Origin of the sequence: Parvibaculum sp. (assembly GCF_049651025.1) — a bacterium.
In the GTDB taxonomy this organism is placed as follows: Bacteria; Pseudomonadota; Alphaproteobacteria; order Parvibaculales; family Parvibaculaceae; genus Parvibaculum.
Map to the genome: position 1 here is coordinate 1 of NZ_JBASBH010000081.1, position 46,974 is coordinate 46,974.

Consider the following 46,974-nt stretch of genomic DNA (forward strand, 5'->3'; position numbering starts at 1 on the left):
GCTTTGCCGACCGCTTCGTCGGCACGGCGATAGAAAAATTCGGCGGGCTCGACATCATCGTCAACAATGCCGGTTACACATGGGACAGCGTCGTCCAGAAGATGACGGACGAGCAGTTCCAGACGATGCTCGACGTTCATCTCGTCGCGCCCTTCCGCATTCTGCGCGCGGCCGCAGAGCCGATCCGCTTGCTTGCGAAAAAGGAAGCGCAGGAGGGCCGCGAAGTTTTCCGCAAGGTCGTCAACATCTCGTCGATGGCGGGCACCAACGGTAATGCCGGACAGGCGAATTATTCATCCGCCAAGGCGGCGCTGGTCGGCCTCACAAAGACCATGTCGAAGGAGTGGGGGCGCTACAAGGTCAACGTCAATTGCGTGGCTTACGGCTTCATCGAAACGCGCCTGACGCAGGCGATGGAGAAGGAAGACACGAAGGTCACGATCGACGGCCGCGAGCTTCAGGTGGGCGTGCGGGACCAGATGCGCAAGACGTTGCCGATGATGGTGCCGCTGGGCCGTGCCGGTACGCCGGAGGAAGCCGCAGGCGCCGTCTATCTCTTCTGCATTCCTGAAAGCAACTATGTGAGCGGCCAGGTGCTGATTGTCGGTGGCGGCTTCAATATGTAGATCGGCTTCACGCGGCGGCTTTCTCTGGGAGGAGAGTTCCATGTATCTGACGCAAGGCTTGCACCGCTCGGCACAAATCAACCCCGATGGCGTCGCGACGATTTTCGGCGCGCGACGGCGAAGCTGGGCTGAGGTGAAAGACAGGGTCGCGCGCTTTGCGTCAGCTCTCCTCGCGCTGGGGCTTCAGCGCGGCGATCGCGTTGCCGTGATCGCCATGAACAGCGACTATTATCTGGAAACCTATTACGCGGTCGCCTGGGCCGGAGGCGTCATCGTGCCGGGCAATGTGCGCTGGGCGGTGCCGGAACATATCCATGCCATGCAGGACAGCGGTGCGCGTTTCCTGCTGGTGGATAAAACATTCGCGGGGCTCGTCGCGCCGATTGCGGCGGCTTGCGATCTTCGCATGACGATATTTATCGATGACGGCGCCGCGCCTGAAGGAACGGTCGGCATACAGGCGCTGATCGAGAATGCGGAGCCTGTCGAGGATGGCTGCGGCGAGGGCGACGACCTTGCCGGGCTTTTTTATACCGGCGGGACGACGGGGCGCTCGAAAGGCGTGATGCTGTCGCATCGAAGTCTCATTTCGAATTTCCTCTGCGCCAATGCCATGGTGCCCTATCGCGACGATCCTATATTCCTGCATTCGCCGCCGATGTTCCATCTGGCCGATGCGGCGGCGATCATCGGTGTCACCATGGTTGGCGGCACGCATGTCATCGTGCCTTTCTTCAGTCCCGAAAGCGTTGTGAAGGCCATAGAAGAGACACATGCGACGGCGCTTGTGCTTGTGCCGACGATGTTCGGGATGTTGCGCGATCATCTGGCGACGCATCCGGCGGACCTCACCTCAGTCCTGCAGATCAAATATGGCGCCTCGCCCATATCGGAGACGCTGTTGCGCGATGCGATGGCGATGTTCCCGAATGCCGAATTCTTGCAGGCCTATGGACAGACGGAGCTGTCGCCCTGCGCCACGATTCTCGAACCGAGGTTTCATAAGGCGCGCGCCGATGGAAAGACCTGGCTGCGTTCGGCGGGCCGCGCCATTTTCGGCGTGGAAGTGAAGATCGTCGACGAGGCGATGAAGGAATGTGCATATGGGCAGGTCGGCGAGATCACGGTGCGCAGCCCCGGCGCGATGCTCGGCTACTGGAACCAGCCGGAGCTGACGCGCCAGACTATCGTCGATGGCTGGTTGCGCTCCGGCGATGCCGGATATATGGACGATGAAGGTTTCGTCTATCTCGTCGATCGCGTGAAGGACATGATCGTCTCCGGCGGCGAAAATGTTTTCTCGGCGGAGGTGGAGAACGCCCTTTCGGCCCATGCCGCCGTTGCCGAATGCGCGGTGATCGGCGTGCCTGACGAGAAATGGGGCGAGCGCGTTCACGCAATCGTCCGGCTGAAGGGTGGCGCGTCAGCGACGCCGGACGATCTGATCGCCCATTGCAAGACCCTTATCGCCGGCTATAAATGTCCGCGTTCGGCGGAAATTCGCAGCGAGCCCTTGCCGCTCTCCGGCGCGGGTAAAATTCTCAAAGGGGAACTCCGCAAGCCATATTGGGAAGGGCTTGAGCGCCGGATCGGCTGATCGATTGTTCGTCTGCATGGCGCTTATGGGCGGCCGCTACCATGTTCTGGAACTGGATGACGCCGTTCTCATGGACGGGTGACAGGCGGCCGCGATCATAGATGCCGGTCTGGAGATTGGCCTGGACGCCATTGCAGATCGCGATGTCTTCCTTTGCGACCATATAGGCCCACTCGATCAGCTCATCGCGCTCTTTCTCTTTTGACGGATCGAGCTCGTTGAAGAGATAGCGATAGGTGAGCCGCATTTTCGTCGGGCCCAGCGGTTCGACCTGACCGATATTCATGCCCCAATTGTACATGTTGAAAAACAGGCCGGGGAAACGCCAGACCCACAGACCGTCGGTCTTGCCGCCGTCGCGCGCATCGACCGAATGGCTTTGCAGCGTGTCGCCGATGGTGTCGATGCGATAGGTCTGCATGTCGACGGCGCTGTTGAGGCCCGGATGGATCGTCGGGATGTGCCAGGCTTCGGCATAATTGTCGCAATAGGTTTTCCAGTTGATGTCGGCTTCGACGGTGAACTGCCGCCCGAGAAACATTTTCTCGATAGGGTGGCGCAGCGCTGCGTCGGCGAGATCCTGAAGCCATGTCGAGACGGGCACGGCATTCTCGTCGAGATTGACGAAGACGAAGCCGCGCCAGACCTCGCAGCGCGCCGGGAAAAGCCCGTACTGGCTCTTGTCGATATCCATGGTCGGCGCGCCATGCAGCCGCCCCTCGAAATCATAGAGCCAGCGATGATAGGGGCAGGAGATGCGGTCGATATGGCCGGCGCATTCCTGCACCAGCGGCGCGGCACGATGGCGACAGATATTGTGGAAGGCGCGTATCTCGCCATCCTTGCCCTTGATCGCAAAGACCGGAAGACCGGCGATGGCCGCCGATACGTAATCACCTGTGGCGGCGAATTGCGATGCCATGCCGACAAGCACCCAGCTCTTCGCCCAGATTTCCTTGCGCTCGATTGCCCATGCCTCGGGCTGCCAGTACCAGCTCGCGGGCAGGGTTTCCGGCGCAGATGCGCCGCTCTCCGGCAGATCCTCGGCGATGCTCATTCTTGCCCCCCATGCGGCGCGAAACGCCTTTGCGTGCATGTGGAAGGCTAAGGGCAGGGACCATGACGCGGTATGGCCTAGATAGGACAGAGCCGCCTTCGCTGTCCTAACAAGGACATACCCCGCAGGCGCGGTTTCCCCATACTTGACGATGGAGGCGAGCTGGTCCTCCAGGGGAATGTCATGGTGCTTGCAAAGACGACAGGCGGACGGGTCGACGCGCTCGATCGTCGCCACAATATTCATCCTTTCACCGATCTGGCGGCCATGGAGAAGGCGGAACGAACCGTCATCGTCAAGGCACAGGGCAATTACGTCTTCGGCGAGGATGGGCGGAAATTTCTCGACGGTCTTGGCGGCATGTGGTGCGTCAATATCGGGCATGGCCGCGAGGAGATGGCGCAGGCCATCGCCGATCAGGTGCGCCAGCTCGACTACTACTCGCCCTTCGACGATCTGACGACGCCTGCCATGGCCTCGCTCGTCGAGGCGCTGGCGCAGCGCGCGCCGGGAAATCTGAACCGTGTGCTGCTGACGACAGGCGGCTCGACGGCGGCGGATTCCGCCGTGCGCCTCGTCCATCATTATTTCATCCGGCTCGGGCAACCCTCGCGCCGCCACGTCATCTCGCGGCACAATTCCTATCACGGCAGCACCTATCTGACGGCCTCGCTCAGCGATCCGGGCTATAGCGAGGGATGGCTTGCCGAGCGTGAGTTCGTTCACCACATCAGCGCGCCCAATCTCTATCGTCGCCCGGAAGGTTTGAGCGAGGCGGAATTTCTCGAAGTGCTGGTGGCGGAGTTTGAAGAAAAGATTCTCGAACTCGGCGCGGAAAACGTCGCCTGCTTCATAGCCGAACCCATTCAGGGATCGGGCGGCGTGATCGTGCCGCCGGAGGGCTATCACAAGCGCATGCTCGCTATGTGCCGGAAATATGGGCTGCTCTATATTTCCGATGAGGTCGTCACGGGTTTCGGGCGGCTCGGGCATTTCTTTGCGTCGGAAGCGCGCTTCGGCATCGTGCCGGACATCATCACGAGTGCGAAGGGCCTGTCGTCGGGCTATGTGCCGCTTGGCGCGGTCATACTGTCCGATGACGTCTATGCGGTGTTGAGCCAGAAGACGGGCGCCTATTTCAACACGGGCTTCACCTATTCAGGCCATGCGGTCGCCTGCGCTGCGGCGTTGAAGAACATTGAAATCATCGAGCGCGAAAAGCTTTGCGAGCGCGTCCGCGAAAACGGGCCGCGCTTTGAGGAGAAGCTGAAGGAGCTTGTGGGCTTGCCGCTTGTCGGCGATGTGCGAGGTAGCCGCTTCATGATGTGCATCGAATATGTAGCGAACAAGACCCGCAAGGAATTGTTCGCCGACGATGTACGCATCGGCAAGCGCATCTGGCGTCATTGCCAGAAGCGCGGGCTGCTCGTGCGGCCGCTCGCGCACCTCAACGTCCTGTCGCCACCGTTGACGCTGACGCTGGACGAGATCGAGTTTATCGGCGATGTGCTGCGCGATGCGATCTACGACACGGCCGATGAACTGACGCGCGACGGCATTCGTACGGAATAAGCCTGAGGCGCGTCAGCCCGATCGATCAGACCTTGCCGCGAAAATCGGGAAAGGCGTCGCCAGCAAAGAGCGGCGGCGCGACGCGCTCATAGGCGGTGGCGAGCGCGAAGGCCGTCGCATCGTCATAACGATTGGCGATGATCTGGATCGATGTCGGAATATTGCTTGCCGCACGACCGGTTTGCGCAACGACGATCGGATGCAGATAAAGCAGGTTGAAGGGATGCGTCAGCCACCAGCCGGTCATTCCATCGACTTCGACGCCATTGATGAGCGTTCTGTCTCTCAGCGGTTCGTTGACGGCGGAGACGGAAGGCAGGCCCGTTGTCGGGCAGATGATGGCGTCAAAGCCCGCGCTGTAGATCGCGTCTATGTCGCGGTTCATTTCGGCGAGAAGGGCCGCGCCCGTTTCCATCGCATCGGGCGGAAGCTGGCGCGCCTTGGCGAGCATGTTGCGGGAGTGATCGGAAATATCGTCGGGCGCTGTTGCCATGGCCTCGGCGGTTTCGAGGAAGGTGCGCCAATATCCCGTCAGCATGATGCCGTGAAATGCCGTCAGTACTTTTTCCGGCGTCCAGTTCAGCGCGACCTGCTCGACATGTGCACCAAGACTTTCGAAATGCTTCAGCGCGCGCTCCGTATTGGCGCGCACTTCCGGATCGACCTGCGCAAAGCCGAGATCTGGGCTATAGGCGATGCGCATTCCAGCGACGCTCGGCAGCGGTGCGGGCAAGGTGTGCTTCGGCAATGCCGTGTGATCGTAAGGCGCGGGGCCGTTCGACAGATCGTACATGGTTGCGAGATCGCCCATGCTGCGCGCCATGGGGCCATAGACCGATTGCGGAACGACACCCCAGGGCGCGACGGTGGGGAAGCGGCCGAACGGCGCCTTGAAACCATAGATGCCGTTGACGCTTGCGGGCAGGCGGATCGAGCCGCCGGAATCGCTGCCCGTTGCGAGTGTCGTCGTGCCAGCGGCCAGCGCCGCGCCCGAACCGCCCGACGAGCCGGAAGGCGTGAATTCGAGGTTCCACGGATTGCGCGTGACGCCGAACTGCGCGGACCTTGTGACGCCCATCAGGCAGAATTCGGGAACGGCCGTTTTCGCGTGGATGATTGCGCCGGCATCCACCAGACGTTGCACCATGGGGTGCGTGGAGGGCGCCACATAATCCATGAAGAGCTTTGAGCCTGACGCCGTTACCTTGCCTTCGACATCGGTGTCGTCCTTGACGGCGAGCGTGACGCCTTCAAGCGCGCGGGCTTCGCCGCGTCCGTAACGCGCTTCGGCCTGCTTTGCGGCTTTGCGCGCCTCGTCGTAGAAGCGCCAGGCAAAGGCGTTGATCTTCGGCTCGACCTCTTCGGCGCGAGCGAGTTGCGCCTCCAGCACCTCGACCGGCGACAAAGCGCGTGACTTGAAGAGGCGCACCTGCGCGGTGGCGGAGAGATAGGCGAGGTCGCGTTTGCCGGTCATGGCATTTTCCTTTTGAGCATTGTGCGCGTCATGGAAGCAGGACGGCTTTGATCTCGGTGAATTCCTCGATGCCGAAACGTCCGCCCTCGCGGCCATTGCCGGATTGACGATAGCCGCCGAAGGGCACCTCGGCACCGATCATTGCGCCATTGATGTGAACCATGCCCGCCCGCAAGCGGCGCGCGAGTTTGAGGGCGCGGTCCGTATCGCGCGAGGTGACATAGGCGGAGAGGCCATAGCGCGTGCCATTGGCAATAGCGACGGCGTCTTCCTCGTCGCGATAAGGCATGAGGGCGAGGACGGGGCCGAAGATTTCTTCCTGCGCAATCACCATGTCGCTGGTGACGTTGCCGAAAACGGTCGGGCTGATGAAATAGCCGTTTGTGCCTGTAACGCGCGCGCTGCCGCCTGCGGCGAGCACTGCGCCTTGCGCGCGCCCCGTCTCGATAAACCCGCGCACCTTTTCGTAATGCACCTTCGAGACGACGGGGCCCATATCGGTTGCCTCGTCCTGCGGATCGCCGACGCGGATCGCGCGGGCGGCCGACGCCGCAAGGCTGAGCACTTCGTCATGGCGCGAGGCGGGCACCAGCAGACGCGTCGGTGCGTTGCAGGACTGGCCGCTATTTTCCATGCAGGCGAGAAGGGCTTGCGGCACGGCGTTTTCAAAATCCGTATCGTCGAGCAGAATATTGGCCGACTTGCCGCCAAGCTCCTGCGCGACGCGCTTGATCCCCGGCGCGGCATTGATGGCGACGCTGACGCCTGCGGCGGTCGAGCCGGTGAAGGAGACCATATCGACATCGGGGTGGGATGAGAGCGCCGCGCCGACGCCGGGCCCGTCGCCATGCACCATGTTGAAGACGCCGGGCGGCACGCCCGCCTCATGCAGCACTTCGGCAAAAAGCTCGGCCGATTGCGGCGTCAGCTCGCTGGGCTTCAGGACCATCGTGCAGCCGGCGGCAAGCGCGGGCGCGACCTTGCAGACGATCTGGTTGATCGGCCAGTTCCAGGGCGTGATGAGCGCGCAGACGCCCATGGGCTCGCGATGAATTTCGGCATTGCCGATCCGCTGAACGACGTCGAAATCTTTCAGCGCGGCAATCGTCGCTTCCAGATGATCGATGCCTGCCGCCGCCTGCGCGTTGCGCGACAGGGTGACGGGCGCGCCCATTTCCTCCGTGATGGCAGCGACGAAGTCTTCGTAACGACGCCGGTAGACGGCAAGGATGCGCTGAAGCAGCGAAAGCCGCTCCGCAATGGTGGTTATCGAAAATGTGGGGAAGGCATTCCTCGCGGCGGCGACCGCGAGGTTCACATCATCCGCCGTTCCCATGGCGACTTCGCCATAGGGCATATCGGTCGCGGGATTGAAGAGCGGCCGGGCGGGGCGGGCGGATGCGTCGACCCATCCGCCGCCGATATAAAAGCGCCCTATATTTTTCATCTTGCCGCCAAGGGTGACTATGCGAAAGCGCCCGAGCGTGCCGGGCTTTGTGCTCGCAGGAAATAGCCCATGGAGGACGGGGGCCGCTAGAACGGTCAGCGCGGCAGAAAGGTTGAGCCTGTGCCGGTGGCGGCGATCGTGCGCTGGTTTTGTTCGCCGAGACCTTGAATGCCGAGGCGCATGGTCTGTCCGGTTTTCAGATAGACAGGCACGGGCTTGATGCCGAGGCCGACGCCGGGCGGCGTGCCCGTGGAAATGATGTCGCCGGGCTGCAGGCTCATGAATTGCGAAATATAGGCGACGATGAAAGGCACGTTGAAGATCATCGTGCGCGTATTGCCGTTCTGATAGCGATGCCCGTCGACTTCGAGCCAGAGGTCGAGCTGCTGGGGATCGGCAACCTCGTCGCGCGTGACGAGCCAGGGGCCGATGGGGCCGAATGTGTCGGCGCTCTTGCCCTTCACCCATTGGCCACCGCGCTCCATCTGAAAGGCGCGTTCCGACAGATCGTTGATGACGCAATAGCCTGCGATGTGGTCCATCGCATCGGCTTCGTTGACGTAGCGAGCTTCCTTGCCGATGACGACGCCGAGTTCGACTTCCCAGTCGGCCTTGGTCGAGCCATGCGGAATGATGACATCGTCGTCAGGCCCGCAAATCGCGCTGGTCGCCTTGAAGAAGAGAACGGGCTCCGATGGCACTTCCATGCCGGATTCCGCTGCATGGTCGGCATAGTTGAGGCCGACGCAGATGAATTTGCCGACGCCGCCGACGCAAGGGCCGATGCGCGGCGAGCCGGGCACGAGCGGCAGGGTCGCCGGATCGATCTTTTTCAGCTCTGCAAGTTTTTCGGGCGTGATCGTCGTGCCGTTGATGTCTGCAACATGCGCGGAGAGATCGCGGATCTTTCCGCTCGCATCGAGCAGCCCCGGCTTTTCCGCGCCGACAGGTCCATAACGCAAGAGTTTCATGTGTTGCTCCAACCGCCGTCGATGGTGACGATGCTGCCCGTCATGAAGCCTGCCGCGTCGCTGGCGAGATAGACGATGAGCTCGGCAACCTCTTCCGGCTTGCCGATGCGGCCGATGGGCTGGCGCGCGATGAAGGCGGCGCGTGCCGTTTCATAATCGCCTTGCGCGCGCATGCGCCCGTCAAGCGACGGCGTTTCGACGGTGCCGGGGCAGATCGCATTGCAGCGTATGCCTTTGGTCACGAAGTCGGCGGCGACGGAGCGCGTGAGGCCGATCACGGCGGCTTTCGTGACGCCATAGGCGAAGCGGTTCGGCGCGGCGATGACGGAAGATGCGACCGACGACATGTTGATGATGGAGCCGCCACCCGCGTCGATCATTGCAGGCAGGAACGACTGGATCATCCGGTACATGGACCGGACATTGAGGTTCATCGAGAAATCCCAATCCTTTTCCGTGCAGTCGAGGATCGTGCCGTGATGAACGAAGCCCGCGCAGTTGAAAAGAATGTCGATGGCGTCGAGTTCGCTTGCGAGCTTTTCAATCGCCTCGCGGTCGGTCACGTCGAGACGCCGCCTGTCCGCGCCTTCGAGTGTCGCAAGCGCCTTCTCGTCGATATCGGTCGCGATGACGCGCGCGCCTTCACGCATGAAGGCCTCCGCCGTTGCGCGGCCCATGCCTTGCGCCGCCGCTGTTACCAGCGCGGTCTTGCCCGCCAGCCTTCCCGTCATCGCTCGCTCCTTCAATCGGTATGAAATACGTTTTCCATGGCCGCCCATTGCTCGCCTGCGGCGCGCGTGGGCAAAGGCTCCTGGCAAGGGTCGGTCAATTGCCACCAGCGGCGTGTCGGCTCATGCTCTTTCATGCGGGCCATGTCGGCATCGAAATCGTTGCCGACATATTCCCAATAGCCGAACAGAAGATTTTCCGGCTCGCGCAGGAAGATCGTGTAATTGGTGATGTTGCAGGCGCGGATCATCTCGAGCACTTCCGGCCATGCGGCGGCATGAAGGCGTTTATATTCCGCGAGCTTTTCCGGCTTCACGCCGATCACCATGCCCATTCTCTGCATCAGGCATCTCCCTTTGCGATGGCGAGCGTCTCGACGCTGCGCGCATTGATCGCGTCCCAATCCCAATCGATGCCAAGCCCGGCTGCGGAGGGCGCGACGGCGAAACCGTTTTCGATTTGAAGGCGCGAGGTCGTGATCTCGTCGAGCTGGGGAATATATTCGACCCAGCGTCCGTTCGGCACGGCGCAGGTGAGCGAGACATGCAGCTCCATCAGGAAGTGCGGGCAAACCGGCATGTTGAAGGCTTCAGCCACATGCGCAACCTTGAGCCAGGGCGTGATGCCGCCGATGCGCGCGGCATCGACCTGAACGATGGAGCAGGCACCCTTCTGCATATATTCGCGAAAGTGCCGGAGCGAGTAGATGGATTCGCCAACCGCAATCGGCACGCTGGTCGAGCGGTTGAGGCGGATGTGCCCGTCGAGATCATCGGCGGGCAGCGGCTCCTCGATCCAGCCAAGGCCGAACGGCTCCAGCATATGCGCGCGGCGGATGGCTTCATCGACGGTGAAGGCCTGATTGCAATCGGTGAATATCTCAAAATCTTCGCCGACGGCATCGCGCAGCTTTTCGACACGCGACACGTCCTCGCGCACTTGGCATTTGCCGATCTTGATCTTCGCGCCGCCAAAGCCGAGGCGTTTGGCCTCAAGCGCATCGTCGACCAATTCCTGCGTGGAGAGATGCAGCCAGCCGCCTTCGGTCGTATAGAGCGGCGCGCGATCTTTCGCGCCGCCTGCGAGCTTCCAGAGCGGCAGGCCGACGCGGCGCGCACGCAAATCCCAGAGGGCGGTGTCGATGGCGGCAAGCGCGAGCGATGTGATCGCGCCGACCGTGGTGGCATGGGTCTGGAACTTGAGGTCCGTCCAGATGTGCTCGATCTCGTCTGCCTCGCGCCCGATGAGGCGGGGGGCAAGATGATCGGCGAGAAGGCGCATGACGGACGAGCCGCCTGTGCCGATCGTATAGGCATAGCCGGTGCCGATCGCGCCGTCCGCATCATGGATACGCGCAATGATCGTTTCTTGACAGACGAAACTCTGAATCGCATCGGTGCGCTTCGTCTTCGGGGCGAGCGGCACCATCATGATCTCGACGCGGTCGATCAATGCCATGGCTATGCCTGCTCCAGCCGATAAAAACGCGTCGCGGTGCCGCCGAGCATATCAGCACATTCGCTGGCCGGTTTCGATCCGAGCCATGCGCCGAACATGGCGTTCCAGTCGCCATAGGTGCTTTCAAGCAGCAGCACGGGCCAGTCGCTGCCCCACATGAGACGCGACGCGCCGAAGGCACTGTGCAGATGATCGAGGTAAGGCGACAGATCGGCAAGCGTTGCGCCGGGCCTTGCTTCGGTCAAAAGCCCGGACAATTTGCAATGAACATTCGGAAGCACAGCGAGGCGCGCGATCTGCTGCGCCCAGCGATCGAAGCTGCCGAGCCCGTCGCGTATTTGAGGCTTCGCGCCGTGGTCGATGACGATGGGCAATTGGGGGTAGCGTGTCGCGAGTATGTGGAGCGCGTCGAGATGCGGCGGCTTTACGAGCGCGTCGAAGCTGAGACCAAGCTCGATCAATGCGCGATAGGCCGCGTCGAGTTGCGGCCGCAGCATCCAGTCTGCGGGTTCGATGTCCTGGATCATCGGGCGGATGCCCTTGAAGATGGGATCGCGCGCAAAATCGCGAAGCGTTGCGATGCCGCTTTTCGTTTCCATGTCGATCCAGCCGACGACGCCTTTGATGAGGGCGTGTCTTTCCGCAAGGCTCAGAAGAAATTCCGTCTCGCGGGGATCGGCGGCGGCTTGAACGACGACCGTGCCGTTGATGCCTGCCGATGCGAGAAGCGGCTCAAGATGCGACGGCTCGAAATCGGAATAGATCGCGGCAAGCTCCGGCGTCAGCCAATCGTAGAAGCCGTTCGAGAGCCGCCAGAAATGTTGATGTGCATCGATCTTCATGCGGGCACCGGCGCGTCGCGGTGAAGCAGGCCTTCGCTCTTGAGGTCGGACCAGAGCGCGGGTGGAATGGATTGGGCCGCCCAGTTCAATGCGCTTGTTAGCTCCGCCTCTTTGGCGACGCCCGGAATGACGGTCGCGACGAGAGGATGGGCGAGCGGGAATTGCAATGCGGCGGCGGGAAGCGGCACGCCATGCACCTTGCAGACGGCATCGAGGCGGCGCACGCGCGCCATCACTTCGGGCGGCACGTCGCCATAGTTGAAATGCGCGCCTTCGACGGGGCCGGTCGCCAGAATGCCGGAGTTGAAAGCGCCGCCGATGATGATGCCGACGCCCGCTTTGGCGCAAAGAGGGAAAAATTTGTCGAGCGGTTCCTGCTCCAGAAGCGTGTAGCGTCCGGCAAGCAGGAACGCGTCCCATTGCCCGTGATCCATCGCCTCGGCGCAGACCTGCCATTCATTGGCGCCGATGCCGATGGCGCCGACGCGGCCTTCGCTGCGGAGCCTGTCCAGCGCCTTGTAGCCGCCTTCCATGGCGATCTTCATCAATTCGCCATGGGCCGCGCCATGCGTCGCCGCGCCGATGTCATGCATCAGCGCAATGTCGATAGAGTCGAGGCCGAGGCGCACGAGGCTTTCCTCGACCGACCGCATCACGCCGTCATGGGAATAGTCATAGACGGGCTCGAAGGGCGCGGCGTCGATGAAGGCGGCGCGTTGCTCGTGCCAGCCAGCATTGGGCTTCAGCAGGCGGCCGACCTTCGTCGAGATGACGAATTGATCGCGCGGCTTTGTCTGCAGGAAACGCCCGAGGCGTTGCTCGCTGAGGCCGAAGCCATAAAGCGGCGCGGTGTCGAAATAGCGCATGCCCGCTTCCCACGCGCGCTCCAGCAGTGCATCGACTTCCGCGTCGGGCAGGGCGCGATAGAGATTGCCGATGGGCGCCGCGCCGAAGCCGAGTTCGGTGAGGTTGAGCGCGGTGCGGCCGAGTTTTCTTTTCTGGAGCGTCATTTCGCCAGCCTATGCCCCGGTTCCGAGCACAGATGAGATGCGTGCATTCGTTTCGGCAAGATATATTGCAATCGCCCTTCGGCCCTTGCTTCGGTCACACTGATCCCCAACGCTCTTGACGAAGTTGTTTTATATATGTCTTTTTAGTTTGTCCATAAAACACAAGGCTTTCGATCGGAAAATGACAAATTCGGGTGCTATCAAGATTACCGGCTGGCGGACGCATGATATCCGCTTTCCGACATCGCAGGGTCTTCACGGCTCGGACGCGATGAATCCGGACCCGGACTATTCCGCAGCTTACGTCGTCGTGCAAACCTCTTCGCCTGAACATTCGGGCCACGGCCTTACATTTACGATCGGGCGCGGCAACGAGCTTTGCGTCGCCGCGATAGATGCGCTGATGCCGCGCCTTGTCGGCCTGAGCCTTGGCGATATTGCGGCGGATATGGGCGCTTTCTGGCGCCATGTGACGAGCGACTCGCAACTGCGCTGGCTCGGGCCGAACAAGGGCGTCATGCATCTGGCGACCGGCGCGGTCGTCAATGCGGTCTGGGACCTCTGGGCGAAGGTCGAGGGGAAACCCGTCTGGCAACTCGTCGCCGACATGTCGCCCGCCGAGCTGATTGCCTGTATCGATTTTCGTTATCTCACCAATGCGATCACGCCCGACGAGGCGCTGGCGCTTCTGACGCGCGCGCAGGAGGGCAAGGCCGAACGCCGCAAACTGCTCGAGGCGAAAGGCTATCCTGCCTATACGACGTCGGCGGGATGGCTCGGCTATGACGATGAGAAGATACGCGGGCTATGCCGCCAGGCGCGCGCCGATGGCTGGACGCATCTGAAGATCAAGGTCGGCCGCGATCTCGCCGACGACATAAGGCGCTGCCGCGTGGTGCGCGAAGAGATCGGCTATGACTGCAAGCTGATGATCGACGCCAATCAGGTCTGGGAGGTCGATGAGGCTATTGAATGGATGGGCGAGCTTGCGCAGTTCAAGCCCTGGTTCATCGAGGAACCGACATCGCCCGACGATATTCTCGGCCATCGCCAGATCCGCGCGGCGATCAAACCCATCGGCGTGGCGACGGGCGAGATGTGCCAGAACAGCGTGATGTTCAAGCAGTTCATGCAGGCCGATGCGATCGACATTGTGCAGATCGACGCCGCGCGCGTCGGCGGCCTCAATGAAAATCTCGCGATCATGCTGCTCGCGGCAAAATTCGGGAAACCCGTTTGTCCCCATGCGGGCGGCGTCGGGCTTTGCGAATATGTGCAGCATCTCTCGATGATCGATTACCTCGCAATCTCGGGCACGATGGATGGCCGCGTCGCGGAATTTGTCGATCATCTCCACGAGCATTTCGTCGACCCATGCGTGACGCGTAACGGGCGCTATATCGCGCCGACGGCGCCGGGCTTCAGCATCGAGATGAAAGCGGCATCGATCGCCGCGCATGAAGTCCGCACGTAATTTGTGACGCAGGCAATCGGCTAGGCGTGCTGGCGCGCGTGGCGGTGCGTGTGCAATTGCGCATGGAGACCGGGCCGATCGAGGCCGCCATCGGCAAGCCAGGCATCGGTGCTTTTGACGGCGCGATCGATCAGCTTGGCTGTCTGCGAGAAATCGTAAGGCGAGCCGGTGAGCGGGCAGAGCGGCGGCACGACGAAATAATCGATTGTGTGATCGAGCGCCTGCAACTCGGTCATCAATTGCCGCACGATCAGCAATGTCAGCGCATGCAGCGCATTGGCGACCGCGCCGGAGGGTGGCTTTTCGAGGGCGCAGGCATAGCCGGTGGGAAGAACGATCAGGCGCGTCGCGCCGTGCTCCACCGCAACCTTGACCGGCGTATTGCTCGATACCGCACCATCGACCAAATATTGATCATTGAAATGCACAGGCGCAAAAGCTGCCGGTATCGCCGTGCTTGCGATGACGGCTTGCGCTGCCGAGCCATGCGACAGAACCACTGTGCCGCCGGTCAGAATGTCGGTGGCGACAATATGCACGGGGATTTTTGCATCTTCGAGATTGCGATAGGGCAGATATTCGTCGATGAGCTCGCGCAAGCCTTCCGACGATATGAGGAAGTCGCGCTGGTACAAAAATCCGAGCATCGTTCTCCAGGTGAGCGGAAAGACGTCGCGCCGATGCAGCTTTCGCCAGATCGCCTCCAGTCGCTGAACGCCTGCAATCGTCGGATCGGATGCATAGTAAGCGCCGTTCAGCGCGCCGACGCTTGAGCCCACGACCATGTCCGCGGCGACCCCGTGCGCCGCAAGCGAATGGAGCATGCCGACCTGAATGGCGCCGAAGCTGCCGCCGCCTGCAAAGACGAAGGCTGTTTTTTTCGGAAGCGTATCGTTGTGCAAGGGTAGGCCTCCCAGGTTTCCCGGTGCCGCCGCTAGGCCAGAACTTCGCGCTCCATCCGCGCTTCGGCCCGCAGGTTTTCGAGGTCGCGATATATGGAGGCGACGGCGAGCACGCGGCCCTTGTGCTTGTATTTCAGCAGGCAGTCCTTCGCGTTGATGTCGCCCTCGGTGACGATCTCGTCCCATTGTTCAGCATGGCCGACATAGTTGATCGGCACGTCATAATGCTGGCTCCAGAAGAAGGGGACCGCATCGAATTTCTGCTGCTGGCCAAGCATGTTGAGCGCCGCAACCTGCCCCTGACGCTGGGCGACGACCCAATGCTCCACGCGGATATTCTGGCCGGAATAAGGATCGGGCCAGCGCGCAATGTCGCCTGCCGCATAGATGCCGGCGACACTGGTTTCGAGAAAGGCATTCACGAGCACGCCGCGATCAAGCGCGAGACCTGCCTGCTCGGCAAGGGTCGAACGCGGGCGCACGCCGATGCCGACGACGACGAAATCCACATCGAGAGTGCCGCCGCTTTTGAACGTCGCCTGCTTGCCGTCGATCGACGTCACCGTGTCTTCAAGGTGAAAGATGACGCCATGCTTTTCATGCAGCGCGCGAACGAAGTCGCCCATGTCGGCGCCGAGGACGCGCTCCATGGGCCGCTTTTCGGGCGCGACGACATGCACCTCTATGTCGCGTGCGCGCAACGCTGCCGCCGCTTCAAGCCCGATGAAGCTGGCGCCGATGACAAGCGCGCGCCGCCCGCCATTTGCGCCTTCGATGATGGCGCGGCAATCAGACAGGGAGCGCAGCGTGTGGACGTTGGGCTGCATCGCGCCCGGAATGGTGAGGCGCACAGGCTCCGCGCCGGTCGCAAGAAGCAGCCGGTCATAGGGGATGCGCTCGCCGCTCGCCGTGACGACATGGGCACTTTTGGTGTCGATAGAGGCGACATCGGTGTTGAGCTGCAGGTCGATGCCCGCCTCGTCATAATAGCTGTCCGGCCTCAACGGCACCCAGTCCTCCGGCGCGCTGCCTGCGAGATAGTCCTTGGACAGGTTCGGCCGGTCGACGGGCGCTGCGGCCTCGTTGCTCAGCATGGTGATGCTGCCGCGATAGTTCTGCCGACGAAGCTGTTCGGCGGCGGCAAAGCCTGCGGCGCCGCCACCGATGATGACGATTTTCTCCGGTGCGGAGCCGGATATCTTCACGCTGGATTTCGGCGTTTCGAGTTTCTCGCGAACGAAGATCAGTCCGTCTCGCTGCTCGACCTGCCAGCAAGAAATCGGGCTCAAGGCGGGCGCGCGCGTGGCCTCGCCGCTGCGCAGATCGAAACAGGCATGGTGCCAGGGGCAGCGTATGGTCGTGCCGACCACCAGCCCTTCTGAAAGCGGCCCGTGATAATGGGTGCAACTAGCATCGACGGCGAAAATTTCCGCGCCGGAGCGCACCAGCAAAACATCCTCGTCGCCCACATGGCCGACCAGCTTGCCCTCGCCAAGCTCTGCGAGTTTGATGCCGCGAGTGAGATCGGGACCGCTGGCCGGAGACTGCTCTTGCGTCATGATTTTCTCCTGGAATGACGGTGCGGCGTCAAAGCCTCCGCCGCGCGGTGCCGGGAAATAATGCCGGGCATCGATATGCTAGCCTCAGTTAGACGGCTGCGTGAACAGAATGGTTCCCGGATTTCGGCCGCGAACCTCATTGCGCGGGATGGCCGGGAACGTCGCATCAGCGCCTTGTGGCGGGCGTCGCAAAGCAATCTACCTGTGGGATTCTGCCGTCTGGATAAAGTGGCATTCTGGCAATCAGGTCGCGCGAGGCGATATTGTCACAGGCGGACGCGTTGACTTCGCTGGCCGATGAGCGGAAATAATTCGCGCCAATCGTTCCGGGATGAAAGCAATTCAAATATGACTGCCAAGGACAATCCGCTTGCCGGCAAACTGGCTCCGGCATCGATGCTTGTGAACGTGCCAAGGCTGGTGACGGCGTATTTTACCGGCGTTCCCGATCCGAAGATTGCGTCGCAACGCGTGTCTTTCGGAACCTCCGGCCATCGCGGCTCGGCTTTCGATTGCGCGTTCAACGAGGCGCATATTCTGGCGATTGCGCAGGCCGTTTGTCTCTACCGGCAGAAGGAAGGCATCGACGGTCCGCTCTTTCTCGGCATGGACACGCATGCGCTGTCGGAGCCGGCCTTTGTGAGCGCGCTTGAAGTTTTCGCCGCAAACGGCATCGAGACGATGATCGATTCGGGCGGCGGCTATACGCCGACGCCTGTGATCTCGCATGCGATCCTGACCTACAACAAGGGCCGCAAAATGGGGCTGGCGGATGGCATCGTCATTTCGCCGTCGCATAATCCGCCGGAAGATGGCGGCTTCAAATATAATCCGCCCAATGGCGGCCCGGCCGATACGGACATTACCGGCTGGATCGAGAAGACCGCCAACGGGTTTCTGGAAGCAAAGCTCGAAGGCGTGCGCCGCATTCCATATGAGCGCGCGCGCAAGGCGGCCGGCATTCACGCCTATGATTACATCACGCCCTATGTGAGCGATCTTGCCAATGTCATCGACATGGAAGCGATCCGCGCAAGCGGCGTCAGGATCGGCATCGATCCGCTGGGCGGCGCGGCCGTTCACTACTGGGCGCCGATCATCGAGCGGTACAAGATTGCAGCGACCGTCGTGAACGATGCTGTCGATCCGACATTCCGCTTCATGACGATCGACTGGGACGGAAAAATCCGTATGGATTGCTCGTCGCCCTATGCGATGGAGCGGCTGGTCGGCATGCGCGCGAAGTTCGACATCGCCTTTGCCAATGACACCGACGCGGATCGCCATGGCATCGTCTGTCCATCAAGCGGGTTGATGAATCCGAACCACTATCTCGCGGCCTCGATTTCCTATCTCTACGGCAATCGGCCCGACTGGCGCGCCGGGAGCGCGGTCGGCAAGACGGTCGTCAGCAGCGGCATGATCGATCGCGTGACGAAAAAGCTTGGTCGCAAGCTTGTCGAAGTGCCGGTCGGCTTCAAATGGTTCAGCGCCGGGTTGATCGATGGATCGATTGGATTTGGCGGCGAGGAAAGCGCGGGCGCGTCATTCCTGCGCCGCGACGGCACGGTGTGGACGACGGACAAGGACGGCATCACGCTCGGCCTTCTGGCCGCGGAAATGACCGCGCGCACGGGCAAGGACCCGAGCGGCATTTATAGCGACGTCACGAGCGATCTCGGAACTTCGTTTTACGAGCGGATCGACGCGCCCGCATCGCCGGTGCAGAAGGCCGCGCTGAAAAACGTCTCGCCCGAGCGCATTGCGGCGCGCGAACTTGGCGGAGAGGAAATCGAGGTGAAGCTCGACAAGGCGTCGGGCAACGGCCAGTCGATCGGCGGCATCAAGGTGGCGACGGAAAACGGCTGGTTCGCGGCGCGGCCCTCCGGTACCGAAGATGTCTACAAGATCTATGCGGAGAGCTTTCGCAGCCAGGAGCATCTGCGACAGATACAGCATGACGCGCAAGGCATCGTGGACGGCCTGATGAAATAGCCCCGAAGGGCGAGAGGCGCCTGGCGCTATCGCGCGTCGCCTGTCGCCCTCCAGCGCGAGATATAACCCCAGCCCAGGGCGGCTGCCAGCGGCAGGGCGCCGAGGAACATGAACACCAGATCGCCCGGCATGCGCAGCCATTCCAGCGTGCGGGCCAAAGGCGTGGCCGTGTAGGCGAGGCTGCGTGCGTGCCAATAGCCGTTGGCGATCACATCGAGCACCTGCATCACGCCTCCGGGGAAGAGGCTGAGGAAGACCATCATGGCAAGGCCGATGTTCAGCCCCCAGAATGATAGACGCACGAGCCGCTGAAGCTTCGGCCAGACTTCATCGGCCACGATTTCGCGCAGCACGAAGACCATCAGACCGGCACCCAGCATTCCGAAGACGCCCATCATCGCCGCATGGCCGTGATTGGGTGTCAGGATCGTGCCGACTTCGTAATAGCTGATGATAGGCGTGTTGATGAGGAAGCCGAAGACGCCTGCACCTAGGAAGTTCCAGAAGCCGACCGCCATCAGGAAATAGAAGGTCCAGCGATGACGCTCGACCATGCTGTCTGTGCCGCGCGTGGCTTTGACGAAATCCCAGGCATCCAGCGTGATGAGGGTGAGCGGCACGACTTCGAGCGCGGAGAAGACGGCCGAGAAGGCCATGTTCACTTCGGTCTGGCCGGTCCAGTACCAGTGATGGCCTGTGCCGATCAGCCCGCCGCCGAAATAGAGAATTGCATCGAGATAGATGGTGCGCAGCGCCGTGATCCGCCGCACGAGGCCCATCTCGTAGAAGATCACGGCGACGATCACCGTCACGAAGAATTCGAAGAAGCCTTCGACCCAGAGATGGATGATCCAGAAGCGCCATGCATCGACGATGGTGTAATTGGTCTGCGAGCCGAAGAAGAGCGCGGGCAGATAGAAGAGCGGAATGGCGAAGGCGGCGATCAGGAAGAAATTCGCAAAGCCGCGTTTTGCCGGATTGCGCCGCGCAGGCGCGATGGCGCGCCAGATCAGGAAGAACCAGAACAGCAGGCCGATTGCGAGCAGGATCTGCCAGAAGCGACCAAGCTCGAGAAACTCCCAGCCCTGATTGCCGAACCAGAACCAGGTCGTCGGCAACCATTGCAGAATGCCGATCCATTCGCCAAGCATGCTGCCTACGATGACGGCGGCGATGGCGCCGAAGAGCAGATGAATGCCAAGCGCCTGTTTCGGCGGGCTTTCGCGGCCGAGCAACTCGGCGACGAAAAGCGCGCCCGCGACATAGGAGGTTGCGATCCAGAAGATCGCCGATTGCAAATGCCATGTGCGCAGCAGATTGCTCGGGAAATAGGCGGCGAGATCGATGCCGTAAAAGCTGCCGGGATCGGCGCGATAATGCGCAACGCCAGCGCCGAAGAAAGTCTGCCCGAGCAGCAGCACGGAGGCGACGGCCATATATTTGAGCGTCGCCTTCTGCGCGTCGCTCAGAACCCATTTTTCGACGGGCGCAGGCGCGCCATGCCAGCCGAGATAATCGAACTTGCCGAAAGCGAGGAGAACGATGGCTATGCCGCCGAGAAGGGCGATGAAGCTGATCGCCGTCCATAGAAGCGCCGCCCCTGTCGGGTGGTTTCCGGCGAGCGGATCATAGGGAAAATTATTCGTGTAGGAATGCGTCGTGTCAGGGCGCTGGGCGACGGAGCCCCATGCGGCCCAGACGAAGAACGCCGTGAGATTGTGCAGCTCTTTCGGGTCGGTAATCAGCTTCGCCTTGAGGCCGCCATTCAGTTCGGGGTTTTCGAAATAGGCCTTCCAGCGCGCGATTTCATCGGAGAAGGTCTCCGCCCCCGCCGGCAGCAGGGTGAGCGTGCCGGTCGCGGCATCATATCTGTTGACCTTCATCAGGCTCGCGACTTCGCCATCGATCGCGGCGCGCTCTTCGACGGCGAGCGCTTCGTAGCTCTTTGCGAAACGGGCCTGCGCGCGGCGCTCGGCGAGATCGAGCGCCCAGTTGTGCAGAACCTCGGCGCCGAAGTCGGGGCCGAGATAAGCGCCGTGGCCCCAGACGGAGCCGTTATTCATCAACCCGTATTTGAGGAACACTTCCTGCCCGGCGCGCACATCGTCGCCGGTGAATACGACGTCGCCTGCGACGTCCACCGCGCGGTCGGGAACCGGCGGTGCATTCTGATAGGCTTTGAATGTCAGGAGGATCAGGACGCCGAAACCGAGAATGAAGGTTAGCGCTACAGCGCGCGCCCACCAGGGCGAAAGCTCTTCATGCGGATCAATGGGTGTTACATGAGTCATGAATCCCCCCGGAGCCAGCTATCTGCTGACAACATGATTGCAGCAATTATCAATGGAGGGATAGCGCTAAATTTGTCGGCCTCCTGCGCGCGCGCCGGGCGGCTTGACGCTTTCGCGCAGAAGGACACTTCCTCTTGTGTCATCCGCGCTGGCGACTGCCGCCTTATTTCCTCCGTACTTCTACTACCTTGATTTAAATCCCGAATTTGGCGTCAGATGGTTCGATACCGGCCGCAGGCGTTCAGCGCGGCCCAAGGATGCAGAAACTCCATGAAGTTACGGATCAGGCGAGTTGCTCTGGACACGTTGCGGGAAAATGTCGCGGTGCTTTCCGCGTCATGCGCCGCATTGCGGCCGGAAGCCTTTCAGGCGTTCAGGCGTCTGAAGATCGATCACGAGAGCCGAACGCTCATTGCCAGCCTCGATGTGACCCATGATCGGGCATTGGTCGGCCCCGACGAGATCGGATTGACCGACCCCGCTTTCCGCCGCCTGGGCCTGAGTGAAGGAACGGAAGTGTCTGTGTCCCCGGCGCAGCGCCCGCAGAGCCTCGATGCCGTTGGCGAGAAAATTTCAGGCGCCACGCTGACCGGCCTGCAGATCGAGACAATCGTGCAGGACATTGCCGCTTATCGATATTCGGATATGGAGATCGCGGCATTTCTCGTCGGCTGCGCAGGCTTTATGACAAGCGCGGAACTTCTCGACCTGACGCGCGCCATGGCGAATGCCGGTGCGACCTTGCACTGGCCGTCACCCATGGTCGTCGACAAGCATTGCATCGGCGGTATTCCGGGAAATCGTACCTCCATGATCGTCGTCCCGATTGTGGCGGCCCATGGGCTGGTCATTCCCAAGACATCGTCACGCGCGATCACATCGCCGGCGGGAACCGCCGACACGATGGAAGTACTCGCGAATGTGGATCTGAGCGTCGCCGATATGCGCAGGGTCGTGGAGGAATGTAACGGCTGTCTCGTCTGGGGCGGGCATGTCAATCTTTCGCCGGTCGACGATATTCTGATCGGCGTAGAGCGGCCGCTCAATCTCGATACGCGCGAGCAGATGGTCGCTTCGATCATGTCGAAGAAAATGGCGGCGGGCTCTACGCATTTGCTGATCGACGTTCCTGTCGGCCCGACGGCAAAGGTGCGCAACCTCAATGACGCATTGAGGCTTCGCAAGCTGTTTGAATATGTCAGCGATCAGATCGGGATCAATGTCGAGGTGATCGTCACCGATGGCCGCCAGCCGGTCGGGCGCGGCGTGGGCCCGGTGCTGGAAGCGCGCGACGTGATGGCCGTGTTGCGCAATGAGGCCGCAGCTCCGGCAGACCTTCGGGAGAAATCGCTTCAGCTTGCGGGCAAGCTGATCGAGCGGGACCCGATGGTTCGCGGCGGCGCGGGCTATCGCATTGCCACGGAGCTTCTGACGAGCGGTGTGGCACTTGCCACGATGGATCGCATCATCGATGCTCAGGGACGTAAAAGCACCGCGCCTGCACTCGGCGCGCTGCATCGCGACATTCTCGCGCCGGAGAGCGGCATCGTTCGGGCCGCAGATTGCCTCCGCATCGCGCAGCTCGCACGCCTGGTCGGCGCGCCGCTCGATCGCGGCGCGGGCCTCGATCTGTTCAAGAAGGTGGGAGACCGGGTCGAGCAGGGCGAACCGCTGTTCCGCATATACGCAGCCGAACAATCGCATTTCGAACTGACCATTGCAGCGGCGGACGAAGAAAGCGGATTTGTTCTCGGCGCCAATTCGCAACAAGACGGAAAGGCCGCTTCATGAAAGACGCGTTCCTGCATCCGCTCGCAGATACATTGAGACGAGAAACGGGAGTTACATTGTGACAGTTACACTGGCCGTTCACGGAGCGGCGCACACCGTTACCGGATCATGCTATCTGCTGCAGACGGGCAATACGAAGTTTCTCGTCGATTGCGGCATGTTTCAGGGCACGAAAACGCTGAAGGCGCTCAACTATGAAGCCTTCCCCTTCGATCCGCGCTCAATCGACTTCGTTCTGCTGACCCATGCGCATATCGATCATTCGGGTCTGTTGCCGAAACTCGTGAAGCAGGGCTTCAACGGTCCGATCCATGCGACGAGCGGCACGATCGATCTTCTGAGTTGCATGCTGCCGGATTCCGGCCACATACAGGAACTTGAAGTGCGCGATCTCAATCGCCGCAACGCGCATCGCGGCCGCTCCGCCGTGACGCCGATCTATACGGCGAAGGACGCGGAAACGAGCCTGAAGTCTTTCGAGTCGGTTCAATACGACACCTGGTTTACGCCCGCGCCGGGCATTCGCGCGCGCTACTGGAATGCCGGGCATATTCTTGGCTCGGCGTCGATTGAAATTGAAATCGACACGCCGAAGGCCGCGCAACCGCATCTCCGCCTGCTCTTTTCCGGTGATATCGGACGGGGCGCGCAAATGTTTCATGCCGATCCGGATTCGCCGGAAAATGTCGACTATCTGATCTGCGAGTCGACCTATGGCGGGCGCACCCGCGTCTCGCATACGACGCAAGAGCGCAGGGCAATGCTTGCCGCCGAGGTGCAGGCAGCGTTGAAAAATCGCGGCACGCTCATCATGCCCGCCTTTGCGGTGGAGAGAACGCAGGAGCTTCTGGCCGATCTTGTGATGCTCATCAGCGAAAAGAAAATTCCCGAAGTGCCGATCTTTCTCGACTCGCCTCTGGCGATCCGCGCGACGGAAGTCTTTCTGGATCACGCCGACGAGCTTGAGAATGGCGACGACTTCCGTCGCGCCATGCGCACGCCGCTGCTGACGATGACTGTGTCGCCCGAAGAAAGCATGGCCATCGAGCAGATCGACGGCAATCACATCATCGTTGCGGCCAGCGGCATGTGCGATGCGGGTCGCATCCGGCATCATTTGAAAAACCATCTGTGGCGGAATAACTCGACGATCCTGCTTACCGGCTATCAGGCACAAGGCACGCTTGGCCGTATTCTCGAAGAGGGCGCACAGTCGGTGCGCATTCAAGGCGAGGAGATCAAGGTGCGCGCGCGCATCCGGCAGATCGAAACCTATTCAGGGCATGCTGATGGCCCGGCATTGGTGAAATGGGTGAGCGAAAGAGGGCCGGTGAAGCGCGCCACCCTGCTCGTGCATGGCGAGGAAGAGGGCCTGACGGCCTTGCACAACGATATTGCTACGCTGCGCGGCACTGGCGAGCGCATTCTCGAACCCGTGCTTGATGACGTTTTCGACCTGACGATCGATGCGACCGGCCCGCGTCTGCTGCCCGCCACCCGGCGATTGCAGGCGGAAATCGTCGGCCGCTTCGACTGGCATAATGATTTGTCGAAGCTGTGGCTCGATATTGCGGAGGAACTCGACAAGGCGGCGGACGACAAGTCGCGCAGCGTCGTCATCCGTCGATTGCGCCGGGCGCTTGAAGCCGCCAACGGCAAATGAGGCCAACGTCGATTATGCCCATGTAAAGAGGGCTTTAGCCGTAACCCTTTATTTCCGGCCATGCACCGGACGACATTGCCCACGAGGTGTATTCGCGCGCTACGTATTTTCCCCTAAGGGAGTTTGCGGATTTCGGTAGCTGAGACACGCGGTCATGATTTCGCTGTGAAACAACCGATGAGGCGGTGCGCTATGTCCACTAATCTTGTTCGGCTTGGAACGTCATCTAATGCAAGGTTTGCACGGCACGTCTGGCCGGTCATACCGGGCGGCTCGACGAAACCGGCAGTCCCGCCATGCGAAGAATTTGTCGCGCTGCGCGATTTCGGCGCGCGCATGTCGTTCGGTCGCAATGCGACGATCTTCAGCGAAGGCGAAGCCGCAAAATATTGTTACATGATCGTCAGCGGCTCGGCGCGGCTCTGCAAACTGCTGGCCGACGGGCGCAGGCAGATCACTGAATTCTTGTTGCCCGGCGACTTTCTGGGCCTGTCGGATATCGAGACTTACGCCATCAGCGCCGAGACGATATCGAACGTCGTGGTCTTGCGCTATCTGCGCAGCCAGGTCGAATTTCTCAGCGAAGAAGATGCGCAATTGCGCCGGAGCCTCGGACTTCTTCTGCGCAGACGACTGGGCGCGTCGCAAGCCCATCTGGTGCTGCTTGGAAGACATACCGTCAGGGAGCGCATCGCGTCTTTTCTTATTCAGATGGATGAGCGTCTCGGTGCCGATCCCGACCATGTCGGAGAGATCGACCTGCCGATGGGACGTCTCGACATTGCCGACTATCTCGGCCTGACGATCGAAACCGTTTGCAGGACGATCAGCGAGTTGAAGCGGGCGGGCGTCATCGATCTGCCCAACACTCATCGGATTGCCATTCGCCAACTCGCGACGCTTCGCGATCTCGCCGATGGCGGCGAGTTGATGAGCGCGTGAGCGTCGCCTGAAACTAATGCGCCATGAATATGGGTAGCTGTGCGCCTGCAAGAACATGCCGCGTGAAGCCACCGAATATGAGCTCGCTCAGGCGCGTATGGCTATAGCCGCCCATCACCAGCATATCCGCGCCCGCTTCCCGGGCGATCATCAGGATCGTGTCATGTATCGATCCGGCGGAATGAGCGAGGTAGCGGATTTCGGTTGAGATATCGTGCCAGCGCAAGGTCTTGGCGAGGGCATCGGCGCTTTCGACAGTCACGCTTTCATGTTCGGCAATGGCGATGAGCACCACCTGCCTTGCTCTGGACAGGAAGGGCATCGCCGCGGTGACGGCACGTGCGGCCTCCGGCGTGCTTTTCCATGCGATTGCGATCGTCTCGCCGATATGCGCGGGCACCAGCTTGGGCGCGAGCAGAAGCGGGCGGCCGCTGCCGACGAGCAGCGCGCCTGTCAGGCTCGCCATCGGGCTGTCTGAAAGCGTCGGGTGTCCCATGATGGTGAGATCGTGAACGCGGGCCTGCTCCATCATGACGTCCGCCTCGCGTCCCATGATCTCGGTCCAGGAGGATGAGGGCGCGCGCTTGCAGGGCGGCGCGCTGATCTGCTCGAGCTTTTCCTGCGCGCAAAAAGTCTCGAACACATGCTTCACGCGTGCTGTTCGATTGCGATCTTCTTCCTGCAGCACGGCCGCAATGTCACCGATGATGAAGGTGGTGCCTGTGCCCATGCCTATATCGTAGCCGGCGGCCTGCATGAATATCTGCGATGGATCGGGGCGGACATGGACGCAATCGAGGTGGCTGCCGAAAGTGCGCGCCACAGCGAGCGCCGTCTCAAGTACGATAGGGCCGCCTGAAAAACCCGTCGCCGGAACAAGTATGGATTTGAACATGTTGCTCATCGCCTTCCAGTTGAAGCACTCGTTCCGGCCCTTGGTGAAATGGCGCATTCGCTCGAACAGCGGCCTCGACCCGGCTTCGATATGGAAAAGATTTTAGACTGTCGCAGTTGCCGTTCTTTGATTGAAATCAGAATCCGGTTAGGTGCTTTTCCTTATGCTTTGGGAGATTGGCGGCTACCACTTTCGAGGTAAGACCGGCTGCGCCAAACGAGTATGATCCTTAGCCGGATGAGTGCTCGGCTTCAGCGTTGAATTTTTCTACTGTAATTACATCCACGCAATTCGTCATTCCCCCGACGAGCGTGGTGCCCCAACAGGCCGGTGGAGAGCCCCCCTCCGCCGGCCTAGCTATTTCCAGCGGCCGAATGCAACGGCTACGTTGATAGCTATTTGACCTGCAGCTTTTTGCGGTCCTCTGCCTCTTCCGGCTTAATCAGCTTGCACCGATACTCGATGCCCGAACCGGGCGAGGCGCCGGGTTCGGGGTTGTCATGCGCCGTACAAATTTCGATCGTGCCCGTCCACCTGTTCAGGCGATAGGTGACGCTGTCGGTGACAATGATTTCCCAGTGGAATGTGATGAGAAGTGCAATGGCGACCGCTACCGCGCCGACCAATATGGAAACATGAATGTTCATGTCTCGGGTCTTTCATGAAATGCAACGGGTGAGCGCCATGGCCGAAAACCCCGCTGCAAGGGGCGGCTCCGTAGCTCTACTTGCTCTTGCCTATGGGGGGATCCGAATGTTCGCTGCGTTTCTTGCAGAGAATGTCCCGCAGTACCTCATTGTCTATGAGGGCGTCTATCAGGCGCGCTTTCAGACGCCGGTTCTCTTCTTCGAGCTGCATCAAATTCTGTTCGGAGCGCGAGGAGCGCGCCTGAATCTTGTTCTTCCATGAATAAATAGTTGCGCCTGAAACATTGTATTTCTGGCTAAGCTGGGCAATGCGCGCGCCTTTCCGATATTCGTCCAGAATGGACGCTATCTGCTCGTCGGTGAATTTCGACCGCCTCATGGGGCGCTCCTTCGAGATGCTATGGCCTCCATTTTAATTCTCGACCGACATTGCTCGGCAGGAAGAGAGTGACAGGCAGCGACACCACGTCGCCAAGCTCAGCCTGGCAATAGAATGGGCGGCAAATTTTCTTCGCGACGTCGCCTGCCGATCTGCATCAATTGGCAAGCGAACTCAGTGCATCGCTCAGATTGTTGGTCTGCGACGATGTGCTGGTGCTTGCGCTCTGATCGCCGTGGCTGGCCTGGCCGACATCGATCTGTCCTGTCGAATTGCTCAGGATGACGCAAGTGGAGTTCGACGTGGCTGCCGATCCGCCGGAACCGCCGCCGCAGACGAGCGTCGTTCCGCTGTTGCCGCCGACAGTGGCGCTGGTGCTCTGCTCTGCCTGACGCTGAATGACGGCCATTGTCATGCCGTCCATTGCTGGAAAGCCCCAGGCTTCTGAATTTTGCCCGGCTTGAGCGAAGGCAATCGCAGGCGTGAGTGTTGCCGCGGACAAGGCCGCCAGCCCTATGAGCCAGCGCGGCGTTGTCTTTAGCCCTGGATAACTACGTCCTGACATGATCCCGTGTCCTTTGCAAAACGAGGAAAGAACGAGGGGGAGGAGATACGCACCTCCCCCTCGCAGACATCAGGGGGTGACGGGCGGAACTGCCGCCTTGACCGTGATGCTCGCATTGTTCCCGACTGCGGTTGCAGTGGAGGTCACGATCGAGCCAAGTGTGCCGAGCCCTGTGTAGCTGTTCAGGTCGACATTCTTGACAATCGACTTGGCGGAGACATCGGCGAAAGCGACTTGAGTGATATCGCCAACGAGAACGCCATTGTCGGAGCCGGCATCATACGCAATGTCGACGCTCGTGTTGTTGCCCACGGCAGTTGCCACGCTGTCAACTGTCGCGTTGGTGATATCTTTGACGATCGACTTCGCTTCGATATCAGACGAGTTGATGAGGCCCTCGGAGCCCGCATAAACCAAAGCAAGGGCGGCCGAGAGATTCGAGTTGCCGGTATAGGGAACACCAGTGATGCCTTCACCGTCGAAGTTGCAATTGAAGCCGCCGAACAGGAACTGCCCGTCATGCAGCGTGACTGCAACATCGGTTGAGATGGTTTGGTTGTTGCCCACAGCCGTTGCCGTGCTGTTGATCGAAGGAAGCTCCGTCAAGGCATCAAATGAACCGAGAGGTTCAACCGTCACCGGAACGTCGGTGAAGGCGGCGGTGAAGTTCACGTTGTTCGTGCCTTCAGAGACGGTGCTGCCAGTGACATCGCCGTTTCCGCTGAGATCGCCGCCCAAAGTTGCGGGCACGGTAGCGTCCAGCAGCTCCGGATCGACGTCCGGACCGTAGGGGCCGTTCCAGCTCACAGTAAAGTCGACCGTGCCGTCGGTGCCTTCTGAGGGCTGGTTGTTGTGGATGTCCTTGACGACCGACACAGCCTTCACGTCGCCGATGAACACTTGCAGTTTTTCGACATCAACGAGACCAGTCGGATCAAAGGTGCCATTGACGTCCACATTGATATCGAGGGTCTGGGTTACCGTCTGGTCCCAGGTCCAGTTGACATCATCGAACGCCAGAGCGGAGCTGCCGACGCCGAATGCAAGAAGGGCGGTTGTAGCACCTCCCAGCATAAGCACGGCTCTTTTGTGCTTCATCATGTGCTTTATCCTCCTTTGGGCTTAATGGGGGCTAAGCCTGTTCAGTTGCTTCGCCATGTGATCCGTCTGCACGAGATCGCATTTCTGCTCCTTCGGCAGATGGAGGAAGTCCGTCATGATTTGATAAACAGCCATTTCCACGACGGATCTGACGCCAAGCTGCATCGGTTCGTTTTTGATCGCTCCGGCATCAAATTGAACAAGGGTCGTTCCGAAGAAACGGAACACGCCCGCTTCGACCTCGTACCCGTAAATTTGTTTCTGAAGGCTGGTGACGTAGTCGACGGCGAAGGTCCGCGAATTCACGACGCGCATGTCGAGCGCGACGTTGATGACGACCATTTTCGCGCCGCCGCCAATACCAGTGACGAAAACCTGCGTGCCGCCGCTCACGATGTTGTAGTTGAGTTCGGTAAGGGCGCCTGTGATCACGAAGTCGCTCGCAGGCAGCATCGAGTAGTCGTTGACGCCGTGCGAGAGGTGGCCTTGCTCAGCCAGTTTCACTTCGGCGAGAGGAATGCGCAGATCCATGCGCTCGACGAGGCGCGCCTTCTTGGTCTTGTAAAGCGCACTGACGACCATCTCGGAGACGCCTTGCGTCAACTGATGGCCGTTTTCGTTGTAGTTGATCTGGCCCGTCTTGTCGGCAACTTCACCGACGGCAAATGTCGGAAGATGATTCCCCGGTACGGCCCCAAGATCCGACAGGCACTGGCTATATGGCGTCTCGTTATTCGTGACGGGAAAGCTGTACATCGGGTCTATGCCCTTGTTGCCGAATACGCCCGGAGACGAGCAACCGGCAAGAGCAAGCGCGATGGCAGAACAGACGACGAGTGGCTGTTTCATTGTGGCGCCCCCCTCCGGGAGCCTCCTTGTGAAATGGAGGCGATGACAACGGGATGTCCTGGGAGAAGGATACGTTTTTCAAAAAATAAAAATATAAACTGGTCGTGGTAACGACGCGGGCAAATGGCTGTATGCGGACTAACCCTTCGGGTAAGAATTATATAAAAAGCGCTATAAAAATTTAGTGCGCCGTTACCACTTTTGAGCAAATGGCAATGAACGCCGGAGGTGGTCTAATTCATAAATTGCGAACTTACGGCTCCGGCACCGATCATGGTGGGGGCAGCGTTCGCGTTTGCCCCGCCGTTCCCTCTGTTGCGAGCGGCGTTTATCTTCGGAAGGAACCTGGTATGAAAACGATGATGAACGCACGTCAACATCGCCGCGCCATGCTCGCCGGATCTTGTGCCGCAGCGGTTCTGGCTATTGGATTTTCAACGGCAGTGCTGGGAGCGGCAGGGCTGAACAATCGGCCGTTTTCATTCGGCTCATTCGCAGGGCCATCCATCGGAGTTGCCGGCGCACAAGCGCAGTTGAACAGCCAATTGTTCGGCGTCAGGCCCACCGATATTTTGCGCGGGCCGAACGGAACGCTCTATTCCGTCATTCAGGGGCCTGGACACAGTGCGCTTGTCTTCGATGCGGCAGGACGGCTTGTCGTCGGCTTCCCCGGCGCGACGTCGTTTGGCGCATATCGCGTCACGCCGTGGAACTACCCCACTTTGTATGGCGAAGAGGGCGGTGGTGAAGCCGCGCTGATCACCGGCGCCACGTTGACGAGCTGGACGACCATGGTCGGCGGCGGCGTGGCTATTCCTGGAACTTATATTTATCCGACCACAGAGAGCGCGATAAATATGTGGATCGCGCAGGTTTATGGCCTGACGGGAAAATAGCGTCACCGACGCATGGCCGTTATCGGGAGCTCGCTCAGCTAGGGTGAAGTGTTGTTGTTGCCTTGCATGCCCTTGTTCAACGCCCAAATGGCTGCCTGGGTGCGATTGAGCATATGCGTTTTTCTCAACACGCTCTTCAGATGAACTTTGACGGTTGCTTCCGCGATGTGGAGTTTGTTCGCGATACGCTTGTTTGAATCGCCATCGACCAGGCAAGTCAGAATTTCCAATTCTCGTTCCGACAACTCGGCGAAGTTATTGGGCGGATCGGCCGCGTGAAGCGTGGCGTTGTGCAAGCCGTTGCTCGAGATCAACGACGCCATTGAAGAGGGAAAGACTTTCTGATCGAGCAGGATGAGCTTCAGGGATTCGACGAGCGTCTCGCATGAAATGTTTTCAAGAAGGAAGCCGTCGACATTGGCAGCAAAACAGGCGCAGAGCTGCCCCATGTTGAGAAACTCCGTCAGTATGACGATGCGGCTGCTGGGGAGAAGCTCGCGCAGTTTCTGAATGCGGGGGGTGGGGTCTGTTTCCGTGGCGATAAGTTCGAGGAGCACAATATCAAAGCGCTCGCCGTTTTTGATCATTTCTTCGAGTGAGCCGATGTCTGGCGCGTCGTGCGCGATCCGACCGATCACTTCATTCAGCAATTTTGCCATTCCGGCGCGGAACAGGTGGTTTGAATCCACGATTGCAATCTTGGCGTCTTCGAGAAGCATTGTTGCCTCCGTAGTCAACTCAATGGCGCAGCATCGTCACCGGGTGTTGTGGGTGCCGCGACCTGTTACTTGAAAACGTTCAATCACCCGCGAACTTCGTGGAGAGCGGCCTGAAATCCGGCCAGAGAAAAAGGCGCGATAAGGATTTTCCCCCCGACTTCATAGGCAAGGACGCCCTCCTTGGTTTTTAGAAAAGCGCCGATCGCCTTATCGACGCTGTTTTCTGCGACTGCGATCTCGCAGAATTTTTCTGAACACTTGCCGATCTTCAAGCCGGCCTGCCAGCCATCGGACAAACGCAGGGCAGCCGGTTGCCCCGATTTGGCTCCCGGCAAAACGCGCAAGCCCATTCGGACAGGCTGACCAGGCGCCGAACGGCCGACGAGAATTTGAACACCTGCTCCTTCGAGGTAGGCGATGCAGGCATTCTTCTGAGGACACTGGACTGCCCAGCTCTGAAATTTATGTGTGGGCGTTTCTGCATGCGCCGTGGTTACGGCACTTCCAGCAAGAAGGGCGAGTGCTGCAAGCGAGCATTTGACCCAATTCAGTCTCGTCAGAATTTCGTCGGTAATCTGTCCGGCCATCACAATTCTCCCGTTCGGATACGACAGAGGAATTTCTCGATCCATTCACACGACCACACTTTATACGAAAATAAAACTAATACAGAGGTGGTAGTTTTCTAGTTAACAAAGTAGTTAATATTATAAAATGGCAATTATTGGCAAAATTATGAGACAAAAATGAAGTGAGTATTTTATCTAGTGTGTGGCCGGACGTTGCCTGAAAACGCCGTATTTCCGCGCCAATTCAATGAAAACAAACGGAATCCCAGCCGAGCGAAGCGTGGCGCGTGCAATTTTTCGTGAGATTTTCAGCAATTGGGCCGGTGTTATGACTTGGCGAATACATAAGTTTCGTAATTTATACTTTGAAAGTTTTGTTTGAGACGCGCCAAGCATTTGTTCTCACACGGATCATCCTAATAATGAAACCGTTGTTGGCTGCAGTGCAAAAAACCTGACGCCGTCGTCATCGATGCAAAAAAAATCAGCCGACGCGTTACGGCGTCGGCTGATTATCTCAAATTTTTTTCTGCGGCGAGGCTCAGGCGCCCAGTGCGAAGCCTTCATAGTCGGCATTTGCGACTTCCGCGAGCTTTTCGCCATAGGCCCCGACGCCGCCCGCATAGGGCATGAAGATGCGTGGCTTGCCGGGAATATTGGCGCCCATGTACCAGGAGTTCGCTTGCGGATAGAGCGTCGCGGCAGCGGTCTCATTCACATGATCGACCCAGAGATTTTCGGCCTCTGCCTTGGCTTCGATGGAGCGAATGTTTCCGGTGGTGAGCCGCTTCACGCAATCGCTGATCCAGTCGACATGCTGTTCGATGGAAACGATCATGTTGCTGAGCACGGAGGGGCTGCCGGGGCCGGTGATGAAGAAAAGGTTCGGGAAACCCGCAGAGCCCAATCCAAGATAGGTGCGCGGACCTGCCGCCCATTTGTCGCGGAGCTTCTCGCCGCCCTTGCCTGCGATGTCGATGCTGAGCAATGCGCCCGTCATCGCGTCGAAGCCCGTCGCAAAGACGATGCAATCGACTTCATATTCCTTGTCGCCGCTGACAATTCCCTTGGCCGTGATCTTCTTGAGCGGCGCGCTGCGCACGTCGACAAGTTCCACATGGGGCAGGTTGAACGTCTCGAGATAATGCGTGTCGAGGCAGAGACGCTTCACGCCGACCGGGTGATCGTTGGGCAGAAGCAGATCGACGACGGCGGGGTTCTTGATGATCTCGCTCATTCTCGAGCGTGCGAAATTCGCCGCATGGTCGTTGGCTTCATGCGTGGCCATGAGATCGGCGAAGGAGCCGAGAAAGGCAAAGCCGCCCATGTTCCAGCGCGCTGAAAGCTCGCGCTCGCGCTCCTCAAACGTCATCTCTTCGGCAGGGCGTTCGTTATATTCAAAGCAGATGATGCCGCCTGCGGTCGTGCGCGCCTTGGCGCGATCCTCGAGCAGGCTTGCCTTGGATTTCTGAACGTCCTGCTCGGTGAGCGGGCGATTGCCTGCGGGCAGCGTGAAATTCGCCGTACGCTGAAAAACATAAAGCTGATCGGCCTGCTCCGCGATGAGCGGAATGCTCTGCACGCCCGACGAGCCCGTTCCGATAACGCCGACGCGCTTGCCGGTGAAATCGACGCCCTCATGCGGCCAGTCGCCGGTGTGATACCAGTCCCCCTCGAACTGATCGAGGCCCTCGAAGTTCGGCACGCGCGCCGCCGAAAGGCAGCCCGTCGCCATGATGCAGAAACGCGCCCGCACCTTGTCGCCGCGATCGGTTTCGATCGACCACAGCGCATCGCGCTCGTCATAGGCGGCGGCGGTCACGCGCGTCTCGAACTGGATGTCGCGGCGCAGATCGAGCTTGTCGGCGACATAGTTCTGATAGCGCAGGATTTCCGGCTGGGCGGCATAGCGCTCGGTCCAGGTCCAGCCGCGCTGGATCTCGTCGGAAAAGCCATATTGATATTCGAGGCTTTCAACGTCGCAACGCGCGCCCGGATAGCGGTTCCAGTACCAGGTGCCACCGACGCCTTCGCCCGCTTCGAATACGCGAACGGACAGGCCTTGCGAACGCAGGCGATGCAGCATGTACATGCCCGCAAAACCCGCACCGACGATCACCGCATCGAATTCTTTTGCAGCCGTAGCTCTGGCTTCCTGTGCCATGTGTGTCTCCTCCCTCGAAGGCCCCGCATGGGAGCCTGACATTGGCGCGCGTTCGCGCTCTTGCTCCTATTTGATAGACAAACAGGCGCGAACGCCAAGGCCTATGAGGAAAGATTTCTAGGGTGCGCGCGCCATGGCGGCGAAGCGAGACGGTGCCCCTACGTCAGCCCGAGCCGCCGCGTTGTCAGCGGCTGGAATGCAGCCGCCGCTGGTAAAGATCGAAAACGAGGTTCCAGACATCCTCGGCAGCCGTTTCCACGTAAGCCGCGCGTTCGGGGAAGCAGAAACCATGCTCCGTGCCCGGCCAGACATCGAGACGATAGGGGACCTTGTGCGTATCGAGCGCCGCCTTCAGGTCGGGGATCACATTGTCGGGGACCCATTGATCCTTCGCGGCAAAGCCCAGATAAAGCTCGCCCTTCATGCGCGGTGCGAGGAGGTGCGGCGAGTCCGGCTTGTCGGTGACGATGCCGACGCCGTAAAGCGAGGCCGCGGCCGCGAAAGCGTCGGGAAAGGTGCCTGCCGCCGAGACGACATATTGCCCGCTCATGCAATAGCCGATGCAGCCGCGCGGGCCGGGCGCTGCGGCAGGAGAGGCATCGAGAAATTCGAGCATGCCTTTCGTATCGTCCATGACGAGCTGATTGGTGAGCGAGGTCATGGCGGTGAACATGTGCGTCCGCTCGGCGTCGCCCCCCGTTGCGAAATCGAAGCGCAAACGCCCGCTGCGGTAATACATGTCGGGCAGGAGAACGAAATAACCCTGACCCGCAATTCGCCGCGCGAATTCGTAAAGCTCCTCGCGAATGCCCGGCGCATCCATATAGAGGATGACGGGCGGATAGCTTCCGGCGGCGGGGCGGGCGGTGAAGGTTTCCATCTTGCCCGCGATGGTTTCGATCTCGACGATATTTTCGATCATCAGCCGTGGTCCCTGATCATTGCCGCGCGAGAAACCAGTCCATGATGCGTGGGTTTTCATCGCGCGGATAAGTATGCGAGAGGTCAGCAATTTCGCGATAGACGACCTTTGCGCCCGCGCCCGAAAGCGCGCGGTTTGCGACCCGCGCCATATCGGCGGGAAACATCCAGTCCAGCGCGCCATGCGTGATGTAGACGGGCAGGTCCTTGATGCGGGCAGGGTCGGCCATTTCGAGCAGGAAGGGATGAAAGCTCGCCGCGATGGGCGCGAGATGCGTGAAGGGCGAGCCGCTGTTCAGCCCGAGCACATAGGCGAACGTGCCGCCATCGCTCATGCCGGTGAGCAGCATATGCGACCTGTCGATGTTCCACGTGTCGAAGACATGGGAGAGAATGCGGTGGAGGTTCTGATTGTCGAGATCGGGCTCCATCAGCGACCAGGTATCACCGAGCGATGTCGGGGCAACCAGAATGGCGCCGCGCGAGCGCGCATTGGCGATCCAGCTCCAGAGCGTGTCGCGCCCGTGGCCGCTGCCGCCGTGAAGGGCGACGATGAGCGGCGTTGCGACATTGGGGTCGTAATATTCAGGCACGTAGATCGAGCAGCCGCCACGCATGCCCTTTTCGTTGCTGGCATGCAGGACGCCGATATGTTCGCGATTGAGATCGGCGGCGCCTATGCGGGCGGAGAGCGCTGCATCGCCGCGTGACGCGGGCTCCAGAAAATACTGGCTGACCGGCGGCAGCATCCGCGTTACCGGATAAAGCGCCTCTGCGGCGCGCGAATAAAAACGCAGCGCCCGATAGGCGGCGATGATGCCGTTGGGATCGGTTCGCGCCGCGCGCAATCCTTCAAAGGCCTGACAGACCGCTTCTGCGGCTGTCTCGACAAGCATGCGGAACCGCGCGAGATCGTCGGGCCATGCGATGGCGCCGAAAGCCTGAAGCCCGGCGCGCACACCGGCATCGGCATTGCCGACACTGTCGATCAGCTCGCTGAAATGCGGTGGATGAAGACGCCGACCGATGAAGCCCAAAGCCTCCATCGCGTCGAGGAGCGGCGGCACCAGCGCCATGATGGCGTCGAGAAGGACATCGCCTTCGTCATTCTCGACGCCGCTCATGCTGGTGCCTGCCGCATTCTCGTCGGCTGCGCTTTCCTTATCCAGGGATGCGCACCGGCAGGGTTTCGTAGCCCTTCACGAAGCTCGACATCACCCGCTTGGGTTCGCCGACGACTTCGATCTTCTGGTAGCGCTTCAGGATTTCTTCCCAGACGATGCGGAGCTGCATTTCAGCAAGACGGTTGCCGACGCAACGGTGGATGCCGAAGCCGAAGGACAGATGCTGACGCGGACGCGCGCGGTCGATGATGAAGCTGTTCGGATTCTCGATCGCTTCCTCGTCGCGGTTGCCCGAGACGTACCACATGACGACCTTGTCGCCCTTCTTGATCTCCTTGCCGCCGAGAACCGTGTCGGACAGCGCCGTGCGGCGCATATGCGCAAGCGGCGTCTGCCAGCGGATGATTTCCGGCACCATGCTGGTGATGAGATCGGGATTGTCGCGCAGCTTCTGATACTGATCCGGGTTCTCGTTGAGCGCGAGCAGGCCGCCCGTGATCGAGTTGCGGGTCGTGTCGTTGCCGCCGACGATCAGCAGGATGATGTTGCCGAGATATTCCATCGGCTCCATGTTCCGCGTCGCATCGCCATGCGCGAGCATGGAAATGAGGTCGCCCTTGGGCTCGGAATTGACGCGCTGGTTCCACAGATCGGTGAAATAGGCGCCGCATTCCAGAAGCTCCGCCTGGCGCTGCTCTTCAGTGTCGATGATGCCCGAGCCCGGACGCGCCGTGGCAACGTCCGACCAGCGCGTCAGCTTGCGCCGATCTTCCCAGGGGAAGTCGAAAAGCGTGGCGAGCATCTGCGTCGTCAATTCGATCGAGATGTGATCGACCCAGTCGAAGGTTTCGCCGCGCGGCATGGCGTCGAGAAGACCGGCTGCGCGTTCGCGGATCGTGCCTTCAAGCTTGGCGAGGTTCTGCGGCGCGACGATGGGGCTCACCACCTTGCGCTGCGCGTCGTGCTTGGGCGGGTCCATGGCGATGAACATCGGCAGGCGGAAATCTTCCGACGGATTGCTGATAGTGATGCCGCCAAGACCGGCTTCAGACGAATACACCTGATGATTGGTGTCGACCGCCATGATGTCGTTGTATTTCGTCACCGACCAATAGGGACCGAACTCGCTGTCGGCGCAGTAATGCACCGGATCTTCGCGGCGGAGCCGTTCGAAGTATGGCCAGAACGTATTGGTGCGGAAAAGCTCGGGATCGCCGACATTGATCTTGTCGAGGGGGATCGCGTAAGCGTCAACCTCCGGCTGTATGTCATAGCGGATTGCCGCTTCACTCATGGACTTCCTCCAGTTTTGTGCCCCTTGGCGAGGCTTCGTTCATTGTTGATCCCCAGTCTAGACCGTGATGACCGGTTCTGTCAGTTCGTATAAAACCGGAACCGCAAAAGTGGAAGGCATGAAAAAAGCCGGTGCTTTGGGCACCGGCTTTTCGGGAAATCCAGATTTTGCGACTGACTAGGCCGCTTTGGACTGCGCGCGGGCGGTCGCGAAATTTTCCTCGGCAAACGACCAGTTGCAGAGGTCGTCGAGGAACGACTTCAGGTAGTCCGGCCGCCTGTTTTGATAATCTATGTAATAGGCATGTTCCCAGACGTCGGAGCAGAGCAGCGCCGTCTCGCCATGAGCAAGCGGGTTGTCCGCATTGCTCGTCGCCTCGATCTTCAGCTTGCCGTCCTTGAACACGAGCCAGACCCAGCCCGACCCGAACTGGCCGACGCCTGCGGTATGGAACTGTTCATGGAATTTCTCGAAGCTGCCGAAATCGACATTGATCTGATCGGCGAGTTTGCCCTTGGGCTTGCCGCCGCCCTTTGGCGCCATCGAATGCCAGTAGAAAGTGTGGTTCCAGATCTGGGCCGCATTGTTGAAGAGCTTCTTGTGCTCCTTGCCGCTCGCGGTGCGCTTGATGATCTCTTCGAGCTTCAGCTTTTCAAACTCGGTGCCGGCGATGAGCTTGTTGGTCGTGTCCACATAGGCCTTGTGGTGCTTGCCGTGATGCACGCTCAGCGTTTCGGCTGAAATATGGGGCGCCAGAGCGTCCTTGGCATAGGGAAGGGGGGGAAGTTCGATCATCGCAAATCCTTTCGATGAGCTGCGGGAAGCGCTTACGCGCTCCCCAATAAGGCCTGCATGGCCGGATGGATGGATTGACGCCGTGATGACTAGACGTATCGCGGCGCTATCTGGTTCCCGCTGAAACCTATAAATAGGCACTCTTCGGCGGAAAACGCGGCATTGGGCGCTTTTGACGCTATAACCTTGATGCCATTGCGGTTTTTGACCGTGACGAGGCCGCCGACAGGCGGCTTGCAAGGTGTGCCGATACTCCCCACATTGATTGCATGCGGTGCCTGCTTGAGGGCCGCATGTTCCAGAAAGCAAAGTCCGAGGGCTTGGTTTTTCGGGGCAGTCGATGAAACCAGGTCGCTTGCGAAAGGGCTTTGGGGATGACGCGCATGGTCCAGTTCAATAGCCCGTTCCTGCTCGGCTTCGATGACATGGAGCGGCTGCTTGAACGGGTCGCCAAGGGCTCCGATGGATATCCTCCCTATAATGTGGAGGATGCGGTCGTGGCGAATGGCGGCACGCAGAGGCGGGTGCTTCGCATCACGCTCGCGGTCGCCGGATTTGCCAGCGACGAGTTGTCGGTCACGCTTGAGGAAAACCAGCTCGTTATTCGCGGCCGACAGCGCGAAGAGGAAGGCCGCGTCTATCTCCATCGCGGGATTGCCGGACGTCAGTTTCAGCGCGCTTTCGTTCTCGCCGACGGGATCGAGGTTTTGGGTGCGCGGCTCGACAACGGGCTTCTCGCCATTGACCTCGCAAGACCCGAGCCGTCGAAGCTCGTACGCAGAATTGCCATCACCGATGGCGCCGCATGATCGCCGCAGAGGCGATTGCTTGAGACCTGGGCTGATGTGTAACGGCCAGACGCCGCCGCCTCAAAGAGGGGCCGCGTGAAAGGAGCGTAAAATGCAGAAGGAATTTGACAGCGACAACGCTGAAGCCATCGAGGCGAATGCCGGATGGGGTACGCAGGACTTGCGCCATCTGACGCCTGAGCTTTTCGCCAATATCGGTGTGCCCAATATCGTTTACGTCCGCGAGGTCCTGGCAAGCGATCTTGAGAGCGAACTGGGCTCGGAGATCAATGTGCCCGCGGATACGAAGCTTTACGCGGTGCACGCCGCAAACGGCCAGCGCATGGCGGTTCTCGATGACCGCAACACCGCCTTTGCGGGCGCTCGCCAGTACGATCTTGAACCGCTCAGCGTTCACTGATCGCTGAAGCGACGAACAAAAAACCCCGCGAGCGATCGCGGGGTTTTTATTTTGTGGAATGATCCGAAGCCTCAGGCTGCGTGCGTGACCGGCTCGGTCAGAATGGCAAAGAGCGCCGCCGGATTGTCGCTGGCGCGCAGCTTCTCGACGACCGACTGATTGCGCAACAGCCGCGAAATGCGGGCAAGCGCCTTCAGATGGTCGGCGCCCGCACCTTCAGGCGCGAGCAGCAGGAAGACGAGGTCGACCGGCTGGTCGTCCACGGATTCAAAGTCGACCGGCGTGTCGAGCCGGGCGAAAAGGCCATGCAGGCGCGTGAGCTGGGCAAGCTTGCCATGTGGAATGGCAATGCCCTGACCGACGCCCGTGGAACCCAGACGCTCACGTTCAAGCAGCGTCTCGTAAATTGTCCGCTCCGACAGGCCCGTGAGTTCCGCAGCACGTGCGGAAAGGTCCTGCAGCGCTTGCTTTTTGCTGGTGACCTTGAGGTGGGCGATAACCCCCTCGGGTGACACCAGATCTTCAAGCTCCATATTCTTCACGCTCCAAGAGTTCGGCCAGAATTTGCGCGCCGATAGATTTTATGCCGCTCACTGTTGCTGCTGATCGCGGCTGGTGTCGATCCATCCGATGTTTCCGTCCCCGCGCCTGTAAACGAGGCTGAGGCCGCCCGTCGCTCCATTGCGAAAGACGACGAAGGCAGATTCGCTCAGATCCATCTTCATCACGGCGTCGCCGACGCTGAGACGGGGAACCGTGGTCGTGCCCTCGGCAATGATGATGGGCTGATCGTCTTCACCAGCTTCCGTCTCTTCGTTTCCGGCTTCGAGAACGAAGGAGGGAAAGGTTTCGGCCGCGTCCATCTTGTTGTTCGCGTGGCTCTTCAGGCGGCGCTTGTAGCGGCGCAATCGCTTGTCGAGACGCTCCATGGCTGCGTCGAAGGCGACATAAGGGTCTGCCGCGCGCCCCTGGGTGCTGATCTGCATGCCCGAATGCAGATGGACGGTACAATCGGCGCGTACCTCGTAACCCTCTTTCGTGAGGGTCACATGGGCGTCGATCGTCTTGTCGAAATACTTTCCGACGCTGTTATCGAGACTTTCCGACACGTGAGTGCGGAGTGCTTCTCCGACATCGAGATGATGTCCGCTGACCAGTACTTGCATGAAAACCTTTCCGGGTCACATCGCGCCTAATGCCGCTAGCGAAAGAATTGAAATCAATCCTGCCAGCAATGCCGCCCCTGAAACTGCGGCCCCTCCCCGGGCGCGCCCACACCCCGGATGGACAGGGGGGCGTTGTGCGCGTGGCAAACTAGTTGGACGGTTCCGGGGTGTCAACCTTGCGACCTCCGATGACCAAAAACACGTTTGATTTCAAACATATAAGGGCAGGAATGCAAGCTTTAAAGAGGGCTTGACGGCCTCTCACGCATAGGCGCGTTTTTCCCGCCGGCGCTGCACGGAAGAAGGAATGTTCAAGGCTTCCCGATACTTGGCAACGGTGCGTCGCGCAATATCGATTCCCGAGCCCTTCAGAATGTCGACGATATTGTCGTCGGAAAGGACCGCGTCGCCGTTTTCCGCGTCGATCAGATCCTTGATGCGATGCCGCACGGCTTCCGCCGAATGGGCTTCGCCGCCCTCGGTCGCATTGATCGAGGAGGTGAAAAAATACTTCATCTCGAAGATGCCGCGCGGTGTCGCAATATATTTGCTGGCCGTGACGCGGCTCACCGTCGATTCATGCATCGAGATCGCATCGGCGACGGTCCGCAGATTGAGCGGGCGCAGATGCTGGATGCCATACATCAGGAACGCATCCTGCTGGCGCACGATTTCAGAGGCGACTTTCAGGATCGTGCGGGCGCGCTGGTCGAGGCTTTTGACGAGCCAGTTGGCATTGTTGAGGCATTCCGACAGATAGGCCTTGGCTTTCGGATCGGCGGAAACCTTGCTGACTTCGGCATAATATTGCTGGTTCACCAGCACGCGCGGCAGTGTTTCGGAATTCAGCTCGATCGCCCATGTGCCATCGGCGCGCTGACGGATGAACACGTCCGGTATGACGGGCACGATGGGCTCGCCGCCAAAGGCGAGGCCGGGCTTTGGATTGCAGCCGCGAATGTCCTCGATCATGCTCGCAATGTCTTCGCGGTCGGCGCCGCAAAGTTTCATCAGCAGATCGAAATCGCGCCGCGCGAAAAGTTCGAGATGTTCGAGGAACACCTTCATCGTCGGATCGAGGCGGTCGCGTTCGGCAAGCTGGATCGCGAGGCATTCCTTCAGATCGCGCGCGCAGATGCCCGGCGGATCGAATGTCTGCAGAACTTTCAGCACGCTTTCGGTTTCGGAAAGCTCCGCGCCGAGGCGCTCTGCAATCTCCATGAGATCGGTGGTGATGTAACCGGCCTCGTTCACCTGATCGATGAGATAGGCGCCGATCATGCGCTGGCGCGGGTCCTTGAACGCCATCTGCATCTGTTCGGTGAGATGCTCGCCAAGCGTCGCCTCGCGCGTCAGCGTTGCTTCGAGGCTGAACTCGCCGTCGCCGCCTGAGCCCGCGCCGCCGGTCTTGAGGTTCTGCCAGTCCGAGCCGGTCGGGCCGGGCGCTTCGGCAGCCGCATCATTGGCGACGTCGCTGCGGCTTTCGTCATAGACGTTTTCATAATCGATATCGAGATCGCCATCGCGCGCCGGTGGCGGCCCGTCTTCGCTCAGTGTCAGCGCGGTCTCGGTGGCGTGGCTCGGTTCGAAATCGGCCTCGCCGTCATGTTCGGCGGCACGCTCGGAGACGGGCTCGCTGACGCTGACTTCGAGCAGCGGGTTTTTTTCGAGTTCCTGCTCGACATATTCGCCGAGTTCGAGATTCGAGAGTTGCAGCAGCTTGATCGCCTGCTGCAGCTGCGGGGTCATGACCAGGGACTGGCCCTGGCGCATCTCGAGCCGTGGTGCTAGCGCCATTTGTGGTGCAGCCCCCTATCCATCTTACAGCGAGAACCTGTCGCCGAGATAAAGCCGGCGCACATCTTCGTTGCCTACAATCTCGGAAGGCTCACCTTCCATGAGTACATGGCCGTCATGAATGATGACGGCGCGATCGATCAGTTCGAGCGTTTCACGCACGTTGTGATCTGTAATGAGAACGCCGATGCCGCGATCTTTCAAATGCGCCACGAGGTCGCGGATGTCGCCGATGGCAATCGGGTCGATGCCTGCGAAAGGCTCGTCGAGCAGCATGAAGGAAGGTTGCGTGGCAAGCGCGCGGGCGATTTCGACACGCCGCCGCTCGCCGCCCGAAAGCGCGATGGAGGGTGTGCGGCGCAAATGCGTGATCGAAAATTCAGCGAGCAGATCGTCCAGCGTCGCTTCGCGCCGGTCGCGGTCGCTTTCGACCACTTCAAGCACGGCGCGAATGTTCTGCTCGACCGTCAGCCCGCGAAAGATCGAGGCTTCCTGCGGCAGATAGCCGATGCCCAGACGGGCGCGGCGATACATGGGCAGGCTGGTGACATCCTGCCCATCAAGCGCGATGGAGCCGTAATCCGGCGCGATGAGGCCGGTGATCATGTAAAAAACGGTGGTTTTGCCCGCGCCGTTCGGACCGAGCAGGCCGACGGCCTCGCCCCGGTTGACGCTGAAGCTGACGCCGCGAACGACGGGGCGGCGGCGGAAGCTCTTGCCGATCTTGGAGACCGAAAGACCCTGATTGTTCGCGACCAGACGCGGTCCCTGCTGGGACTGTTTTCTCGTCGCGGCCTTCACGGACGCGGATTTTGCGCGGCTCGGCATCGGGTGCCCCTCAATCAATTGCCATCATCAAACGGCAGTTGGCATTAAAATTGTATGAAGTGCACTCGTTAACCAAGCCCTCTTTCACTTTTTCGGTTCGTTGGAAGGCTGAAAAAGTGCTTTGACGCGGCCAGTTGCGCCCGGTTTCGTCGTTCCCGCTTCAGCGCTGCCCGCAACCCGGCTGCGGCCTGTATTAAGGTCGATGAAGAGCTTTTTGCCCCGGATGACGTTCTTGCCCTGCCGCAGCACCACATTGTCGCCCATGACGATCGTGCGGTCGGCGACGACATAGCGCGCCCAGTCCCCGTCTGCCGACTGGTCGTCCTTGGAAAGCACATGGACCTTGCCGGTCGCATAGATTTCCCGGACCTGGGTGCGTTCGCCATTGGCGTTGGGCGCATAATTGGCCTGAAGCCGGTCGGAACGGAGCTTGGTCTCGCCTTGCACGGCCAGAACATTGCCGATGAATGTCGCCATCTGGCGCTTGTCCTCGACCTCGAGGGAATCGGCCTCGATTTCGATGGGCTCATTCGGATCGGTGGCAAAGCCGCCCAGCGGATTGTTCGCGGCAGGCTTGGCGGCGGGTTTTGCCACAGGCTTTGCAGCCGATTCGGCAGCCTCGGCTGACGGAACGAAACCCGTCCCGACCATGCCGCCCGCCAGACAGACGGCGAGCGCGGTTGCGGCAAGCAACCCCTGTCTGCCCCGATGCGCCACGACCTTGCGATCTTTCGGCATTGCGTCTCCCCCAAACCGGTTGAATCTATTGCCGCCCATAGAAGCGCACTTTCACATTTCCGTTGAAGCGCATGACCCTTTGGTCATTGTCGGCTGACATGCGGTCGGCGCGCAATGTGCCGAGCGGGCCGTGGCCCTGCACCGGCGCATCGCTTGCGACCGTACCGGCGCGCAGATTGATGACCGCCGTGGTGCCGTGAAATTCGTAGCCGGTGGAAGCGTATATGTCGATCTTCTGGTGAAGTTCGAGCATTTCGGTTTCCGTATCGAGCATGCCCGACGTCGCTGCCAGCGAAACCCAGTCCGTACCTTCCGAAAGCTTGAGATCGGCCTGCACGTTGTCGAGCCCGATATGGCTCGGCTGGCCCTTGGCCTGTGTTGCCGTGTCGGCGGTGAGCAAATAGGGGTGCCCGGCATTGTCGAGGCCGGTGACGCGCGGGCTGACCATGCGCAGATCGTTGTTCAGCGTGGCGATCTGGCGAAAGGTGATGTCGAGGCGGTCGCGGCTGTCGAATATGCCGGAGTAAAACAGCACGGTTGCCAGCAGCGCAAAGGCGCCGAGCGGCAGGGCGACCTTCATGATCGATACAAAGCGGCTGTGGCGGCTGCGTCTCTGAGCCGGCTCGAAAAGCGCGTCTTCGTCGTCGGGCGGCATATCCGGTTCGTTGTCCAGCGGTCCGCTCATTCGATTTCGCTCTGTCCACGGAACAAGGAATTCCGGCCCTTGCCATGACTGGAGCGCCGCTTGCCGCGATTATGCGCGCTAAGCCTTGCAAGCGTCAACGAAACGCAATTTCTGATTAGTGAGCGAATATGTCTTCTTCCGGCCAGCCCGACAGATCGAGGGCGGCGCGCACCGGCAAAAAGGCAAAGCAGGCCTTGGCAAGCTCCGTCCGGCCTTCGCGCGCCAGCATCCGGTCGAGTATGGCCTTGATCTCGTGGAGATGCAGAACGTCGGACGCCGCATAGGCGAGCTGCGCATCCGTCAGCTTCTCCGCGCCCCAGTCCGAGCTTTGCTGCTGCTTGGACATATCGACGTTGACGAGCTCCTTGGAGAGATCCTTCAGCCCGTGCTTGTCGGTATAGGTGCGCACCAGCTTCGAGGCGATCTTGGTGCAATAGACCGGAGCGGTCACGACGCCGAGATAGCGCTGCATCATCGCGACGTCGAAACGCGCGAAGTGAAAAATCTTCAGCACGTCCGCATTGCCCATCAGCGCGCGCAGATTGGGCGCGTTGTAGGTCGCGCGATCAAGCTGCACGATATGCGCATTGCCGTCGCCCGACGACAATTGCACGACACAAAGCGGATCGCGATTCGGGTTGAGACCGAGTGTTTCGGTGTCGACCGCCACGCTTGAACCGAAGCTCAGTCCCGCCGGCAAGTCGCCCTTGTGCAGCGTGATCGCCATTTCGCCTCGATGCCGTGTCGTCAGGGTGCCCGCCAGGCCTGGTAGTTCAAGGCGAGCTTCGCCGCCCTCGCCGGAGATCCGGTCAGAGAGCGCGAAATAAAGATGGTGCCCAGGAGAAGACTCGAACTTCCACGCCCTTGCGAGCGCTAGCACCTGAAGCTAGTGCGTCTACCAATTCCGCCACCTGGGCAAACCGAGGTCTGACTTAAATTGGGGCTCTCGGCTTGTCAATGGACAGAGCGCAGCAAAGCACACGCGAAGCCTTTGCCGCAGCCTCGCCATTGAGCTATCTAGGAACGGCAGGCGAGCCCGGTTGGGGCCGCCGGGCGGCGTGCGACAGGAGAAAAGACTTATGGCGGGCAAGGTGCGGGCAAGGGCGGAACTGCAGCCGGGAGGGCTCGTTACGGTTTTCGGCGGCTCTGGCTTCCTGGGCCAACATGTTGTGCAGGCTCTCGGACGCCGCGGCTATCGCATCCGCGTCGCCGTGCGCCGTCCCAATGAGGCGCTTTTTCTCAAAACCTCGGGCGGCGTCGGCCAGATCGAGCCCGTTCAGGCCAATATTCGCGACGAAGGCTCGGTGCGCGCGGCGATCGAAGGCGCCAGCGCCGTCATCAACCTCGTCGGAATCCTGAGCGAATCCGGCCCGCAGCGTTTCGAGACGGTGCAGGCCATGGGTGCCGAGCGGCTGGCGCGGGCGGCCAAGGCTGCCGGCGTGCCGATTTTCATTCATGTCTCGGCCCTGGGCGCGGACGAGCAAAGCGCTTCCGCCTATGCGCGCACAAAGGCGCGCGGCGAAGCGGCTGTGCTGCAGCACATGCCCGGCGCGGCGATCCTGCGCCCCTCGGTCGTCTTCGGCCCGGAAGACCAGTTTTTCAATCGTTTTGCCGCCATGGCGCGGATGACGCCCGTTCTGCCGCTCATCGGCGGCGGCGATACGCGCTTTCAGCCCGTTTATGTGAAGGACGTGGCCGAAGCGGTCGCCCGTGTGCTTGAAACCGACGCCGCCGACGGCAAGATGTTCGAGCTGGGCGGGCCGGAAACGCTGACCATGCGTCAGGTCATGGAACTTGTGCTGCGTGAAACCTGCCGCAAGCGCCTGCTGCTGCCCGTGCCTTTCGCGCTGGCCCGGCCGCTTGCCGCCTTGCTGCAATTTGCGCCCGGCGCGCCCCTGACGCCCGACCAGTTGCGGCTTCTGCAAAGCGACAATGTGGTGAGCGACGCCGCGCGCGACGAAAACCGCACGCTGTCCGGTCTGGGCATTTCGCCGACCGCCGCCGAGGCGATCGTGCCATCCTATCTTGTGCGATTCCGCAGGCGCGGCCAGTTCGAACCCGCCCCGGAGCTTGTGAGTGACGGGCTTGAACAGCGGGAACTCAAACAGTCTTGAAGGTTCGATCATGAACATTGGCGAAGTCGCGGAGCGCACCGGCGTCCCGCCCAAGACAATCCGCTATTATGAGGATATCGAGCTTATCAAGAGCCCGGCCCGCGGAGCCAATGGATATC

At 60.4% G+C, this 46,974-nt stretch carries 45 protein-coding genes and 1 tRNA gene; 13 read left to right on the forward strand and 33 right to left on the reverse strand.

Features of this window, described 5'->3' with window-relative positions:
- On the forward strand, window positions 1-626 hold a 626-nt coding region (locus WA943_RS10860; RefSeq protein ID WP_424469895.1), incomplete at its 5' end, for an SDR family NAD(P)-dependent oxidoreductase.
- Window positions 627-666: 40 nt separating this feature from the next.
- On the forward strand, window positions 667-2,223 hold the full coding sequence (locus WA943_RS10865) for a long-chain-fatty-acid--CoA ligase (RefSeq protein WP_424469896.1): 1,557 nt from the start codon (window positions 667-669) through the stop codon (window positions 2,221-2,223).
- Here WA943_RS10865 and WA943_RS10870 read toward each other — a convergent pair.
- On the reverse strand, window positions 2,168-3,280 hold the full coding sequence (locus WA943_RS10870; RefSeq protein WP_424469897.1) for an aromatic ring-hydroxylating oxygenase subunit alpha: 1,113 nt from the start codon (window positions 3,278-3,280) through the stop codon (window positions 2,168-2,170). The genes WA943_RS10865 and WA943_RS10870 overlap by 56 nt on opposite strands.
- A gap of 183 nt (window positions 3,281-3,463) precedes the next feature.
- On the opposite strand from WA943_RS10870, the gene WA943_RS10875 reads away from it, so the two are divergent.
- The gene (locus WA943_RS10875; RefSeq protein WP_424469898.1) at window positions 3,464-4,852 is read left to right on the forward strand and encodes an aminotransferase; all 1,389 of its coding nucleotides are present in this window, start codon (window positions 3,464-3,466) and stop codon (window positions 4,850-4,852) included.
- 25 nt (window positions 4,853-4,877) lie between these two features.
- On the opposite strand, the gene WA943_RS10880 is transcribed toward WA943_RS10875, so the two are convergent.
- From WA943_RS10880 to WA943_RS10915, 8 genes are all read right to left on the reverse strand, one after another.
- A complete protein-coding gene (locus tag WA943_RS10880; protein WP_424469899.1) occupies window positions 4,878-6,326 on the reverse strand; it encodes an amidase in 1,449 nt (482 codons plus the stop codon).
- 28 nt (window positions 6,327-6,354) lie between these two features.
- Window positions 6,355-7,773, reverse strand: coding sequence for an aldehyde dehydrogenase family protein (locus tag WA943_RS10885; RefSeq protein WP_424469900.1), 1,419 nt, complete (start codon window positions 7,771-7,773; stop codon window positions 6,355-6,357).
- Between the two features lie 95 nt (window positions 7,774-7,868).
- On the reverse strand, window positions 7,869-8,744 hold the full coding sequence (locus tag WA943_RS10890; protein WP_424469901.1) for an ureidoglycolate lyase: 876 nt from the start codon (window positions 8,742-8,744) through the stop codon (window positions 7,869-7,871).
- Entirely contained in the window at window positions 8,741-9,475 is a 735-nt protein-coding gene (locus tag WA943_RS10895; RefSeq protein ID WP_424469902.1) for an SDR family oxidoreductase, read from the reverse strand. Before WA943_RS10895 ends, WA943_RS10890 begins: the two co-directional genes overlap by 4 nt.
- A gap of 11 nt (window positions 9,476-9,486) precedes the next feature.
- Window positions 9,487-9,816: an L-rhamnose mutarotase gene (locus WA943_RS10900; protein WP_424469903.1), complete on the reverse strand. Its 330-nt coding sequence runs from the start codon at window positions 9,814-9,816 to the stop codon at window positions 9,487-9,489.
- Window positions 9,816-10,931 carry a mandelate racemase/muconate lactonizing enzyme family protein gene (locus WA943_RS10905; protein WP_424469904.1) on the reverse strand — a complete coding sequence of 372 codons (1,116 nt, stop codon included), beginning with the start codon at window positions 10,929-10,931 and terminating at the stop codon, window positions 9,816-9,818. The genes WA943_RS10900 and WA943_RS10905 overlap by 1 nt, the downstream gene beginning before the upstream one ends.
- Window positions 10,932-10,933: 2 nt before the next feature.
- Window positions 10,934-11,773, reverse strand: a complete 840-nt coding sequence (locus WA943_RS10910; RefSeq protein ID WP_424469905.1) for an amidohydrolase family protein — start codon at window positions 11,771-11,773, stop codon at window positions 10,934-10,936.
- Complete coding sequence (locus WA943_RS10915; RefSeq protein WP_424469906.1) at window positions 11,770-12,783, reverse strand: aldo/keto reductase; 1,014 nt, start codon at window positions 12,781-12,783, stop codon at window positions 11,770-11,772. Before WA943_RS10915 ends, WA943_RS10910 begins: the two co-directional genes overlap by 4 nt.
- Window positions 12,784-12,964: 181 nt before the next feature.
- Here WA943_RS10915 and WA943_RS10920 point away from each other — a divergent pair, with 181 nt between their 5' ends.
- A complete protein-coding gene (locus WA943_RS10920) occupies window positions 12,965-14,257 on the forward strand; it encodes an L-fuconate dehydratase (RefSeq protein ID WP_424469907.1) in 1,293 nt (430 codons plus the stop codon).
- 20 nt (window positions 14,258-14,277) lie between these two features.
- Here the strand turns inward: WA943_RS10920 and WA943_RS10925 are convergent, their stop codons facing one another.
- Both WA943_RS10925 and WA943_RS10930 read right to left on the reverse strand, forming a co-directional pair.
- Window positions 14,278-15,159 (reverse strand): patatin-like phospholipase family protein, encoded by an 882-nt coding sequence (locus WA943_RS10925; RefSeq protein WP_424469908.1) that lies wholly within the window; start codon window positions 15,157-15,159, stop codon window positions 14,278-14,280.
- A 32-nt stretch (window positions 15,160-15,191) separates the two neighbouring features.
- On the reverse strand, window positions 15,192-16,718 hold the full coding sequence (locus WA943_RS10930) for an FAD-dependent oxidoreductase (protein ID WP_424469909.1): 1,527 nt from the start codon (window positions 16,716-16,718) through the stop codon (window positions 15,192-15,194).
- Window positions 16,719-17,066: 348 nt separating this feature from the next.
- On the opposite strand from WA943_RS10930, the gene pgm reads away from it, so the two are divergent.
- Complete coding sequence (gene pgm, locus WA943_RS10935) at window positions 17,067-18,713, forward strand: phosphoglucomutase (alpha-D-glucose-1,6-bisphosphate-dependent) (protein WP_424469910.1); 1,647 nt, start codon at window positions 17,067-17,069, stop codon at window positions 18,711-18,713.
- A gap of 26 nt (window positions 18,714-18,739) precedes the next feature.
- Here pgm and WA943_RS10940 read toward each other — a convergent pair whose 3' ends face one another.
- Window positions 18,740-21,004 carry a nitric-oxide reductase large subunit gene (locus tag WA943_RS10940; RefSeq protein WP_424469911.1) on the reverse strand — a complete coding sequence of 755 codons (2,265 nt, stop codon included), beginning with the start codon at window positions 21,002-21,004 and terminating at the stop codon, window positions 18,740-18,742.
- Between the two features lie 270 nt (window positions 21,005-21,274).
- On the opposite strand from WA943_RS10940, the gene WA943_RS10945 reads away from it, so the two are divergent.
- The 3 genes from WA943_RS10945 (at window position 21,275) to WA943_RS10955 (ending at window position 25,400) form a co-directional block, all read left to right on the forward strand.
- Window positions 21,275-22,795 (forward strand): thymidine phosphorylase family protein, encoded by a 1,521-nt coding sequence (locus tag WA943_RS10945; RefSeq protein WP_424469912.1) that lies wholly within the window; start codon window positions 21,275-21,277, stop codon window positions 22,793-22,795.
- 58 nt (window positions 22,796-22,853) lie between these two features.
- Window positions 22,854-24,458: an MBL fold metallo-hydrolase gene (locus WA943_RS10950; RefSeq protein WP_424469913.1), complete on the forward strand. Its 1,605-nt coding sequence runs from the start codon at window positions 22,854-22,856 to the stop codon at window positions 24,456-24,458.
- Between the two features lie 192 nt (window positions 24,459-24,650).
- Complete coding sequence (locus WA943_RS10955; RefSeq protein WP_424469914.1) at window positions 24,651-25,400, forward strand: helix-turn-helix domain-containing protein; 750 nt, start codon at window positions 24,651-24,653, stop codon at window positions 25,398-25,400.
- Window positions 25,401-25,413: 13 nt separating this feature from the next.
- Here the strand turns inward: WA943_RS10955 and WA943_RS10960 are convergent, their stop codons facing one another.
- The 6 genes from WA943_RS10960 to WA943_RS10985 form a co-directional block, all read right to left on the reverse strand.
- On the reverse strand, window positions 25,414-26,295 hold the full coding sequence (locus tag WA943_RS10960; RefSeq protein ID WP_424469915.1) for a universal stress protein: 882 nt from the start codon (window positions 26,293-26,295) through the stop codon (window positions 25,414-25,416).
- Between the two features lie 395 nt (window positions 26,296-26,690).
- Complete coding sequence (locus WA943_RS10965; RefSeq protein ID WP_424469916.1) at window positions 26,691-26,942, reverse strand: hypothetical protein; 252 nt, start codon at window positions 26,940-26,942, stop codon at window positions 26,691-26,693.
- Between the two features lie 76 nt (window positions 26,943-27,018).
- Window positions 27,019-27,321: a transposase gene (locus WA943_RS10970; RefSeq protein ID WP_424469917.1), complete on the reverse strand. Its 303-nt coding sequence runs from the start codon at window positions 27,319-27,321 to the stop codon at window positions 27,019-27,021.
- A 157-nt stretch (window positions 27,322-27,478) separates the two neighbouring features.
- On the reverse strand, window positions 27,479-27,886 hold the full coding sequence (locus WA943_RS10975; RefSeq protein WP_424469918.1) for a hypothetical protein: 408 nt from the start codon (window positions 27,884-27,886) through the stop codon (window positions 27,479-27,481).
- Window positions 27,887-27,955: 69 nt separating this feature from the next.
- Window positions 27,956-28,987 carry a hypothetical protein gene (locus WA943_RS10980; protein WP_424469919.1) on the reverse strand — a complete coding sequence of 344 codons (1,032 nt, stop codon included), beginning with the start codon at window positions 28,985-28,987 and terminating at the stop codon, window positions 27,956-27,958.
- A 21-nt stretch (window positions 28,988-29,008) separates the two neighbouring features.
- On the reverse strand, window positions 29,009-29,836 hold the full coding sequence (locus WA943_RS10985; protein WP_424469920.1) for a CsgG/HfaB family protein: 828 nt from the start codon (window positions 29,834-29,836) through the stop codon (window positions 29,009-29,011).
- 350 nt (window positions 29,837-30,186) lie between these two features.
- Between WA943_RS10985 and WA943_RS10990 the strand changes: the two genes are divergently transcribed.
- Window positions 30,187-30,732, forward strand: a complete 546-nt coding sequence (locus WA943_RS10990; RefSeq protein ID WP_424469921.1) for a hypothetical protein — start codon at window positions 30,187-30,189, stop codon at window positions 30,730-30,732.
- Window positions 30,733-30,770: 38 nt separating this feature from the next.
- On the opposite strand, the gene WA943_RS10995 is transcribed toward WA943_RS10990, so the two are convergent.
- The 7 genes from WA943_RS10995 to WA943_RS11025 form a co-directional block, all read right to left on the reverse strand.
- Window positions 30,771-31,451: a LuxR C-terminal-related transcriptional regulator gene (locus tag WA943_RS10995; RefSeq protein ID WP_424469922.1), complete on the reverse strand. Its 681-nt coding sequence runs from the start codon at window positions 31,449-31,451 to the stop codon at window positions 30,771-30,773.
- Between the two features lie 83 nt (window positions 31,452-31,534).
- A complete protein-coding gene (locus WA943_RS11000; protein ID WP_424469923.1) occupies window positions 31,535-32,038 on the reverse strand; it encodes a hypothetical protein in 504 nt (167 codons plus the stop codon).
- A gap of 523 nt (window positions 32,039-32,561) precedes the next feature.
- On the reverse strand, window positions 32,562-34,184 hold the full coding sequence (locus WA943_RS11005) for a flavin-containing monooxygenase (protein WP_424469924.1): 1,623 nt from the start codon (window positions 34,182-34,184) through the stop codon (window positions 32,562-32,564).
- Between the two features lie 184 nt (window positions 34,185-34,368).
- The gene (locus tag WA943_RS11010; protein ID WP_424469925.1) at window positions 34,369-35,106 is read right to left on the reverse strand and encodes a dienelactone hydrolase family protein; all 738 of its coding nucleotides are present in this window, start codon (window positions 35,104-35,106) and stop codon (window positions 34,369-34,371) included.
- A 16-nt stretch (window positions 35,107-35,122) separates the two neighbouring features.
- Window positions 35,123-36,229: a phospholipase gene (locus tag WA943_RS11015; protein ID WP_424469926.1), complete on the reverse strand. Its 1,107-nt coding sequence runs from the start codon at window positions 36,227-36,229 to the stop codon at window positions 35,123-35,125.
- A 37-nt stretch (window positions 36,230-36,266) separates the two neighbouring features.
- On the reverse strand, window positions 36,267-37,523 hold the full coding sequence (locus WA943_RS11020) for a cytochrome P450 (protein WP_424469927.1): 1,257 nt from the start codon (window positions 37,521-37,523) through the stop codon (window positions 36,267-36,269).
- A 177-nt stretch (window positions 37,524-37,700) separates the two neighbouring features.
- A complete protein-coding gene (locus tag WA943_RS11025) occupies window positions 37,701-38,318 on the reverse strand; it encodes a superoxide dismutase (RefSeq protein WP_424469928.1) in 618 nt (205 codons plus the stop codon).
- Between the two features lie 374 nt (window positions 38,319-38,692).
- Between WA943_RS11025 and WA943_RS11030 the strand changes: the two genes are divergently transcribed.
- Together WA943_RS11030 and WA943_RS11035 are read left to right on the forward strand one after the other, a co-directional pair.
- The gene (locus WA943_RS11030; protein ID WP_424469929.1) at window positions 38,693-39,127 is read left to right on the forward strand and encodes an Hsp20 family protein; all 435 of its coding nucleotides are present in this window, start codon (window positions 38,693-38,695) and stop codon (window positions 39,125-39,127) included.
- A 91-nt stretch (window positions 39,128-39,218) separates the two neighbouring features.
- Window positions 39,219-39,527, forward strand: a complete 309-nt coding sequence (locus tag WA943_RS11035) for a DUF1150 family protein (RefSeq protein WP_424469930.1) — start codon at window positions 39,219-39,221, stop codon at window positions 39,525-39,527.
- 71 nt (window positions 39,528-39,598) lie between these two features.
- Here the strand turns inward: WA943_RS11035 and ptsN are convergent, their stop codons facing one another.
- The 8 genes from ptsN to WA943_RS11075 all read right to left on the reverse strand — a co-directional run bounded on the left by ptsN (window position 39,599) and on the right by WA943_RS11075 (window position 45,658).
- The gene (gene ptsN / locus WA943_RS11040) at window positions 39,599-40,060 is read right to left on the reverse strand and encodes a PTS IIA-like nitrogen regulatory protein PtsN (RefSeq protein WP_424469931.1); all 462 of its coding nucleotides are present in this window, start codon (window positions 40,058-40,060) and stop codon (window positions 39,599-39,601) included.
- A gap of 57 nt (window positions 40,061-40,117) precedes the next feature.
- A complete protein-coding gene (hpf, locus tag WA943_RS11045; protein ID WP_424469932.1) occupies window positions 40,118-40,693 on the reverse strand; it encodes a ribosome hibernation-promoting factor, HPF/YfiA family in 576 nt (191 codons plus the stop codon).
- Between the two features lie 261 nt (window positions 40,694-40,954).
- Window positions 40,955-42,490, reverse strand: coding sequence for an RNA polymerase factor sigma-54 (gene rpoN / locus WA943_RS11050; RefSeq protein WP_424469933.1), 1,536 nt, complete (start codon window positions 42,488-42,490; stop codon window positions 40,955-40,957).
- Between the two features lie 24 nt (window positions 42,491-42,514).
- A complete protein-coding gene (gene lptB / locus WA943_RS11055) occupies window positions 42,515-43,318 on the reverse strand; it encodes an LPS export ABC transporter ATP-binding protein (RefSeq protein ID WP_424469934.1) in 804 nt (267 codons plus the stop codon).
- A gap of 84 nt (window positions 43,319-43,402) precedes the next feature.
- Window positions 43,403-44,056 carry a lipopolysaccharide transport periplasmic protein LptA gene (lptA, locus tag WA943_RS11060; RefSeq protein ID WP_424469935.1) on the reverse strand — a complete coding sequence of 218 codons (654 nt, stop codon included), beginning with the start codon at window positions 44,054-44,056 and terminating at the stop codon, window positions 43,403-43,405.
- Between the two features lie 25 nt (window positions 44,057-44,081).
- The gene (gene lptC, locus WA943_RS11065) at window positions 44,082-44,741 is read right to left on the reverse strand and encodes an LPS export ABC transporter periplasmic protein LptC (protein WP_424469936.1); all 660 of its coding nucleotides are present in this window, start codon (window positions 44,739-44,741) and stop codon (window positions 44,082-44,084) included.
- A gap of 115 nt (window positions 44,742-44,856) precedes the next feature.
- The gene (locus tag WA943_RS11070) at window positions 44,857-45,468 is read right to left on the reverse strand and encodes a ribonuclease D (protein ID WP_424469937.1); all 612 of its coding nucleotides are present in this window, start codon (window positions 45,466-45,468) and stop codon (window positions 44,857-44,859) included.
- Between the two features lie 103 nt (window positions 45,469-45,571).
- A tRNA-Leu gene (locus WA943_RS11075) sits at window positions 45,572-45,658 on the reverse strand.
- 162 nt (window positions 45,659-45,820) lie between these two features.
- Here WA943_RS11075 and WA943_RS11080 point away from each other — a divergent pair.
- Together WA943_RS11080 and WA943_RS11085 are read left to right on the forward strand one after the other, a co-directional pair.
- Window positions 45,821-46,855, forward strand: coding sequence for a complex I NDUFA9 subunit family protein (locus WA943_RS11080; RefSeq protein ID WP_424469938.1), 1,035 nt, complete (start codon window positions 45,821-45,823; stop codon window positions 46,853-46,855).
- Between the two features lie 10 nt (window positions 46,856-46,865).
- Window positions 46,866-46,974, forward strand: a 109-nt coding sequence (locus WA943_RS11085) for a MerR family DNA-binding transcriptional regulator (protein ID WP_424469939.1), incomplete at its 3' end; no start/stop codon positions are given.

Bases quoted from the DNA above. Each gene is read 5' to 3' on its own strand.
- rpoN (WP_424469933.1), bottom strand. From the start codon at position 42,490: ATGGCGCTAGCACCACGGCTCGAGATGCGCCAGGGCCAGTCCCTGGTC.
- pgm (WP_424469910.1), top strand. From the start codon at position 17,067: ATGACTGCCAAGGACAATCCGCTTGCCGGCAAACTGGCTCCGGCATCG.
- WA943_RS10875 (WP_424469898.1), top strand. From the start codon at position 3,464: ATGGTGCTTGCAAAGACGACAGGCGGACGGGTCGACGCGCTCGATCGT.
- WA943_RS10970 (WP_424469917.1), bottom strand. From the start codon at position 27,321: ATGAGGCGGTCGAAATTCACCGACGAGCAGATAGCGTCCATTCTGGAC.
- WA943_RS10905 (WP_424469904.1), bottom strand. From the start codon at position 10,931: ATGGCATTGATCGACCGCGTCGAGATCATGATGGTGCCGCTCGCCCCG.
- WA943_RS10915 (WP_424469906.1), bottom strand. From the start codon at position 12,783: ATGACGCTCCAGAAAAGAAAACTCGGCCGCACCGCGCTCAACCTCACC.
- ptsN (WP_424469931.1), bottom strand. From the start codon at position 40,060: ATGGAGCTTGAAGATCTGGTGTCACCCGAGGGGGTTATCGCCCACCTC.
- WA943_RS10900 (WP_424469903.1), bottom strand. From the start codon at position 9,816: ATGCAGAGAATGGGCATGGTGATCGGCGTGAAGCCGGAAAAGCTCGCG.
- WA943_RS11080 (WP_424469938.1), top strand. From the start codon at position 45,821: ATGGCGGGCAAGGTGCGGGCAAGGGCGGAACTGCAGCCGGGAGGGCTC.
- WA943_RS10920 (WP_424469907.1), top strand. From the start codon at position 12,965: ATGACAAATTCGGGTGCTATCAAGATTACCGGCTGGCGGACGCATGAT.
- WA943_RS10975 (WP_424469918.1), bottom strand. From the start codon at position 27,886: ATGTCAGGACGTAGTTATCCAGGGCTAAAGACAACGCCGCGCTGGCTC.
- WA943_RS11030 (WP_424469929.1), top strand. From the start codon at position 38,693: ATGACGCGCATGGTCCAGTTCAATAGCCCGTTCCTGCTCGGCTTCGAT.
- WA943_RS11015 (WP_424469926.1), bottom strand. From the start codon at position 36,229: ATGAGCGGCGTCGAGAATGACGAAGGCGATGTCCTTCTCGACGCCATC.
- lptC (WP_424469936.1), bottom strand. From the start codon at position 44,741: ATGAGCGGACCGCTGGACAACGAACCGGATATGCCGCCCGACGACGAA.
- WA943_RS10945 (WP_424469912.1), top strand. From the start codon at position 21,275: ATGAAGTTACGGATCAGGCGAGTTGCTCTGGACACGTTGCGGGAAAAT.
- WA943_RS10985 (WP_424469920.1), bottom strand. From the start codon at position 29,836: ATGAAACAGCCACTCGTCGTCTGTTCTGCCATCGCGCTTGCTCTTGCC.
- WA943_RS11010 (WP_424469925.1), bottom strand. From the start codon at position 35,106: ATGATCGAAAATATCGTCGAGATCGAAACCATCGCGGGCAAGATGGAA.
- WA943_RS10995 (WP_424469922.1), bottom strand. From the start codon at position 31,451: ATGCTTCTCGAAGACGCCAAGATTGCAATCGTGGATTCAAACCACCTG.
- hpf (WP_424469932.1), bottom strand. From the start codon at position 40,693: ATGCAAGTACTGGTCAGCGGACATCATCTCGATGTCGGAGAAGCACTC.
- WA943_RS10910 (WP_424469905.1), bottom strand. From the start codon at position 11,773: ATGAAGATCGATGCACATCAACATTTCTGGCGGCTCTCGAACGGCTTC.
- WA943_RS11000 (WP_424469923.1), bottom strand. From the start codon at position 32,038: ATGGCCGGACAGATTACCGACGAAATTCTGACGAGACTGAATTGGGTC.
- WA943_RS10980 (WP_424469919.1), bottom strand. From the start codon at position 28,987: ATGATGAAGCACAAAAGAGCCGTGCTTATGCTGGGAGGTGCTACAACC.
- WA943_RS11025 (WP_424469928.1), bottom strand. From the start codon at position 38,318: ATGATCGAACTTCCCCCCCTTCCCTATGCCAAGGACGCTCTGGCGCCC.
- WA943_RS10940 (WP_424469911.1), bottom strand. From the start codon at position 21,004: ATGACTCATGTAACACCCATTGATCCGCATGAAGAGCTTTCGCCCTGG.
- WA943_RS10890 (WP_424469901.1), bottom strand. From the start codon at position 8,744: ATGAAACTCTTGCGTTATGGACCTGTCGGCGCGGAAAAGCCGGGGCTG.
- WA943_RS10955 (WP_424469914.1), top strand. From the start codon at position 24,651: ATGTCCACTAATCTTGTTCGGCTTGGAACGTCATCTAATGCAAGGTTT.
- WA943_RS10865 (WP_424469896.1), top strand. From the start codon at position 667: ATGTATCTGACGCAAGGCTTGCACCGCTCGGCACAAATCAACCCCGAT.
- WA943_RS10960 (WP_424469915.1), bottom strand. From the start codon at position 26,295: ATGTTCAAATCCATACTTGTTCCGGCGACGGGTTTTTCAGGCGGCCCT.
- WA943_RS11005 (WP_424469924.1), bottom strand. From the start codon at position 34,184: ATGGCACAGGAAGCCAGAGCTACGGCTGCAAAAGAATTCGATGCGGTG.
- lptB (WP_424469934.1), bottom strand. From the start codon at position 43,318: ATGCCGAGCCGCGCAAAATCCGCGTCCGTGAAGGCCGCGACGAGAAAA.
- WA943_RS10930 (WP_424469909.1), bottom strand. From the start codon at position 16,718: ATGACGCAAGAGCAGTCTCCGGCCAGCGGTCCCGATCTCACTCGCGGC.
- WA943_RS11070 (WP_424469937.1), bottom strand. From the start codon at position 45,468: ATGGCGATCACGCTGCACAAGGGCGACTTGCCGGCGGGACTGAGCTTC.
- WA943_RS11020 (WP_424469927.1), bottom strand. From the start codon at position 37,523: ATGAGTGAAGCGGCAATCCGCTATGACATACAGCCGGAGGTTGACGCT.
- WA943_RS10885 (WP_424469900.1), bottom strand. From the start codon at position 7,773: ATGAAAAATATAGGGCGCTTTTATATCGGCGGCGGATGGGTCGACGCA.
- WA943_RS11035 (WP_424469930.1), top strand. From the start codon at position 39,219: ATGCAGAAGGAATTTGACAGCGACAACGCTGAAGCCATCGAGGCGAAT.
- WA943_RS10895 (WP_424469902.1), bottom strand. From the start codon at position 9,475: ATGACGGGAAGGCTGGCGGGCAAGACCGCGCTGGTAACAGCGGCGGCG.
- WA943_RS10870 (WP_424469897.1), bottom strand. From the start codon at position 3,280: ATGAGCATCGCCGAGGATCTGCCGGAGAGCGGCGCATCTGCGCCGGAA.
- WA943_RS10965 (WP_424469916.1), bottom strand. From the start codon at position 26,942: ATGAACATTCATGTTTCCATATTGGTCGGCGCGGTAGCGGTCGCCATT.
- WA943_RS10880 (WP_424469899.1), bottom strand. From the start codon at position 6,326: ATGACCGGCAAACGCGACCTCGCCTATCTCTCCGCCACCGCGCAGGTG.
- WA943_RS10990 (WP_424469921.1), top strand. From the start codon at position 30,187: ATGAAAACGATGATGAACGCACGTCAACATCGCCGCGCCATGCTCGCC.
- lptA (WP_424469935.1), bottom strand. From the start codon at position 44,056: ATGCCGAAAGATCGCAAGGTCGTGGCGCATCGGGGCAGACAGGGGTTG.